We start from the raw sequence: 50750 nt of genomic DNA on the forward strand, positions 1-50750 counted from the left end.
TGGAATTGTTCCAGCCTTTTTTTATTTTTTTCTACATTTCCTCAATATAAAATTCAATGAAAAATTAATAGGTATATCCGTTTTCCTGATAACAAAAGGAAAATTTGGTTTCTTATTAGCCCAAAGGATCAAAATCCGGATGCTTCGGTCTTCGGTCATCGGTCTTCCAATCAGTCAAAGAAAAATTGGCTACCTGCATGATTACGGATAGTCAGAAATTTTAATTTCCCCTATTGCTTTTCCCAATTTGAGAATGCTATTTCAAGAAATTTTTACAAGCAACCAATGACTGCTCAAAAGGCTGATTCGATCAAAACCAAAGGAATGCTTCTGGCTTTGGCGGCTGCTATTTTTTGGGGGATTTCAGGAAACTGTGCCCAGTTTTTATTCGAACAAAAAAATATAGATCCTTCTTGGTTGGTTTGCTGGAGACTGATTCTTGCTGGAGCACTGCTTTTGGTTTTTAGTTTCTTCCAATCCAAAAAAAAAACCCTTTCCATATGGAAATCTAAAAGCTCAATTACTCAACTGATAATTTTTAGCATTCTGGGCATGTGGGCAGTACAATTCAGCTATTTCTACAGCATTCGACTTTCCAACGCTGCCACCGCAACAGTCATCCAATATATCGGACCTGTATTCGTGGTTTCTTTCTATGCAATTAAGTTCAGAAGATGGCCTGTTTTAGCTGAAATGGCATCCATGGTTTTTGCCGTATTGGGCACATTTCTATTGGTTACACACGGAACTTGGTCTACTTTGGTTATTTCTCCGCAAGCTTTGATTTGGGGACTTCTATCAGCACTTGCATTGGCTTTTTATACCATCTATCCTGTCCAGTTACTTACTAAACATTCAGCAGCAGCCGTCTCAGGATGGGGAATGCTTTTGGGTGGCTTGTTCTTTGCCATTTACCTTCAGCCATGGCAAGTAAATGGGGTTTGGGATGTAGAGTCATTTGCCGCATTTGGCTATATCATTGTTTTTGGAAGCCTGTTGTCATTTTTCTTTTTCCTCACTGCCATTCCATTGATTGGAGCTCAAACAGCATCTTTGCTATGTAGCGTGGAACCTTTATCTGCAGCCATGATGGCTGTAGTTTGGCTGGGAGTTTCTTTTACTGCTATGGATTGGTTAGGTACATTTCTAATCCTTTCCACCATTGCACTTTTGTCCTTGGCTACCAAGCCCAAGAAACTTTCCCTTTAAATCAAAAGGGACAAAAATTAATTTGCTTATGAAAAAGCAGATTTTATTAAGAACTTGATTAGGATTAGTTCTCTTGAAATTTTCCTAAAATATTTTTGACATGCATGAACATCACCACCATCCACAGGATAGCAATAATTTAAAGATTGCTTTTTTTCTGAATTTGGGTTTTACCATTTTAGAGTTGGTTGGAGGATTTTGGGTAAATTCAGTAGCCATATTATCAGATGCCATTCATGATTTGGGAGACTCCCTTTCATTAGGATTGGCCTGGGGATTACAAGAAAAATCCAAACAAAAAGCTAACGATAGTTTCTCTTTTGGCTACGGTAGATTTTCGCTTTTAGGAGCCCTAATCAATGCAATGGTACTAATCATCGGTTCGGTATTCATCGTAAATGAAGCAATCCAACGCCTCATAACTCCAGAAATGAGCGATGCGAAAGGGATGATCTTTTTTGCAATTTTCGGGGTAATTGTCAACGGCTATGCGGCCTGGAAGGTGGGTCACGGACATTCCCAAAATGAAAAAGTAATTAGCTGGCACCTGATTGAAGATGTTTTGGGTTGGGTAGCTGTTTTAATTGGGGGAATACTTCTCTTATTCTTCGATTGGCCTTGGATTGACCCTGTCTTATCCTTGGGTATCACGCTTTTCATTCTCTGGAATGTTTTAAAAAATCTGAAAGAAACACTGTATATATTTCTTCAGGCAGTGCCTTCTGATATTTCTCTAGACCAAATCAAAAAAGAGTTGTGTGCTCTTCCAATAGTTGAATCCATTCATCATACCCATCTTTGGTCAATGGAAGGCGCTCACCACGTTTTTACTGCTCATGTGCGCTTGAAGCAAGTTCAAAACCTAAAAGAATTGCTTGAATTCAAAAAGCAAGTACAAGAGACCCTCAAAAAATATCCTCTGAGTCATTACACCATAGAGTGGGAATTGTCAGAGGAAAATTGTGCATTGGAGCAAAAAGAAAATCCATTCAGATAAGAGTGAGCACTCTATCTCTCAACTCAGGCAATACCTCGGTTTCAAACCAAGGGTTTTTCCTCATCCATAATCTATTTCTTGGGGATGGATGAACCAAAGGGAAATAATTTGGCAAATACTCTTTGAAATTTTTCACCGTCTCCGTCAGATTGTTTTTTCGTCTTTCTCCCAAATAATAGGATTGGGCAAAAGCACCAATCAATAAGATCAACTTCAAGTTGGGCATTTGTGAAGATAACATAGAATGCCAGGTAGGCGCGCATTCCTTTCTCGGAGGCAAGTCTCCTCCCCTACCTCTGCCGGGGTAACAAAAGCCCATAGGCATGATTCCAAAAATTTCGGGATCATAGAAAGCATTTTTATCAACATCAAGCCACCTTCGTAATTCATCTCCGCTGGGATCATTCCAAGGAATACCTGTTGCATGAACTTTGGTTCCTGGTGCTTGTCCGATAATTAGAATTTTACTTTGAGAATTTATCGAAAGCACTGGATTGGCTCCTAATGGAAGATGCGCTTCACAAAGCTTGCAATTTCTAACCTCCCGAAGAATTGAATTTAAATTTTCCATGAAAAATTGACCTTTTCTAATTCTAGGTTTAATTTGAATTGTGAAAAAGACTCTACCCCTTTCCCTTTTCTTTATATTTCTAATTTCTGGCTTTTCTTCATTTGGCCAAAATAATCCGGAATTAGGCTCTTGGTATATGTATTTTGGAAACTTTAGATTTCAGGAAAGTCCTTGGGCTATTCATGGTGAAATACAATATAGAAACCATAACATAGTCGGGGATTTAGAGCAACTTCTAATCAGAACAGGATTACAATATAATTTAAAAGACGGAAGCGCAAGCTTCACTCTTGGCTATGGAAATATCACTACTCAACCACCGGGAGAGAGTACGGTTTCTGTTCCTGAAAGCAGAATATATCAGGAAGCAATTTTAAGGCAAAAAGTATCCAAGGTAGGAATTATGCATCGTTTCCGATACGAACAAAGATGGGTTGACTCCTCTCCATTTCGCAGCAGATTTAGGTATGCATTATTTCTAAATGTCCCGCTCAATTCTAAAAGCTTGAGTGAAAAAGGGAGTTGGTATTTACAGCTTTATGACGAATTATTCATCAACGGAGAAAAGTTAAACGGTTTGGTGGAATACTTCGACAGAAATCGGCTTTATGGGGGATTAGGATACCGAATTCAAAATCAGTTGGCTGTTCAGGTCGGTTTTATGGAACAAAAAACCAATCGATTTTCAAAAAATCAGCTTCAATTCTCTGTTTTCCATCAATTATACAGCGACAAGTAATATTTTTTCTTAACTCACTAAAAACCAGAATCTTTTAACACATCGTATATGTGTAAAAGATATTTTTCGGGAATTTTCTGTAAAATTTTAAATGATTGATCCAGTATATGGATTAAACGCAAATATCTTTTTAAATTATAAGACAGGAAGTTGAATATCAATAACTTGAAACAAAGTATTGGTAAAGCAGTTTGGTTTTTGAGTTAGATAATTCAGCTTTTTCCGATCAAACATAGAAGAGGATAAATTGAGAAACAATTGCTTTTCTGCTAAAGGAATTTCCTAAAAAATATCAAAGGCAGCTAGTGAAACCCTCGACTTTCCAAAGACTTGTTTGAATCTAAAAATATCGGCCTTAGTCAACCATAAATTCATATCATATGAAAAACTCTACCTATTACCTAGTCTTGCTTGTTTTGGTAATTTCAAGCTGCTTCACCCAAAAAGATTACATTACAGAATACGATTACAATTACCAGGGTACCTTCAAACGATATAAAACTTTTGCATTTGTTGAGATCAACGAACCTGAAATTGAAACAATCACGCCGGTTTTAAATGCTACCATTGGAGCTAGATTGGGATCTCAGGGCTTTGTAGAGAAAACTGATAAACCAGACTTATTGGTCAGCTATAAGATTTTTACCGATTCGATCCGTTATAGAGGATATGTGCAGCCCGAGTTTGATTATTGGTTGCAGAGGACAGGAAGCCGGGTATTGGAAAGGGATTTGGAAAAGGACAAAGATAAAGAACTGGAGAAGGACGAAACCTACAACCAAATCAAGTACAAGGAGAATAATGGAATGCTAGTCATTTATGTTATTGACAACAAAAGAGGAAACACTATTTGGCAAGGCTATACCGCTGCTAAATTTGATTTTGAATCCCCTAGCTTTCAGTCTGACATTACCCGTGCTGCCTATCGGGTGATGAATGAATTTAAAGTTGTAAACCGTTACATGGAATAGATTCTGTGGAATAATTCCCCAGTTTGCTTAGTAATAATCCCATCTTTTCGATGGGATTTTTTTATGTAAAAAAAGTAAATCATTGTTTTTCAATTGATTAAGCCATTATATGATTTCTGAAAATCACTGGCAGTTCTTTTGGATCAAGAAGAATAAACCTAGAAATCAATTCTGCCAGGAAACAAAAGAATTTCTAAACATGGCAGATTTTAATCGACTTGAAAAACAAATTTTAAAACCATGAAAAACTCTTTGATCCTTTCAGGCATACTTAGCGCAAGTGTTTTAGTGTCCTGTGTGTCTAAAAAGAAGTACACCGAGTTGGAGAGTAATCTCTTCAAGACTCAAACAGAATTAGCCATGACCAATCAGGAAAAGGCTGAATTGGAAGAAAAAATGGCAGCCATTGAGGCTAGAGTAGCAGAATACAACGCGAGAATCAATTCTTTGAGAGACACCAATGATGCCTTGACTCAATCCAACAACTCATTGTATTCCATCGAGTCAGGAACGGTCATGTCCAAAAATTCAAAGCAAAAGATGGCTGAAACTTTGGCTAAGGTGGACCCTGATAAGCTTGCTCAGGCTAAGACATTGGAAGATTCCGTGAATCTAGCGGTGGAATACAATCTGAAGCAAAACATCACTGAAAATACCGGAGGAGAAGAAGATGATGTGGAAATCAGTATAGACAAAACTGTGGTGATGATCTCTGTTTCTGATAAGCTTCTTTTCAATACAGCATCTTACAGAATCAACAGCAAAGCAGATCCCCTCTTGAAGAAATTGGCAGAAGTAATCAACGCTGAGCCTAGTCTTCAGGTGATGATAGAAGGTCATACAGACCCAAGAACCATCTCCAATTCAGTGGTTCAGGATAACTGGGATCTATCTGTAAAAAGAGCTACTTCTATTGTTAGAAAGCTTCAAAATGATTTTGGTGTAGCTCCTGAAAAAATGATCGCTGCGGGTCGTGCGAGCTATATGCCGATCGTTGCCAATGATTCCAAAGAAAATATGGCTATCAACAGAAGAACTAGAATCGTCCTAATCCCTGATTTGGATATGTTCTTTGCAATGTTATAAACAAAACCAACTACCACAATTAAATCAAAAAAAGCAGACTTTATGGGTCTGCTTTTTTTATTTCCTCCTAATTGACTTTAATCAGTGCTTAAAGTTCCTAAAGCGAACTGCATTAATACTTCCTGAAAATATAGGGTGTAAATTGCCTGAGCTTGATCTGCCTGGGCAGCCACAAATTGCTGGTTAGCCGCGGATAGATCTACAAAATTGGAAATCCCCAATCTAAAGCGCTCCTGAACTGCATTTCTTGCCTCCTCCGCCGCCAAAACCTGTAAGCCAGTGTTTTGCTCTTTCAATTTAGCTGCTTTATAATTTTGCCAGGCTAATCTCACATCTTGGTACACCCTTCTATCCAAAGACTGTAGGGTCAATTGCTGATTTTCGTAGGCTACTTTAGCTCTACTCACATCCAATCTTGTTTGCCAATTGGAAAATATGGGAATCACCAGATTCAAGCCGAGCGTATTTTGAGGATATATCCTTAATAACTGCTCCCTAAGACTTCTACTATCTAAGGATGTAAAAAAGGTATTGTAATTATAAAAAGCAGAAACCCTAGGAAAGTACATAGCCTTTCTTGCCTGAACATCTTTTTTGGTAGAGCTTACCAAAAGCTCCTGTTGCTTCATATCAGCACGGTTTGCCATAGCCAACTCGTATAATTCTCCTAGATTTTGCTCGGCAAAGCTTACCGATGAATTAGTAGGATCAACGGGTTCCAAATCAGGAATTTTACCCGCCTCCAATTGCAGATATTCTGATAAAGACCAAAGATCATTTTCCAACTGAATTTCCGCATCCACTTTTACGCATTGCAGTCTGGCAACTTCAGATTGCTGATTATATAAATCAGAAACAGTTCTTAATCCAGCCTCAACGAAACCCTCAATTTGCCGAAGTTGCTCCTGCTGATTTTCCAGGTTTTCTATCGCAATTTTTAATAACTCCTGATCCAATAGCACCTGTAAATACCTTTGGGCTACATCGAATACTACCTGTTGCTTGGCCCTTTCCAAGCCCTTTTCCCCAGCCTCAAATGCCAGCTTGGCCGATTGAGTATCCAAAATTCTCCTGCCAGCATTGAATACTGGCATATTCATATTTAATCCTCCCGAAACAATTTCATTGGTGACATTGGTAACTACAATTTCACCTTCTACTTGTTGAAATTGCTGACCACTTTGCCTCAATAAATTAGAGTTGATTCCCACAGAGGGCAAATGAGATAGTGCCGCTACCTGCTTCTGCTTCTTCAGGATTTCCATATTATTCTCCTGAATTTTATACTCCAGATTTGCATCAAGTCCGTATGCTACTGCTTGACGAAAATCCAACCTAAGAGTATCCTGAGCATATGTTCCAAAGGAGCAACAAGCTAAAGTCAAAAGGGTAACTAGAAATTTATAGCTGTTCATCACTTTCAATTTTTCCATCCAATAGATTGATTAATCTGGTTCCGTAATCTGCATTCTCTCTAGCGTGAGTAGCCTGGATGATGGTGGTTCCCTCTTTATGCAATTCTTGAAAAACCTCCATTATTTCCTTGGCCTGAGTGGAATGAAGATTCCCTGTAGGTTCATCCGCGAGAAGCAAACTTGGTCGGCCGGCAACAGCCCTAGCGATTCCCACTAATTGCTGTTGTCCACCGCTCAACTGAGCAGGGAAGAGGTCCTTTTTGGCTACCATGTTAAAGCGATCTAAAAGATCTGCAATAATGCTTTTCCGCTCGGATGAAGCTACATTTCTATAAAGAAGTGGCGTTTCTATATTTTCATAAACAGTCAATTCATCTATCAGATGATAAGCCTGAAAAATATATCCAAACTCACTTTTGTGCAGATTGGATCTCTCCTTGTCCTTCATTTTACGGATATTTTTTTCTCCAAAAAAGTATTCCCCATCGTAGTCTTCGTCCAACATTCCTATGATATTCAGCAAGGTGGACTTCCCTGCTCCTGAAGGGCCCATCAAAGTAAGGAACTCCCCTTGTTGGATAGTCAGATTTATTCCTTTAAGAATAAAAATCCTCTGGAAACGGGATTCAATGTATTTATCGATTTCTTTGAGTTGTATCATACTTGAAAATTAGCTTCCATAATCATTTCCACTTCCATGCCATAAAAAAAGGCCTCAGAACAAGTCTAAAGGCCCTTTTTGATCAAACAACCCTATATTTTCTCGAACATTTTTGTTCGCTGGCGAACGATTTTTCCACCAAAATCAAAATCACTTATTGATTTAAAATATTTCCAAATCCCTTATTCGTCTTTCAGAATTTCGGCAGGATTCGATTTAGCCGCCACCCAGGAATGAGCACCTACTATCCCTATGCAAAGAACCAATAATGCCATGCCTCCCATCAAAAATTGCAGGTAAGGCATATCAATTCGGTATGAATAGCTTTCCAAAAATTCTTTAGCGAGCCAATAAGTTGGATAAGCTGCTAATAGAAAGGAAATGCTGACCAGCATCACATATTCCTTACTGATAAGTCCTAGAATCTGAGCAATGCTGGCACCTAATATTTTTCTCACAGAGATCTCTTTCAATCTTTGAGATATGGTGAAAGAAGAAAGTCCAAACAATCCCATTCCAGAGATAAGGATGGCTATCATACTGGAAAAACCGAGAATGTTTCTAATGCGCTGATCCTCTTCGTAGAATTTCGCTATTTCCTCATCCAGAAACTTGAAATCAATTTCCTCAAAAGGATAAACACTCGTGTATGATTCTCTTAATCCAAGCAATGCTGTCTCGAGGTTGATTCTTTTCCCCAGTTTGACTGAGATGACATTATAATAATCAGGGTTTTGAAGAAAAACCATAGGAAGAATCTCTTCCTTCAGCGATCGGGAATTGAAATCTTTCATCACTCCAACAACAGACTTTGGCCCTCCTCCTATTGTAATAAAACTACCGAGAATTTCCTGTGCAGAATTGATCCCTGCTTCCTTCAAAAAGCGTTCATTTACCAAAACCTCTGTTTGGTTTTGAGTTAAATTCCTTCCAGCCAGCAACTCAACTCCATTTACTTGAACGAAGGATGAATCCACATTTTTCACTTGTGTAAAAAATTCCATCTCTGCGCTGTCTACAGGAACTTTCACATCAGAGGTCCAAATTCCATTAGAAGAAATGGCATCTCCTCCTAAACTGGCTCCTTCCACAAAACTCATTTGAGTCACCTGGCTCTGAAGGAGTGAAGCCTTTTCAAAACCTGCCATAAAAGGTAAGTAAGCATAGACCACTGCATCTTTTTCAAATCCAACTGGCTGACTACTGATATATTTCAATTGAGAGCCAATAACCATTACTAAAATCAAAAAGACCATGGACACAGTAAACTGAAGAACCGTCAGATTTTTTCTCAAAAAGGCCCCAAAGGAGAATTTCGCCGAACCCATTTTCTCGCCTTTCAGGGCACGCTGAGGCTGATAATTAGCCAAAACCAAGGATGGGTAAATTCCCGAAACCAAAGTCAATAAGACTCCGAAAAGAACTATAAATATTAAATTATATCCTGCTAAATACGGCATCGTGAAGCCGTCTGGAAGATAGCTTTGGAAGGTTTTTAATATCAAGTCTGAAAACACCAAACCCAGCAAAGTTGCGCCTAATACCAATAAGTAGGTTTCGGCTAGAAACTGAAACATCAGCTGGAATTTGTTGCCTCCAAGTGTTTTTCGAATCCCTACCTCTTTTGCTCGGCTGATTGCTTGGGCAGTTTCTAAATTGATAAAATTGAGACATGCCAAAATCAAAATGATGGCTCCAACAATCAACAAACCCTTAATCAGCTCTTTTGAGGCACCTGTTTCATCCAGTAGTCCGTAAGAAAAATGAAGTTCCGATAAGGGTTCCAATCCAAACGAGGTGCTTCCCTCCTCTTCATCGGCATAGTATTTACCTGCTATTGCATTAAGCCCTTCCTGTAAGTTGCTGGCAGAGATTCCATTACCTGATTTAAAGAAAACCTGACTGCTGGAATTGATATTGGTCCATGAATGAAGCCCATACCAGTCTTCTTTCTCATTCTTTTTAATAGTGGAAAAAGAGATGAAATCCTGAAAAATAAAATCGGTGTTTTCATCATAATCCTGGATAACACCAACAATGGTTGCCATGATGGTATCAGCATCCACATAGCGAAGCTCTTTTCCAAGTACTTGATCCAGAGGTTGATTGGGAAAATAAGTATTCAAACTCTTTTCACTAATCACAACCTGATTAGGTTCCTGTAATGCTGTCTCAGGATTTCCTGCCAGCCAAGTTCTTGGGAGAACTTTAAAAAAACCAGGATCAGCGAAACTAATGTAATTCTTCCTGCCAAAGTTTTTATTTTCTTCCGGAATACTGGCATGTGTTTGTCCTAAGGTATAGAGTCTACCTACTTCTTCAATACCAGCCAATTCTTCTCCTAAAACCTCACCCAATGGCCCTGGAGCAGCCGGATAACTGTATTTCATTTCTCCATAATCATTCTCCGTGATGATTCTATAGATCCTCTCTTTATCAGGGTGAAAATTATCAAAACTGTATGCGTGCCATACGATATTGAATATCAAAAAGCATATCGCAATCCCTAGAGAAAGTCCGAGGATATGGATTGCTGTTCGGAGCTTATTGCGGAGAAGATTCCTCCAGGCGATTTTAAAATAGTTTTTGAGCATAGCCTTAGCGTTTTTGAAAAATAATTGATCCTACTCTGATTTAATTGATTTCACTGGATTGGAAGTGGCAGCTTTCCATGACTGCCAAGTCACCGTCAACCAGGCAAATACCAGCGAAGTCATCCCCGTTGCCAAGAAAAAGCCAATAGAAATATTTACTTTAGTTGCGAATTGCTCTAGCCATTGACTCATCAAATAAAATCCAAGCGGAAAGGCTATTAGTAAGGCCAAAATCACCGGATAAATAAACTCTTTGGACAATTGAGAAATAATCCCCTGAACGGAGGCTCCTAGGACTTTTCTGATACCAATTTCTTTACGCTTAGTTTCTGCCGTGAATATGGAAAGTCCTAGCAATCCCAAGCAGGAGATCAACAAGGTTAGTATAGCAAATGCGCCTAGCAAATTACCCGTTCGGGCCTCTTGAGCATAATTCTGGGCAATCCGCTCGTCTAAGAATGAATAATCGAAAGGAATTCCTGGAATTATTTGATTCCATGCATTTTTTAATTGAGTAATTTGAGCTTCATCAAAGCCATTTCCTGTTCGAATTAATAAGATATTGCTTCCATCAAAAGCTGCATTTTTTACAGGAAGGAAAACAGTGGGTTTGATGGTGGTTTTTAAATCCTGAGTATGGTAATCCTCCACCACTCCAACGATATTACCATTGTAATCAGAGAATAAATTACCATTTTCATCGGTATATATTCTAACTGCATTTCCAAGAGTTTCCTGCCCTGCCTGAGCAATTATGGCTGCTGCGGATTCATTTACAACTACGCCAAGATTTTCCATTTTTGGAAATTGTCCCCTCATCATTTCCGTTACCTCCCCCTGATCCTGAAAATCCGGCGAAAATTCTCTTCCAGCAATCACCTCTACTCCCAAATTTTCGAAGTAGGATTCATCTACATATTGAACATAAATAGAAAAGGCTTCTTCTATTTCAACTCCCCTGAAAGCTACGGAAGGATTCCAACCTCCTTCCAGTCCGGGAGCATTGGAAATTGCATTGACAGAAATCACTCCTGATTGTTGCTCAAGGGACGATTTAAGGAGCTCAATTTGGGCTTTTGCAGCATTTCCGAGTTTCACGGTCAATAATCCCTGGTGATCAAAGCCCATATCAGATGTTCTGAGGAAAGTATGTTGCATATAAGCTACCCCGGCACAGAAAACCAACAGGGAAGAAAGAGCGAACTGGAAAACTACCAGCGATTTTCTCAGCAAGGCTTTTCCACCTGAAATTTGGGAGTTTTTAAGAATGACATCCGGTCGGAGACCACTTAGGTAAAATGCGGGAAAAACACCTGCTAGTAAGGAGGAAATTATCCATACAGCCAGAACAATGCCAATCAAAGAATTATCTGAAAATAGCGGAACTTCAAAAGATATTCCCAGCATAGATGTGAAAATTGGTTGAGCCAGCCCCACCAAAATCAACCCTAGAACAAGCGCAAATGCATTTGTTAAAAATGCTTCAGCCAGAAACTGAGCCATCAATTGTCCTCTCTTAGCCCCATTGACCTTTCTCACACCAATTTCTTTCATCCTTCTGATAGCACGAGCAGTAGCCAAATTGATGAAATTGATGCATGCTAGCAAAAGCACAAAACCACCAATTGAAAGAAAAATCCACAAAGTCTTTTGATCTACTCCTGGCGTCCACTCGCCTCCAAATCCTGATTGAAGATGTATGGATTGTATGGGTTGTAGGTAGTATTGGTAGTTTTTAGCTTCCTCAGGATCACGGTAATTCCCATTTATTTCCGGTATTCTATCACTGATCGCCTGGGCATTTTGACCCTCTTTTACTTTGACATAGGTAAATGTTTGAGGCCACCAAAAGCTCCCAAAATCAGCATTTTGAGGAAAATTATTAAGATTTTTGAAAGTGGAAACCGAAGATAAAAAGTCAAACTTCATGTGGGTATTTGCTGGAAGATCTTCTACCACTGCCTTTACTTCAAAAGCTATATCTCCTGTAGCTAGAAGCACTTTACCAACAGGGTTTTCATCTCCAAAATAATGCTTTGCCTTAGATCTGGTCAGGACTAAAGTAAAAGGATCATCAAAAACTCCTTTCAGACTTCCCTGAAGGACTTTTAACCCAGCAATATTTTCAAATCCTGGTTCTGCGTAAAAAAAGTAATCTTCTCTGAAGCTTTCTTCGGGATTGATTCCATTGAAAGATTTGAGATAAGTATTGATTTGAATTAAGCTGACAATCTCTTCCAACTGCTCCCCAAACTCTTTACGAAGCATAGGGGCCACAGCTCCCCCAGCCCAGGCAGAATTCCCAAAATCACGAATTTGCTGAGAAACTCTAAATATTCGGTCAGAATCCTCTTGAAATGAATCATAGGATTGCTCAAATTTCACATAAGAAGCCAGTAAAAGAAAGCATGCTAAGCCTATTGCTAGGCCCAAAACATTGATAAGGGAGAATATTCTTTGGCGAAGAAGGGTTCTCCAGGCTATTTTTAAGTAGTTTTTGAGCATGATAAGATCGTGGTTATTAGTTATTAAGTTTCTTGGTTATTTGTTTCTAGCCTCTAGCTTCTTTGATCTTGTTTCTAAGGTCTTGATACTTTTTTATTCATCCTTCAAGGTATTCACCGGATTACTCAAACTGGCCTTGAGAGATTGAGCATAGACTAAGGCAAGGGTGAATGCAATTCCTCCCATAACCAGTACCGCAAAGCTGATCCAGGAAGGCCAACCCTTGACCGCAAATTGATCCAGCCAGCCTTGCATCAAATAGATGCTCAGCGGAAGCGCTACTATTACCCCAACCAGCGTAGTGACAATAAACTCCTTTCCAAAAAGCCACGAAATACTCCAGCTAGATGCTCCTAGGACTTTTCGGATTCCGATCTCTTTGGTCCGTCCGGCGATCGACAAGGCAACCATGGCAAACAACCCCATAGCCGCAATCAAAATGGCAAGTGATGCTGCGATAAATACCATTTTTCCCAATCTCCGATCAGATTGGTACTGAGCTTCTACCGTTTCATCCAAAAAAGAAATTTCCAAAGGTAGGCCCTTAAATTGCTTTTCCCACTCCGCTTCGATCACACTTCGAACCTGATTGATATCACCACCTGCAGCACGAACAAGCAGCTTAGGATTGGTGCTGGAGTTGATCATAAGATTGGTAATCCCACTGAATACAGCCATAGGAGACTTAGCAATCATCACGGGTTCTATGGGTTGGTATAGAGAGGCATGATGAAAATCCTTCACCACTCCAATAATCTGATGGGGTTCAAAATCGGTTCTTGGAAGCATTTCTCCCATAGGATCCTCCCAATTAAATGCCCTAGCAAAAGCCTCATTGATGATCAGGGCACTACTGTCAGCTCCCACAGCAGGGTTAATGGTTCTTCCTTCCAAAAGCTCCATGCCTAGTGTTTCCATGTAGTCCCCCGAAACGAAGTTGACTTTGAACGAAAACATAGTTCCATCTTCCAAAGGAAATCCGACCTGCCAAAAGGCATCATCTCCATAAGTAGCGACTGTCAAAGCTGTGGAGGCAATTTCTGTTCTTGATACCAATGTCTGACGAAAACTCTCGGCAGTTCTGAAACTTTCTTTCAAAGAAGTCACAAAGTTTTGTGAAGGATAATCTGGCATGTCCACTATCAGTATCTGCTCCTGATCAAAACCCAAGTCATATTCCTGAATTGCGTTCATCTGATTAACCATAATCAAGGTGGTGGCAATGAGTAGGAAAGAGATGAAAAACTGAAAAGCAACCAAACCTTTCCGAAGGCCTTGCTTCCCAAAATGAAGGGAAAGGTTTCCTTTCAATACCTTTATAGGACGCAGTCCGGATAGAAAAAAGGCAGGATAGGCTCCAGCCAATCCTGAAATAAATACAATCAGCCCAGCCAAAATACCAAACTGAGTAGGTCCATAAACGATATCCAGTTCTTTTTGAAAGAGATCATTGAAAGTGGGCAGGAACAACTCAGCAAGCACTACCCCTATCACCGAGGCTGTTAAGGTTGTCAAAAAGGCCTCCATCATAAACTGAATGATCAATTGGCCAAAGCTGGCTCCCATGGTCTTTCTTACCCCGACCTCTTTGGCTCTTGAGGTTGCCCTTCCGATAGCCATCGTAGTGAAATTAATACAGGCAATCAGTAAAACCAGAAAGGCAATCCCTGACAAAATCCAGAGCAAAGATTTTTGGGTAGTCTGCACAGCCCCATTTCCTGCTCCTTCAGCAAAGTGCATGTCAGCCAATGGTGTAAGCGTGAAGTAAAGTCCGCCTTCCTCGTAATCCTCACCCAGAGACTTTTTCATAAAAGCTTCCATACTTTGATGAATGGAGGCTACTTGTTCCGGATTATTCAACTTGACCAGGTTAAATCCCCATACATTGTACCAAGAGGCTAAACTCTCCTTATCCGCAAAGAAATCCATGTTTTCGATCGGCATCAGAATTTCGAAGGGAATGGAATTATTGGCAGGCGGGTTTTTCAAAAGTCCTGAAACTCGATAGTCTACAAAGTCCTCTCCCATTTTCAGTTGGAGAGATTGGCCAATAGGATCTGCTGACCCAAAGTATAGCTTAGCAGCTTTTTCAGTGATCACCACGGAGTATTTATCCACCAGCTGAGAAGAAATATCTCCTTTGATCAAGGGAAAGTTAAGCATCTTTAAAAAGTCTGGGTGAACCAAGCGGATTCTTTGGTTTTGAGTACTCTGATCAGGCAAGATCGCCTGAACATCTGCATTGGTTACGCCAGTAATTGCCTCAATTTGGGGGAACTCCTCTCTGAAAGCTGATTCAAGGACTACCGGGGATGAGTAGGTTTCTTTCATTTCCCCGTCAATCCGCTCATGTGTTTTGACTCGGTAGATCCGATCTAAATCTTGATGGAAAGTCTCAAAACTCAGTTCAAACTGAACGAAGAAAAAAATCAAAATACTTACTCCCAGACCTAAGGATAAGCCAATCAGGTTGATCCCAGTATGGAGCTTGTGCTTGAGAAGATTTCTAACTGCAATTTTGAAATAGTTCTTTAACATATACGAAAAGCTTTACATCATTTGCCAGAGATAATTCCAGTTTTATGCCATTTCAAAAGTACTTTTACAGCCTAAATACAGCGATTTTTCAAAAATTCAGGATTTACCTCGGACAATTTTGTCCGCTGACGGGCAAATAAATCTTAAAAATATTGGCTCTCACCAATTTAACATGGGTTGAAGATTATAATGAATCTGATTATGCGCAATCTGGCCACTTACCCTATTTTCTTTGGTTGACCGATTGGATACTTCGAGTTCCTGCCCTTCGGGAGGCGGGCGCTCAGCACAAGCAACCGAAGACAGAAGCTCGGTATTCTAATCCATTCATCTGATACTAAGCCATAATTATTTCTTTATTGAGAAGAAAACCGAAATTCATAATAATCAAATATGTACAAAAACCATTCTTCTCCATTTCGTAGAATTCTATCCGCGTAAGTGACCTCTGCCTTCCTCGGGAAAAGATGGCTGAACCTTGCAATAACCTGAACTTTGTCTCTATTTTTTACTGAAACAAATGAAGACTTCTGATAAAATTGTTAATCATCAAAATAAAATTCAATTTGACTCAATAATGAAAAATATCCTATAAATCAGTAGATTATAGAAAATATCAGCCTATGTATGTCAAAAGAAACTATAGCCTCTGGATGACTGTCCGCTGGTCTAAAAAGCCACTGATCAATGGACTGATATATTCTGCAATTATCGTTTTCTTATACGAAGTCACTGGTTTGCCATTTTCATTGCCTTGGCAACCTATTTCAGTAATTGGTGTCGCAGTATCTTTTTTCCTTGGCTTTAAAAACAACTCCTCCTATGATCGGGCTTGGGAGGCCAGAAAAATTTGGGGTTCTATTGTCAATGACTGTAGAACTTTCGCCTCGGCCATTTTATCATTACCTGATAAGAGCGTTCCATATTCTTGGAAAAAACAAATGATTTTCAGACATCTGGCTTGGCTAGTTTCTCTTAAGCATAACCTTCGTAAGGGAAAATCTTGGGAACATAATTTACCCGTAGACAAAATGGTCTTCACACCGGGATTTCGAGAGGAAATGGCTAATGGCTTAGAACCTGAAATCAGAAAATATCTGGATCCTGAGGAATGGGAATCATTGCAGGCATACACAAACTTTCCTACCCAACTTCTCAAAAAACAAAGCTTAGAGTTGGACAGAATACATCAAGAAAACGGACTTAGTGAATACAAGCATGTTTGGCTTCATCAGCTGATTAGTAGATTTTATGATACCCAGGGAATGAGCGAACGAATAAAAACCTTTCCCTTTCCAAGACAATATGCCTCCACCGGACTTTGGATTACTTACATTTTCTGCGCATTAATTCCTTTGGGTCTTTTGGATATTTTTGAGCAGTCTACAGAGCTCCACTATTGGCTGACGGTACCCTTTTCCGGAATCATTATCTGGATATTCTTTTTGGTTGACAGAATTGGAGATTATTCTGAAAACCCTTTTGAAGCAGGCTACAATGATGTCCCTATATCCTCTATCACCAGAGTAATTGAAATAGACTTGCTGGAAATGCTGGATGAGAAAGAAATTCCACAACCTTACCCTGTGGATAATGGATTTTTGATGTAGAGAAAGCCCTTTTCATTTACCACATGGATCCAAAAGGCATCATTCACTTTTAATACTCTTCACAGGATTTGACCATGCAGCTCTGATTGTTTGGCTGATGACGGTGAATGCTGCAATTGCCCCCGCAATTAAGCCAGCCCAAAGGAAAGTGGTCCAATTGATTCCTATGCTGTAGGCGAAATCCTGAAGCCAACTTTTCATTCCAAAATAGGAGACCGGGATAGCAATCAGAAAGCCTATTGCTACTAGTTTGAGAAAATCCTTACCCAAAAGAGCCAGAATATTTCCAGTTTCAGCTCCCATTACTTTTCTGATTCCAATCTCACGGGTTCTTTGTTCAGTGGCAAATGTCACCAAACCTAAAAGCCCCAACACAGAAATAATGATTGCTAAGGCAGAAAAGAAAGTGAATATAGTTTTGACTCTTGCCTCAGCTTCATATTGCCTATTGAATCCCTGGTCTATCATTAGGGGTTCGAATGGATAATCAGGTCTCATCACTGTCCATTCTTCTTTTAGATAGGCCAAAACTTCCTCTCTTTTTCCACTTTCAAACTTGATGCTGACACTATTATTCCTATCCTGGGAAATCATAAACACCATAGGAACAATGGGCTGATGCAAACTTTCAAAGTGAAAATCTTGCATAACTCCTGTCACAAAACCTCTTCTTCCTCCATACAAAAACTGCTTGCCAACAGCTTCCTCAGGGCTTTGCCAACCAATTTCCCGAACAGCGGCTTCATTCAAAATAAATGCTTCAGTAGAATCACTTGCTCTTAGAAAATCAAAGTTTCTTCCAGCCTTTACAGATATTCCATAAGTATCCAGAAAATTATGAGCTACATGAATGTCCGCAATCCTGCTATTGAGCTGCGTTAGCTCTCCTCCTACTTCGGCTGTTGCCCCTTGAGAATCCAGGAGCCTTCCTGATGGAACTCTGCTCGAAATACTCACTGACTGAATATCAGGATGGTTTTCTAAGCGATCCTTGAAAATGAGATAGTTTTCATTGATCTGATTAGAGCTAGGGAGCACCACTATATCTTCTTTTTCAAAGCCCAAATCTTTATTCTGCATAAAGCTCAGCTGATTGATCACCACTATGACAGCAACTATCAGCATTACGGAAATGGCAAACTGCCCAACCACTAAAACAGACCTGAAGTTCTCATGGCCTTTTCCTGCTTTAAATGCTCCTTTTAACACTTTGGCAGGAGTAAAACCTGAAAGAAAAAGAGCTGGATAACTTCCTGAAATCAAACCCACAAAAAGGATTAATCCCAGTATCCAAACCAGTAGTTCTGGGCTTTCTAGAAAATTCAAACTCAAAGGATTTTCCAGAAAATCGGAGAAATAAGGAAGAAATAAAAAGACCAGGCAAAGGGCAATAAGCATAGCCAGAAAAGTCATCACAAAGCTTTCACCCATAAATTGCCGGATGAGGATAGTCTTGTCAGCACCCATCACTTTTCTCAAGCCCACCTCCATAGATCTTAAGGAGGACCTTGCGGTGCTAAGATTCATAAAATTGATACAGGCTATCAATAAGATAAATAATGCCACAGCCCCGTAGACATAGACATAATCAATATTTCCATTGGGCTCTATTTCAGAGTCCAGGTTCGACTGTAAGTGAATGTCCTGAATAGGCCATAGAAGAAGCTGGGTCCCTTTTGACATGGGGATTCCAGAATTACTTTCACCCATATGTCTATCAATCAAACTGGGAAGCTTGGCTTCAAAATTTTTATAAGAAACACCTTCTGCAAGTTTGATATAAGTGGAAAAATTATTAGAACCATAATTAGACATAAATGCATCTTGCCCACCGTAAAATTGAACGACAGGTAGCATGGAGGCTAGAAAATCAATATGAAAATGGGAATTGTCCGGAGTGTCTTTGACCACTCCTCTCACCTGCATGGTAAACTCCATCCCTCCTATCTCTACTAGAAGTTCTTTCCCCACTGCATTTTCAGACCCAAAATATCTTTTGGCAGTACTTTCAGATAATATAAGACCATCTGCTTGAGTCAATGCATTCTTTGATTCACCTTCCAGTGTTTCCCAAGAAAAAACATCAAAAACCTCTGGGTCTGCAAAGAAAAATCGTTCCTCCACAAATGCATTATTTCCTGATTTGATTAAAGGATCTGCATTCATCAATCTAGCTGAGAACTCCACATCCTCCGGAAAATCTGATTGTATCAGAGGCCCAAAGGGAGGAGCAGTATGCCCCAGATGCAAGCTGGTACTCCCATCCGGATTAAACCAAGCTCTCGAAACTCTATAAATTCTATCCACATCAGGGTGATAATTGTCATAGCTGAGTTCATACCGAACATACAGCAGAATCACAATACTCACGGCCATTCCTATGGCCAAACCAAAAAGGTTGATGAAGACATACAAAGGATGCTTTTTAGCATTCCTGAATACGATTTTAAAGTAGTTTCTAAACATGGCTGATTGGTGAAAAAAATGCCGCTTAGTAAAATATACTACTCGGCATTTTTGGATTCATAGTGCTAGGTCTTGGTTTTATCTTTTGATTACTTTGGCAGAACCTGATGTTCCTATTTGCTTGGTAGGTTCTCCTTTGTAGTATACATTCCCTGAGCCGGATGCACCTACTTTAAGACTTTCTATCGCAGTAATATATGTTTCTCCCGAACCTGACTTCCCAATAGTTACTTGCTGGGCTTTTAAGTCCATTCCTTCAAAATCTCCTGAGCCCGACTGACCTATATCCAACTTCTCAACCTCTCCCCCATCTACCACAATATCTCCAGATCCACTGATCCCTACACTCATGGAATAAGCGTAAACTTTCTGAAGTTTGATCAGTCCTGAACCGGAAACACCCAGCCCAAGTTTTTCAGATTCCAAATCATCCATTACGGTGATTGAACCTGAGCCGGAAGAACCCAATCCCTCAATTTCAGGCATGGTTACATAAAACTTCAACCTAACGTTTCGATAATTCCCTCTTTCGAGTTTCAGCTTGAGTTGTCCGTCTTTTACCTCAGTGAGAACTTTGTCCAAGTCTACATTTTGAGCTTCAATTTTTACCTCATAGGCATTGCCTAGGGTAATAAAAACATCCCAGCTTCCACCGGATTCCACTTTGGTGAAGCGATCTAATTTTCTGGTTTCAGTTTGCTGGGCATTGGCGGAAAATCCCATTAGGAATGCCAATAAAATTAAGATGGGTGCCAGATTCTTTTTCATAGCTGTGTTAGTTTAGATAAATAGATTCATAGAATGTGCCAAGGGATAAAATAGGCTATTTTTAGCTTTAGAGCGGCATATCAATTATTTACATGTCCGATCCTTAGGATTTTTGACCGCAAGCGAACAATATTCTAAAGCCCATCAAATCCCTCCTGTTTTATAGATGCAGGTTTGCTTAAATGGGTTGCATAAAAAAATACTCTCCAATTAACTTAGAGAGTATTTCCATTTTAGATTTCGACTAAACTTACTCCGTCTTAATCGCCTGCACAGGATTGGAATTGGCGGCTTTATAAGACTGAATCCAAACCGTGGATAAAGCAATCAGAAAAATAATACCCGCTACAGCTGGAATAAACCACCATTCAAAGTTGATCCTGTAGGCATAGCCCGACAACCAATCCTGCATAATCCAATAACCTAATCCAGAGCCCAGCAAGATTGAAATCGAAACAATCGTGATAAATTCCTTATTGATGACATTCAAAATAGAAAATGTAGATGCTCCCAATACTTTTCTAATTCCGATTTCCTTGGTTTTCTGTTCAGCAACATGAGCTGATAACCCCAATAAACCCAGACAAGAAATCAAAATAGTCAACAAGCTGAAATACTTAGCCAAATCCCTGAGCCTTACATCTTCTCTATACATTCTGGCATAATTTTCATCCATAAACTGATAGGTAAATGGAAATACAGGATTCAACTCTGCAAAGACTCCCTCTATTTCTGCCAAGGCTTCTTGCATGGAAGATGAATTGATGCGAATGAAGCAATTAAAATTGAAAGCAGGGTCTATCACCATGAAAGCAGGTTCCACGGTCTGATGCATGCTTTGGAAATGAAAATTTTTGGCAACTCCTATTATTTCTAATCTTTCTTCATTGATAATCACAGTATTGTTTTCAGGATTATTTTGAGTGATAAGTTCATAAGCCTTCTCATTTAGAATAACGGCGCTCACTGAATCTGAAATACGATCTTTAGAAAAATCCTTCCCGCTGAGCAATTCTATCCCCACGGTTTCCAAAAAATCATAATCAACTCTAAATCTTTCAAACAAAGCATTAAAGCCTGGTTCTTTGCCATCCCATGATACATCCCCGGTATTACTACTTCTTCCCATCAAGTTGTGGGAGGCTCTGCTTACCGATGAAATTCCAGGCCTTGCCTCCAACCTAGACTTGAATATCTCATACTTCTCTGGCAATTCACCTTCTAAAGGCACTAAAATCAACTGATCTTTTTCATAGCCCAAATCTTGGTTCAATGCATAATTGATTTGTTGGAAAATGACAACCGTAGATATGAGCAAGCAGGTCGCCAAAACAAATTGAAATAAGACCAAGCCCTTTCTGGCGAATGCTACTTTTCGATTACCACTAAATTGATTTTTAAAGACAGATACAACTTTGGTGGAAGACAGATAAAAAGCGGGGTAACTCCCTGCCAGAAGTCCTGTAAACACCAATACAAGTAAAAAGCCTGCCCAGAAATAAAGATCTAAGACTGGAAGGACCAATTCTTTTCCAGCTAATTGATTGAATACCGGAAGTGTCAGCTGAACCAAAACCAAGGCAAACAAGCCTGAGAAAAAGGTAATTAGCAGGGATTCGCTCAAGAACTGATAAATAAGACTGGATTTATCTGCACCTGATACTTTTCTCACACCTACCTCTTTCGAGCGTTTTTGTGATTTGGCAGTGGATAGGTTCATGAAATTAATACAGGCAATGACCAGAATGAAAAATCCAATCATAGCAAAAAGCTTAACCGTCTTTATTCTCCCTTCCTGAATTATTCCATCCTTCCATGAACCATGGAGGTACATATCACTTTGAGGAAAAACAAATAGATCTGCATTTGAACCTTCAAAACGATCCCGAATGAAATCTTTTATCGAAGCCGAAAATGCTTCTGGATCCGCATTTTCCTGCAAGGTTATCACGGTACTGGGACCATTATTCCCCCAGTGTTGTAACCAACTATTGTATGGTTTATCAAAAAACAATTTATAAGGCAGGATAAAATCAAATTTCTCCCAATTGACCATTCCCTCATCTGCAATAACACCTTTCACCAAGAAGAGCTCCGTTCCGTCAGTAGAAATCATTTCAATTTCTTCATCCAAAACATCAGTTTTTCCGAATAATTTGATTGCTGATGATTCGGTCAGAACTATATGGGATTTGTCTGATAGCAGTTGTTCTCTATTTCCAGAAAGCAGAGGATATTGGAAAATTTTCAAATAATCCGCCCCGGCATAAATCCCGGAAAGTTTTACACGTTTATCACCTTGAACAAATAAATTCTCCTCATTCCAGGTATAGGTTGCAGCATATTGAACCTCTGCTAAATTTTCTTTCATGGCCTCAGCCAATACTCCAGGAGTAGAAGGAATGGTAAAAACCTGATCTCCGTAATTCTGATGCTCCATGACCCTGAATACCTGATCCGAACCCGGAAGTCCTCTATCAGTTTCCAGTTCACTTTTGATCCACAATCCTATCAGAATTGCTGCCCAAAGTCCCAAGGTCAAGCCAAACAAATTAATGAAGAAGGTAAGCTTATGTTTACCAAAGCCTCGAAATGCGATTTTTAAATAGTTCTTAAACATAGGTCATGTTATAAAAGAGGCATCCAAAGCCTCACACTTAGATATTCACTTTTTGTGCCAGCAAAAAATGCCCAAATTTGTCAAAATGGGCATTTTTCTGATTTTTCTGGATTAGTAATCCGAACAATTTTGTCCGATTTCGCACGAGACTAATTTGATTTAATTGAAAGGCCGAAATAGTGTTAATTCGACTCATTCAAAAGGGAATAACTGAAATCAAATATGGAATTGCTCCCTAATATTCTCAGTCACTACTTTTCCATCAAACAAATTGATTACCCTGTGGGCATAATTTGCATCATGAGGTGAGTGAGTAACCATTACGATAGTGGTGCCTTCATTATTCAATTCTTCCAATAGCCTCATGACTTCTTCCCCGTTTTTGGAATCCAAATTACCGGTAGGCTCATCGGCAAGGATCACTGATGGCTTGGCTACAATAGCTCGAGCAATGGCAACACGCTGTTGCTGACCACCTGAAAGCTGCTGAGGAAAATGATTGCGTCTATGCATGATATTCATCCTGGTCAAAACCTCCTCTACTCTTTGTTTTCGCTCATCGGATGGTATTTTCAGATACAGTAGAGGCAACTCTACATTTTCGAATACAGTTAGCTCATCGATTAGATTGAAGCTTTGGAAAACAAATCCAATATTCCCCTTTCTTAGAGAAGAGCGCTGTCTTTCTGAATAGTTGGCCACTTCTTGACCTAGGAAATGATACTCACCCTCATCCGGGTTATCCAAAAGGCCAATGATATTTAATAAGGTTGATTTACCACAACCGGAAGGCCCCATTATGGCTACGAATTCACCCTTTTTAATTTCAATTTGGATTCCATCCAATGCGGTGGTTTCCACTTCCTCGGTGGTATATAATTTCCGAAGGTTTACTGTTTTGATTACGTTTTCCATGATTTATAAGATTTAAGACGGAAGACCGAAGACCGAAGCAATCGGACCTCCATCCATTAATTTTTTAATGATCGATGTAATGATTTATTAAATATGAAAATCACTAGCATTATTTAGCCCAAGATTAAATTCCATCTATTTCATTTTATTTTTAAAGCCTATTGTCATATTCATTAAGTCAAAACATTCCTGATATATCCACTTGAAATCTGATTCATTGATATACTCTCTTCTTTTTGCTTTATAAAGGCAGGTAATCAATTCAGCAATAGACCTCACAGAGTACCCCAAGAACCTATGTTGCTCTGGGTTGCTTTGAGAGATAGAACCTTCTGCTATATTTAATGCAATTGAATCAGCAGATCTAATGGTTTGGCTTGTTAGGTTGTACATTTCCTCTTTTGGAAATTGTCTTGAAATTTTGTGAACATGCTCTCCTAAATCCATTGCTTTTTGCCAAATCAAAAGTTTTTCAAACTTAAAGCTCATAACAATTTATTTAACTAATAAAATAAATATAAGCTTTTGACTTGACTTTCAAACTATCAACTTAAATAAAATCTATTTCCACAATTTTATCTCTCAATCTTCCGTCTTCGGTCTTCGGTCTTCCAACTTTACCTCAACTCCAACACCTCATTATTCCCGAAATTCTCATACCCGGAAACAATCACTTTTTCACCTTCTACCAAGCCCTCCAAAACCTCATAGTACTCTGGGTTTTTGCGGCCTAGACGAATATTTCTTTTTTCGGCATTTCCAGAAGAATTCAAGACAAAGACCCAATTTCCACCAGTATCTTTAAAGAATCCACCGGTAGGAATCAATAGACTTTGCTCACTATCCCCTAGTTCTAATCGGATTCTCACACTTTGACCTCTACGAATTCCTTTAGGACTTTCACCGGTAAACACCATGTCTACTTCAAATCTTCCATTAGTGATAGTAGGGTAAATTTTAGATATCTCAAGTTCATGCTCTTGTCCACTCAAAGTAAATTTACCCTTCAGGCCTCTGCCAATTCTAGGCAGATAGAGCTCGTCGATGGGAACCCGAACTTTAAATTCATCCATGACATCTATCTGCCCATATCGCTGTCCAGGATTTATCGCTTGCCCTATTTCAATTTGCTCCATAGCCAGCTGTCCTGCAATTGGAGCGGTTATGATTAAGTTGTTCAGAATTTTACCAACTCCAGTTAATGAAGCCTGCATTCTTCTCTCAGAATTACGAAGCTGAGCCAATTGTATGGAGCGCGCTACTGAGTCATTCTTGTAAGACTCATAAGTCAGCTTCCTCCTTTTTAGATTGTATTCATATTGCTCTTTAACCTCTTCAAACTCTCGATCTGAAACCAGCTTTTTACTATGCAATTCTTTGAATCTTTTGAATTGTGGTTCCAAAAGACTGATTTGATAATCTATCTCTGCCAATTGCCCCTGCTGATTCAAATCATTTTGATCCAAAAGCAAGCGGGTTTGACGGAGATTATTGATTTGTTCATATAACATAGTCTCCCGCTGCATCACATCCAGCTGAAGATTGGAGTTGGTTAAGGCTAAAATAGTATCCCCTTTTTCTACTAAGGCTCCTGACTCTCTTATCACATCGGCGACCATACCGCCTTCAACCGCATCCAGGAAAAAAGTTTGTGCGGGCTCAATCTGACCAGAGACCAATATATAGTCAGTAAACTCTCCCTTAGATACAGTGGCGATACTAAGTCTGTCCCTCTCCACATTCATGGTGGATCTATGGTCCGCAAAACCCAACTGGTAAATAATTACAGCAACGACCACCAGCCCACCTAGCAGATAAGCGATTTTCTTTGCTGTCCATGTTTTCTTTTCTAATTTTCTATCCATTGTGTGTGATTGCCTTTTCTGGCTGTACCCTTTTATGCCAAATGATGTGCCATGCAAAAAATGCCTCTCAGAGGATATATTTCCTGTTTTTGGAAATAGAGGGCTTTCGAGACTCGAACAATTTCGTCCGCCAGCGAACAAAACTTTTCAAAAACGAAAGTCTGACTCCTATCAAGAACCTGATGGACCATGCTTTAAAATCGCTCGAATTTGATCGGAAACGGGCATTTATTAAAAATAATTGATGGTTTGAAAAATCGGCAGACTTTTGGAATATTAGATGGTAGCTTGATACGATTCCAGCAAAAACCTTAAAAGCATGAATGAGCAAAGAATAGGTAAAATTCTCATAGTTGACGACAACGAAGATCTTTTAAAAGCAGCTAAAATCTTTTTGAAAAGACATTTTGCACAAGTAGATACCGAAACTAATCCTGACCTTCTTCCTATCCTGACGCATAATGAAAATTATGATGTCATCATGTTGGATATGAATTTCACCAAAGATGTCAGCTCAGGACAAGAAGGCTTTTATTGGTTGGACCGTATTCTGGAATTGGATCCTTCCGCGGTGGTTGTTTTGATTACAGCATATGGCGATGTCAATCTTGCCGTCAGGGCAATCAAAGAAGGAGCTACAGATTTTGTATTGAAACCTTGGGAAAATGAAAGGTTACTGGCTACCCTAAACTCTGCTCTTCAACTTCGTCAAAAGAAAATGGAGGTCAACTTGCTTAAAGATCAAAAAGCGACTCTACAGCAGGATATTGACAATAAATTCAAAGACATCATCGGACAAAGCCCTGCGATGCAGAAGATTTTTGAGACCATTGAACGCGTAGCAAGTACGGATGCCAATGTTTTGATTTTAGGAGAAAATGGTACCGGAAAGGAATTGATAGCCCGAGCTATTCACAGAAATTCCAGAAGAAGCAGAGAAGCTTTTGTGGGAGTGGATCTAGGTTCGATCACCCAAACCCTATTTGAATCAGAATTATTCGGGCATAAAAAAGGCTCATTTACTGATGCCAAAGAGGACCGTGCGGGCCGATTTGAGCAAGCGCATAAAGGAACCTTGTTTTTAGATGAAATTGGCAACCTACCCTTACCATTGCAGGCTAAATTATTGGCCGCATTGCAGAATAGGCAAGTGACGAGAGTTGGAGCCAATAGACCCGTAGATGTCAATATCCGATTGATTTCAGCAACTAATATGCCTATTCACTCCATGGTTTATGACAATACTTTCAGGCAGGATTTATTATACCGAATCAATACAATTGAAATCAATTTACCTCCTTTGAGAGAAAGAGTGGAAGACATCCCTCTTTTGGCCGATCATTTTATCAGCTATTATTCCAAAAAATACAATAAAGACATTCGAAAAGCTTCTGAGCCTTTGATTAAGCGAATGACCAAGTATCATTGGCCGGGAAACATTCGGGAACTGCAGCATAGTATAGAAAGAGCTGTGATTATGAGTAATCACAATGTACTACAGCCTGAGGATTTATTTTTGCAAAAAACGGGACAGCCTGAGAAATCAGAAGAGAATGTCAGCTTGGAGCATTTGAATATAGAAGATGTTGAAAGAATTTTGATCAGAAAAGCTCTTCAAAAGCACAATGGACATATTACTCGAGCTGCTGAAGAGTTAGGACTCACAAGATCCTCCCTTTACAGAAGATTGGAAAAGTATGGTTTATAAGCGCTTTTCGATAGGGATAAGTGTTCGGGTCATTCTGATTACACTTTGCTTATTTACAGGAGTTTGGTTGTATTTTAGACAAAATCTACTGCTTGCCCCTGCGGTCATTACATTGATTGTTTTGGGGCTGATTGTGGAGCTAATCCATTACGTCAATTCTGTAAATCAAAAGCTAGCTCGATTTCTGGATTCCATTCGATTTGGGGATTTCTCAAGCTCTTTTACTTCAGATAGCAAGATGGGAAGCTCTTTTAAGGAGGTGAATTTTGCCTTCAACGAGGTGATGGAGGTTTTTAAGCAAACCCGTGCTGAGAAAGAAGAACAAATGCTCTTTCTTCAGGTAATCATCCAGCATATCAATACCGGAATCATCTCTTTCAATGCAGAAGGAAAAATCGGGGTAATCAATAATGCCGCAAAGCAATTACTTCAAATTCCTCAGTTTAGAAATATCAGTGATTTGGGCAGGCTTTCCCCCACTTTATTGCAAGAGGTTTTAGAAATGAAGCCGGGGCAAAGAACTTCCTATAAGGTAAGCCCTTCTTTGTTTTTGATTGTTCAGTCAACTTCCCTGAAAATGGGTGGACAAAGTTGGACATTACTTTCCTTGCAAAATATCAATGCGGAACTACAGTCTAATGAACTGGAAGCTTGGCAAAACCTGACCAAGGTTTTACGGCACGAAATCATGAACAGCATCACTCCAATTTCGAGTTTGGTTGAGTCCCTTAGGACTATTTTGGATGAAGACAGCTTTGTGCAACAAGAAGGAATGCTGATCAAAAAAGATGGTTTTCAAGATATTCAAGAGGGTTTGGATACTATTGCTAACCGAAGCAAAGGTTTGGTAAATTTTGTAAATGCATACCGGGATTACACCAATATTCCTGAGCCTAAAAAGGAATGGATCAAAGCAAAAACTCTCATTGAAGATGTTTTAGGCCTGATCAAGGAGGAGTTGAAGTCCAAAGAAGTTTTTGTCAAAACTGAATTTCGGCCCGAAGAATTGGAAATTCTCTGTGACCCAGATCAAATCAATATGATCCTAATCAATTTGATCAAAAATGCATCGGAATCCATGTTGAAGCAAGCAGATAGGCGGGTAATAATTCGTGCTATATCTCAAGGGGATTTGGGAACAATAATTCAGGTAGAAGATAATGGTCCGGGAATAGTGCCAGAAGCTTTGGAGAGGATTTTTGTACCCTTTTATACTACCAAAAAAACCGGATCAGGCATAGGATTAGCTATTTCCCGACAAATTATGAATTTGCACAGAGGAAGCTTGACAGTTGAGTCGGAACCGGATGTAAGAACAGTTTTTACTTTGAATTTTAGATAAATCTAAGCCAAAATCCTCTCCAATCTTTCCTTCCATTTTTCCCAATCTTTCATGTATCGGGTTTGAAGTCTGAAAAATGCAGAAGAATGATCTCTGTATATCAAATGGCAGAGTTCATGGATGATTACATACTCAATGCATCCTTTCGGTGCTTTGATTAGTTCTGGATTAAGAATGATTTTTCCTTTGGGGGTACAGCTTCCCCATCTTAAAGGCATTTCTCGTAAAACAATCGTTTCAGGCTGAACTCCTTCGATTTTAAACCTATCTATCCAAGGATTTGCTAATCCTTGAAATTTTTCCTTTGCCTTTCCTAAATACCATGCCTTTACTAGAGCTTTTACTTGGTCTAAGCTCGGAGTTTCCACCAATAATTCCCCGTGAAGAAGTTTCACCGACTGATTATTTGATTGAATAACTTTCAATCTATACTGTCTTCCCAAATACAAATGAGTTTCTCCATTTATATATTTCCGCTCAGTAGCCCTCGGCTGGAAGGACAAAAAATAACTTTGTTGTTTCAGAATCCAAGGGGCCCTTTTATATAAAATCTCTTGAATTCGCTCTTTTTCAGCATTTAATGGTGCCTGAATTATTACTTCTGATTCGGGTGTTACGGTGATACCCAAGGTTTTTCTTTCTGAATACCTGATCTGATAAGCAATCCTCTTCGAACCAAACTGAAATGACTCCTTCATGATTTGTATCGCCTTTTCGCCACCTCCAAAATCTTAACTGCTAACTCATCCAATTCGGAAAAAGACAATTCCAGTTGATATTTATCTCTGACCTCGTCAATTAAATAATCACCTATTTCAATAATTAACTTTCCCGTTATAGCATCCTTATTTTCCCAATCCACAATCGCCTTTGGCCCACTTCCGAAAACGGCTGTTTTCACCATTTGATCTATCGAATGGGAGGCCTGCTCGGAGATTAATTTCCCTACTTTTTGATCACTTATTTTTTCATTCAAAAATTCTGAAGTCAGACCAAAGAAAGCAGCAGCCACTGGTTTCTCCCTCAAAGAGTCTGGCAAATCTGTATCTGTGTGATTTAAGACTCCATTCATTACATCTTTTACTTTTTGCAAGTATTGAGTTTCAGAAATTCTTCTGGATTCATAATCAGCGATTGCTTGGGAAAGCATTTGTGAAAACTTCTTGTAGAATGCCGGATCATCTTCCATATTTTCTGCAATATGTTTGGCAGTCCTACTTGCAATCTTGTCAGCCTTTGCCGCTTCTCCCACTGTTTTTTCAACTTCTGCAGCAAAGCTTTCTTGGTCAAAAATATTTACTAAATCAGTGATCGGTTCTACTTCCTCAGCCGCCACATGAGTGTCAATTAATTTTTGAATTTGACTTTCATATCGGCTATAATCAATCCTATCTGAATACCTAGAAGAGACAGCATTTCGAAGCTTGACGAAAAAAAGCAAATCGGATTTATATCGCTCAATTTGACTCTGTTCTGTCTCTTCATGAAAGGATATGGTAGATAATGCTAATTTCAAAGATTTCGCAAAAGAATTGAGTTTATCATAAAACGATGCTCTAATCGCTTCATCCCGAAGAACTTGCTGATAAGCTTCCGCATCTCTGGTATTTCCAACTCCCTTAAATAAATCCCAAAGTTCGGAGTACTTTTGTGGCAGTTTTTTGATTTCTTCACTGATATTAACCAGAGTACCTTCCACATCCTCCTCCTCAAAAGCCTGAAAAGCGGAATACATTTTTAAGGCATCATCCAAGTTTTCTATAACTCCATAATAGTCTATCACATAACCAAAATCCTTCTCTGGATAGACTCGATTTACCCGGGCAATTGCCTGCAATAGCTTATGGTCCTGAAGATTCCGAGTTAGATATAAGACTGTTGTTTTAGGTTCATCGAACCCTGTTAAGAGTTTATCAACCACAAGGATGATTTCAGGGTCGGGTTGATTCTTGAAGCGGCTTATGATTTGGCTTTCATATTTTTTTGCAGTTCCATGCTCTTGCATCATTCGTTTCCAGAACCTATGAACCTTATCACTGCTTTGTTCATAGGCGGAATCCTCCCCTTCCCTGTCATCTACAGAAGATATCAGAACCTCAGAACTGACCATCCCAATTTCATCTAAAATCTCCTTATACTTTATAGCGTTGACTTTTTTATCGCAGACCAGCATGGCTTTGAAGCCTGTCCCTTTCCAATTATCCCGATAATGCCTACTGATATCCCAACAAATGGCTAGAATCCGCTGCTCCGCAGAATTTATTTGATCAGCCCGACTAAATTTCTTTTTGAAATCAGCTTTTTCTTTATCATTCAGCGGTTCGGATACCATTTCAAAAAATCGATCCAAGGGGGCTGAATTGACTCTCAAATGTGGTAACCTTCCTTCATACAAAAGCGGAACAACGGCCTTATCTTTCACTGCCTGATCTACAGTGTATGAATCGATAGTACCTCCAAATTTTGCTGCAGTGCTTCTCTCCTTTTTGAATAGTGGGGTTCCTGTCATTGCAATGAAACAAGCATTGGGCAATGTTTTTTGCATTTCAATATTGAAAACCCCATGCTGGGTTCGATGGCCTTCATCGATCAATACAAAAATATTGGGGTTGTTTAAAGGCTCCTGAATCTTCTTGACTGCTGCGGAAAACTTATTGATGATAGTGGTTACTACAGCGTCTGAAGGACTTTCCAGTAAATGCACCAATTGAGTACCAGTGGATGCATTACTCACACTTTTACCACATTTTCTGAAGGTATTGGTGATTTGCTGATCCAAGTCAGTTCTATCGGTAACCAATATGATCTTTGGATTCAAAATACTAGGCTCCATTGCTATTGCTTGGGCCAGCATTACCATGGTCAAAGATTTACCACTACCCTGGGTATGCCAAATCACCCCCCCTTGCCTTTTCATCCTACCTTTCTCATCAATCGATGGGCGCTTAATCCGTTCCAAGGTTTTCTTGACTGCAAAAAACTGCTGATAGCGCGCAACCTTCTTAGCCCCATCATCATATAGGATAAAACTGTAAATCAAATCCATCAAGCGCTCCGGTCGACAGAGGTTATATAGGTATTCATCCTGTTCTGTTAGCCGAACCTCCTTTTCCTCCAAGGCTTCAAAATATTGCTTTACATACCGAAAACGCTCTCCGAAAAGTTTTTGATGAGTTTCAGTGGACAGCCTGGAATCCTTGATTTTGACCAGTTTTTTCTGATAATTTTTCTCATCTGGCTCAGAATAAAATTTTTCTTTCCATTTGGCCCAAAACTTCCCAGGTGTCCCGTTGGTCGCATAGCTTGCTTCCTGATTGGCCAATGAGAGCAACAACTGAGAATAGATATAAAGACTTCGAATCCCATCTTCCTGCTGATTTCTGAGATGTTGCGAAATTGCTTGGGCAAGCGGCTCCTTCATATCGGGTCGCTTACATTCAATGATGACGATGGGAATTCCGTTGATGAAAAGAACCAAATCAGGCACGTAATGGTCACGAGAGGTGCTACGCATGACACGGAATTCCTCTGATACGTGAAATTTATTATTCTTCGGATTCTCCCAGTCAATAAAATGCAGGGTAAAACTTTTCTTATCCCCGTCGACATATTGCTCGACAGCCATGCCCAAGGTCAATAAATTATATACATGCTCCGTCGCGTGGATATATCCCTCATTGAGGGAGATTTCTTGGAGAGTTCGGATTCCGTTTTCAATATTGGCATCGCTGATGTAAGTAGTACGCGAAGAACTGATCTTTTTTTCGGAATTGATCAAACGAAGCTGCTTCCGCAAAATTCCTTCTAAAATCACCTGCTGGGTTTTATTCCCTCGCATTTGCAATGCTTCAGATTCAGTTAGGTATTCAAAGCCCAGCTTGCAAAGCCATTGGATGGCAGGAATTTGGGAAATATGGTCTTCTACAAAACTGGGGGTGTTCATTCTTTACTTATTTTATCACTTTACAAATACGATATAGAGAATTTATAATCCGTTATAGAGAATTGTCGCCTTTTAAAAACCAACTTTCACGCACTTCAAAGGAGCTTTTCAGAAATTATAGAGAATTTTTCTATCGTTATAGAGAATTCTTGTGATGAGCATTCACGTTTCAACTTCTGATTAATCATTCCTTTCCATCTTCTTCACTAAGAGCAAAAACTTCAATACGGAGAATTTCCTATTCAATATAGAGAATCAACTCCTCTATTTGGATTTGATTATTATAAAGAAAACCAAGGTCGATATGGAGAATTGATTTTGTTCAACATCATTGATTTTTGAGCCTATGAGCATGTTCTCAAGCTCACTTGCCATCATATTGAATCAAATACAGCAATTCTTCTCTATGGGAGTGTATAAGATCTTGCTAGAGTTATAGCGAATTTTTCTACGGATATAGCGAATCATATTTACTCCTTAAGAATGCCAATACCTCTGCGATAAGTTTATCCCCACGAAGATCCTTAAACCGATCAGACAGGGAGTACCTTGTTCCCCTTAATACTCCATCGACAATTACTACCTCATCGTCAACTAGCTTCAACAACAAGTACCTGATCTGACTTCTTTTCATGAAATCCTCCATACTCGCCTCCAAAGCCCCAACTTTAAGTGCATTGCCTTGGAGCTCGAGGAGTATTCTCTCAAGTTCCTGTACAATATACCTCTTGCCTATTTTCAGACCGTCACTTACTAATTGTTCATAGTCTTCAGAAAGGGTATATCGAAGCGTATGCCCTGGTAATTTTTCGACCAGTCCAATTTTCTCAAGTTGTGCTACAATGGGCATTTTCAGATTCTGAGAAATCCCATTTCTGATCTTAATCAGTGTAATTATCTGCTCTACCCCCAATTTGGGTTCTTTATCACTAGCTTGATATTGGCTGATAAAAATATGAAAGGCCTTATCGATAATCTCGGCTCTAAGGGTTAATGACACTTGGTACATATTGGAATCAGAATAATCCGGTTCAGCCTTACCTTCGGATAAGGTAATAGAGAATATTTTATCCACTCCCTGTCCACTGCGTTCGACCAATCCCGTCTTTTCCAGAATCTCAGTCATCAACCTGCTTCGGGGAGTACTACTCACCGTCAGCAGATTCTCTATAGTCACCCCTTTTGGAAATCCTCCCGGATTTGTAATCACAATTTTGGAAGGGTACTGCTTGATCACCACTTCACTGGTAATACTGTAATCCCGATGTGCTTCAGCGTTGAGCACAGCCTCTCGAATGACAGCTTCATTGAAATCAAACAAATCAAAAATATAGGCCCCTACCTGTATTGGGTATTTTTTGTTCAATGCAGGCTGATTGATCAGTTTCCAAATCTGAGAAATAGCCAAAAAAAGCGGTTCATCAATCACTTCTCTGGCATCATGGTGAATCTGTGATTCCGTTGCACGAAACTCCCAAATTGTCTTGCATTGCGGTAATTTTTTGCGAATAACCTCCTTCTTTCCCAGAAGTATAAGCGCTGCATAGTTTAGCTTTCCATTATCTAACAGCCTTAAATCGCTTAAGACTTGCTCAGTACTCAATTGGGCAAATCCCGGATTTTTTTGCTTGATCGAATAACTCTCCTTCATGGCCTTGATGGCAAACTCATCGAGGTCGGATATCTCTATGCCCTCACAAATCTTTGCCGAAAAATCAGGCTCCTGCTCGGAAAGAATGGCAAACATTTCCTCATCACTCATATTCCGAAGGCTTTCTCCTACCCTCATCAAAGGCACTCCTTCAAATTTCAACATTTTGCCAATTGGCCTGGAAGGTATGTGAGTCACTAAAACCCGAAGTGCACCTTCAAAAATCTCTTCCGTCTGGATGCGGATTCCGTGCCTGGTAAAAACTTCATCTTCCAACTTCCCCAATCCTCCCAAAGCAAAATCAGTCCCCACCACCGCATGAGGCAATTTATCCCCCATTCCCAACACCAAAGTCCCTCCGCCTTCATTGGCAAAGGCAACGATATATCCCAAGTAACACCTTCTTCGATCTTCCTGATCTCGGCGTTCGCCTCCTGCAAAAGAAAAGTTCTTTACGGCAGCTTTAAACTCAACCTTATCTTCACTTTCCTTCAGATTTTTTAGTTCTTCTATTGTCATTTGCTCTCTTTATTTTTTCTCATTAATCCCCTCGGATATCCAAATAATCTCATGGTCATTTCATGAGTTTTCCTCCGAATGAAGCTCAATTGATTACCGAAAAACGTAAATCCTAAGGCTCCCAGAACTGTAAATAGATAACCGTAATCATCAATCAACTCAATGGTTTCTGGAGAATAAACAGGTAGTTGTAGCAGTAGATAAAAAATTACAATAAGGAAAACCAATTGCAGTATCCACGATAAAATTTTCATGCTTTTCACAAATCTTGAGTCAAAAGATTTGAGCATTTGTATTTCGCTTCCATCCGGTGCTTCTTTGAGCAGTATGATTGAATTGTAGGCGTAGATTGCACACAAGATTTGAAAATCACTTTTACTATCGAGCAATGCTGTATTTGCGTTTATCCTTATGAAAGTGGAATTAAGAAAATCATTCGTAATCAGGCTTGAATTGATATTCTGCAAAAACATCAATACTATTTCCTGCAGGTTGCTAGTGCTGTAATAGTTCTCTTCTAAAAGATTATCTAATGTGGTTGTGATTGGATTTTTGCTCCTAATCGAAACGATGTTTTTAATCCAAGCTTTGTCAAGATTAAACTTTGTAACACCCAAAATAATGGAGAAAACAAAAAAATCATCATTTACAAATGGGGTTGGAGATTCTTTGCTTGGATTACTTTTACTCTTTTTACTATAATGTTTTTCAAAAGCTGACTTGTCGTTGGACTGAATAGCTGAGATAATTCCAAAGTAGATTTCATCGGTTTCACTAAAATCGTTACTAATTGGTTGAGCAATAGTTTTACCTGACAGCAACTGGTTAAATGCTGATAACTTAGGGCTATCGCCAATCCTGTTTAGATAAGTAATTTTATTTTCTATAGAAACCATTTCTTTCTTTTTAATCCATAGTTTAATTTATCAGCATCCCAACCTGGTACACTTCTCATTTTTCCAAGTAAGCGAGAAATAAGATTTGAATATTTCATTGTGGCAGGTTCTTCACCTGGTAAGAAGCTTCTCCATGACAAATAAGTGAATGAGAATATTTGTTGAGTGATGTAGCTTAAATCATGAAAGATCAAATCATTCAATCCATTGTTGTCATAATTACCTTGTGGAGTTCTTATTTTAATTTGAATAGGTTTACTCATTCCTTGTTTAGCTGTTTTCAATTCATTTGGGCCTAACATTTGAACAATACAGGTTTCAGAATCTAAGAAAATATTACTGGCCCTGTTTGGAATGAAAGCGCCAATAGTGTTCCCAAACTTCTGCACTCCCTTCTGATTGATGTCAAACAGCATATTGGGATGCTGTTGGCTAATGGTTACAAACGCAAATTTTATTTTGTATTGACTGATTTCTCTTACTAGCTGACTTACAACATCAAACTCTGTGTTTTTAATAGGTTTGAAAATGTGGAAAATCAGCCGAACTGTTTCACCTTCAGACCAGCCCTGTTCGTTTGAAAGTCTTTGAATAGAATTTTTTAAGCTTCTCTGTAATTCAGTAAAATAATTCTCAAATGCTACATCCTTTACCTTATCAGCCAAAAGATATTGTCCATCACTTGAAAGAAAAGTTGTTATACCAACAACTCTGTTTTGTTCAGCACGAGCATACTGATTTTTTCTAAGCCAGCTATGACCTATGCCAATTACTATTTCACGATCAACGGAACGCTGTGAAGGCAAAACCCATGGAATCCCACCCATTTTGGCATAAATCTGTAATGCCAATGAATTTAAGATAAACTCATTATGACTCTTGATGATTTCTGACGTAACATACTGTACCGGAATTTCAAGGGAAAGCAATTTTGCTTTGATAGCATAGTATGGATTATTTCTATCATCATATCGTTTAAATGCTGCCGGAATTTCTATGATTGCTAAATGTGGTTTATTTTCATCTTCGCTTCTTATAGCATTAAGATATTCTTCAACCGTAAATTCCTGAATTTCCCTAATGTTGTATAACACATCCTGCAGGTCATATTTTCTTTGTAAACCTTTTTGAAAAAGTCTGGACTGCGGAAGTCCATCTTTTAAACTGGAAAGAAAGTTGGTAAAAACGCCACGGTTACTTTTGTTGCAAATACAAAGTATGTTTGGTGTCTTTATATCGAAAGTAATGCTATCATAAGGACCAAAATTGGTTAGCCCTGTATCTGGATTGAAATTGTTTGTTTTGGTTACCGCATGGTCAAATATAAAAGTGGGTGTCTTTAGATGTATAGTATTAGAAGCGGCTAAAGGTTTGTTATCTACTGTGAAGCAAAAACTATCCTTGTTTTGAAATAAAACGGGCTGTCCGTTATCAATAAATAGATGCTCTGCAATTTTGGTTATTTCAGCATACAAGCTTTTAGGATTGTAGATGTCTGACCGTTTGCTTTCAATGATACTCAGAATTTCATTACTTTTTTGTTGCGATGTGGCATAGGTGAGATAATTACCGATGTTGAACTTTGTTTTCCTGATAAACAGCTCGTTCAATTCAAAATCCTTCAGTCCTTCGTTGGTTTCTACACTGGCTTTATTGCCTTTTATCTCTTTTAATATGCCAACGAATTCTTCATTCGGGGCAAGTATGTTGGTCAATCCAGGAAGGGTTTCACTATGCAAAACATCTAGTCCCATCAGGTCAAACCCCTCAGCATGTAGTTCTGCACAACTGATATTGAAAATCCAGTTTCTGCGTATATTTATTAAGAAGCCGAAACGCTTAACTCCATTGATTTCAGTCAAACGCAACTGAACTTCAATTAACTTTTTATAGGCAACTTTATCCTTTAATTTTTCAGGTAATGCATTCTTAATAATATCGTCCTTCCCGGAAAAGAATCGGAAAGGATAAAAATCTACTGGAGTGTATTGTGGAAATCGGTCTTTGAAAGTCCTGAAAAATATATGCTTTATTAGAGAGGCAGTAACTTCATTATCACCAAATGTATTTCGTTCGGCTAGTTTTCCTAAAACTAGGCTTTCATCACCATCCTTGTTAGATATATGGATTGTGTCTCCGTTTTTAAAAAAGGAATGGGTTGAATTGTGCTTTTCCCGCAACTCAGCAAGTCTTTCCTGAGTATAGGGCAGGGTATTTATCTGATACCTTTCAAAATCAAAGCGTATAGGAAAATAATTTAGTTGCATAAAATTCTAGTTTAATTTTAGTCTCACCTTCCCCGTCAGCAGCACCTGCATCATTCCTTTTTTCTGTTTCCGAAGCTTATCCGCTTTGGACTTGAGCAAACTGATTTCCTGATCGGCAATCTGAAGCACTCGGGCGATGGTAGTTTGTTCTTCTCTTGTTTGAGGCAAAACCACCTTTACGATACTAAAGTCCTTGAACTTACAATTCAACGTATCATCAACTAAGCCTTGGGAATTTCTCCAAAAGAGATGGGTCAGTTTGGGAGTCTTGAATAAATAGGCAAAAAACTGCGAATCGGCATTTTCTTTGGGTGAAATCACCGTATAAGCAGGACTTACAATTCCCTCTAAATCGGATAGAGCACTTCTTCCTTGCCACATCCTCATGGTATTGTAACCGATATCTCCTGGACAAATCCTTTTGTATTTTGACTTATCCGCGTTGGACGTATCCTTTTTAATACTTTCATCTTGAGGATAAATGCCACTTTGCCCGATTGAAAGCAAAGTCAATTCAATATGCCTTGTCTCATTTCTTTCAGAAAAAAACTCTCCCAAATGGACTTCCCTCCACTCCCCACTAAACCCCTTCAACCTCATCTTCCCCGTCAGCAGATTTTGCATCAGCCATTTTTTGCGGAGTTCTTTTTGGGTGATCAGGCACTCGGTGGTCTGAATGGCCTCGTCCATCTTCCCCAGCACTTGGGCGATGGCCCGCTGTTCGGGAAGGGGTGGCAATGGAACCTTAATTTTCCTGAGTTCATTAAGTGAAATTTCCTGAAAAGTACTTCCCTTTGCAAGCCTAATGATACTCCTGTGAACCTCACTGTTTGATAATGAATACTTCAAAAAATGAGAATTTATTAGATAAGGATTACAGGAGATCCGTGCAGTCCCCTGAGTTAAATTAGCCTCCTTTAAATCATTTGGTACTATACTAGTTTCTCCAATATTTCCCCTCAATGAGAAAACAATGTCACCTGGCTTTACAACAGATCTACTATATTTTTTGGCAATGATGAAAGATGTTTTCATAAGTCCGTCGATGTTAATTTCTCCTCCAACATCTGTACTTCTTAGGTAAGGAACACCTTCAGATACATTAGGTCCAGCTTGAACTATACCATACACAATAGGCTTTAAACATAACTCTTGCAAGCCTTTTTTGTCCCACCCCTCCGGAACTTCGAACTCCAATCCTGATTTTTTTACTTTGGTATCTGTCATTCGTTTTCGTAGTCTAATTGGTAGGATAGTTGGATTTCCGCAAGGATGGCTTGGACGATGGACTCGATCTTCTCATCGGAAAAGGTAGTCTCAAGCGGCATCTCCTCTTGCCCTATGGACAGCACCCAAACTTTATACTCGTCAGTCTCATCTTCATCCAGCCAATGGCGAAGGTCCAAATGAACCGAGATCTGTGTTCCCCATTCCTGAAGCACTTTATGCTGATAGCGTCGGTTGGATAGATTGATATGTCCGACGAAGTCGTCCGCCCCATGCGCCTCGATCTGATTTATAAAGAAGTCGATCCCTTCACGTGGGAGGATATTTTCCAAGGATTCCCGTTGCGTGAAAAAGGTGTAATGGATCTGATTATCCAGCAGTTGATAGTTTTCTTTGAGCTGATCATGCACTTGGCGGATGACTCGTCTCAGCTCTGTGGGAATCGCTACCATCGCCGCCTTATCCCGATCGGGTTCATCCAGAAAATCTCCTTTAACCCGAATTCGGCCATTAGGCAGCAGCCAGCACTCCATCCATTCCAATCCCCGTTCAGTGTGGATACGCTTGCCGACTGTTTCAGGCTCTTCTGCAGCGACTTTTTCCCAATGCTCCCACTCATCAATTGGTTTTTGAATGAGGGAAATCTCACCATAAGGGATATCCAGATAATCTGAAAATGCTTCATTGATGCGGATAATAGCTTCGGTATCCAGCCCGATTTCCAAGTCTGAGTTGGAGAGGATGTTTTCGATTTCTCGAAGCTCATGGAGTAGGTGTGATTCCAGATACACATCCGAAAAATCCTTGAATTGAGCTTTCAATTGTTTGCCTACATCCTTATCTATCTTATCAAGCGAAATAGGATCATCCGTGATTGGTTCAATTATTTGCTGGGAAAGCAATTCAATGGATAGATCCTCGCTCAAGAAATAGAACTTCAATACTGATTTTTCTGAATATGAAAGAGATTGAATAAATCCAGATACTTTTTCTTTCGCAAGAGGAAAAATTCTATCTGACATTTGACCCACTTTTTGAAAACCGAGATAAAGCTCCTCTGAAAGTTCCGTGAGGTAAGGTCTTTTTCCATTTTTCTCCTCCTTCCAACAAACAACTACTTCCCTAAATAAGGGTAACAAGATCAACCTGGCTTGCTTCCGAATAGCATAAGCCCAATCGGATTGAACCGGAACCTGATGCGTTTCCCGGATGCCAGAAAGTAAACGTTGGCGATGGAATAGGCTCATTGGATTAATTCTTTTTGGGTTTAGGCAACTTTTGGGTTTCCTTTTCCAGGTAATCCACAAAATGCTTTTCAGCTTCACTCAACTCAGAAGAAGTCTGAGTCTTGTATTTTTCGTATTCCTGTCGGGCTTTGTCAAGCATCTGCTGATGACTGATCTTTCCAGCATGATCAAGGATTTCATTGCCTGTCATTCGGAGAAAATCATCCAATCGGCTGATCCAGTCTTTCATGTACATCGGCTTGCGATTGAGTGCCTGAAGCTCCGCCAATTCCAAATAAGCCGTCACCATTCTATTGAGCATATTCAGTTCCTCAGCATTCAGGTAATTCTTGGCGATTTCCAGCTCCTGTTTGGTAGGCTTAGCACCTTTGAAGTTGGTCAAGCCTAGATTAGGCTTGGAGGCATCGATCCGCTTATAGATCAGTTCAGCAGCTGTATGGCCGTGAGCGGCCCAATGCATTTTGTTTTGAACAGTCTGAAAAAACAGCACCGAAAGCTCACATTTTGGGTCATAATCAATGCTGGTGGCATAGATATCCAGAACCTTTCTCCAGAAGACTTTTTCGCTACTCCGTATGTCACGGATACGAGCCAGAAGCTCATCGAAATAATTTCCTCCTCCGGCCTCCTTGAGTAACTCATCATTGAGCGTAAAACCTTTGATCAGGTATTCTCTTAAGCGTGCAGTAGCCCACTGCCGGAACTTGGTACCCTGAAGGCTCTTCACCCGATAGCCGACAGAGATGATGACATCCAAATTATAAAAATTGGTAGGCTTGGTAGAAAAATCGGAAATTCCGATTTTTCTCCTCGAGGCATCCTCATCCAGCTCTCCCTCTGAATAAATATTCAGGATGTGCTCATTGATGGTGGATCGAGACTTTTGAAAAAGTTCCGCCATCTGATCAATGGTTAACCATACCGTCTCATTTTCAAGGCGGGTTTCGATTTTGGTTTTACCATCTTCCGTCTGATAGATTAGGATGCTGCTTTCCATGTTTAGCCCATTAGTTCTTTGAGATATCGATCCATTTCTGCCTGTACTTCCTTCAGTTCACCTTCCAATTTATCAATCTCCTTTTGCACCGCCGCGATATCCACTTCAGGTTCCTCTTCAAAGGTGTCCACATAGCGGGGAATATTCAGGTTGAAGTCATTTTCCTTGATCTCCTCAAACGTGGCCACATAGCTATACTTCTCCTCCACCACGCCGGGTTGAAATTTGCCTGATTGAAAATCCCGGTAGGTATCCACGATGTGGTTGATATCCGATACACGGAGTTTGTTTTGATTTTTGGCAGCTTCGTAGTGCTGAGAAGCGTCAATAAAGAGCACTTCGGAATGGAAACCTTTCCCCTTGTTAAAAACCAGAATCGCAGCCGGAATACCTGTGCCAAAAAAGAGGTTTGCCGGTAGGCCGATTACCGCTTCGAGCAGGTTTTCTTCAATGGTTTTTTGACGGATTTTACCTTCGGAGCTCCCCCTGAAAAGTACACCATGGGGCACCACTACTCCGACTTTACCTTTACCTTCATATGTAGTCTCAATCATGTGCGAAATAAAAGCCCAGTCCCCTTTACTTTTGGGGGGAATTCCACGCCAGAAGCGATTGTATCGGTCCGTTTCAGGATCCCATGTGATGGTGGTTTTCTCTCCGTCTTTATCTTCTACCTTTCCCCATTTATCCAAGGAAAAGGGAGGATTGGCTACCACTGTATCAAACTTCATCAAGGCATCGCCCTCTTTTAACTTCGGGTTTCGGATTGTGTCTCCCCAGCGGATTTTGGCATTGTCAAAGCCATGCAAAAACATATTCATCACCGCCAAGGCCCATGTACTGCCGTTGGCTTCCTGTCCATAGAGGGAAAAGTTGGGCGAACCCACCTCCTGTCCTGCTTTGATCAGCAAAGAACCCGAACCACAAGTAGGATCACAGATACGCGAACCCTGTGCAGATTTGGTGAGCTTTGCCAAAAGTGTAGATACTTCACTTGGGGTGAAGAACTCTCCCGCCTTTTTACCCGCATCTGAGGCAAAGTTGGAAATCAGGTATTCGTATGCCCCTCCAATAATATCCACTCCAGCCAGATGTGATGGGCGGAGATCTAGTTCAGGCCGATTAAAGTCCAAAAGAAGATTTTTTAGTCTAGTATTTTTGTCTTTGGGCTCCCCGAGCACACTACTGTTGAAGCTGATATTTTTAAAAATCCCTGCACCATCTTCACTATAGAGCTTTTCCCGATTCGCCTCTTCCAAATCTACTAGGGCGATATCGATCAATTCACCGATATTGACTGCATTCCTATTTTCGTATAGGTATTTGAAATGGCTGTGCTCGGGTACAATAAAGCGCTCGTATTGCATGGCACGCTTAGCTCGTTCTTGATCTCCATTGTACTTTTTGAGATACTCTTCCTGCTTATCATCATGAACATCACTGAGATATTTGACAAAAAGCATTGTCAACACATAATCCTTATATACACTGGGATCTATACTACCCCGAAAGGTATCACAGGCTCTCCAGACTGCATCGTTTATATCTTTTTGGGTAATTTTCTTACTCATAGTTTTGAATGATTTTATTGAGATTCAACTCAAGTTTAAATTCATTAAGCTTTTCAATATCGAGGATCAAATTCTTTTTTCGGATTCTTAACTCAGAAAGCCGAATTAACTTTTCCTGTATATCCATCGGAAAAGCAATCACCTCAATATTTTCTAGTTGAGATTTAGTAATAGATGGAATAGCAGTTCCTTTGGCAACACTTTTCAAAAACTCTTGAATCCTTTCTGAATTCAACCACCAAACCAAAAATCTAGGGCTAATATAATCCACTGAAAGAGAAATAACTAGAAACGAAGTGGAAGCTACGGCTGGAAGCATATTGTTGTCACAAATTGCCGCAAAATTTTTCCACCCTTTAGCTGCAAACAATATTTCTCCTGATTTTAAAAAATGATTTTCTGAAACCTGAGATTTGCTCACGCTGGGATACAGCTTATTTTTCAATTTCCCATCAATGTCAAAATCCTTGGTTTGTAGATAATTCACAACTGCAGGCTCGTGTGACTTAAGAAATACACCTGAGCGAACGAAAGCAATTTCTTTTAGTAATTTTTTCAAATTTTTATTCTAGTATATTTATTACAAAAATAAATCTAGAAAAACTTGAGAAAACTATCAAAATATTTTTAATTTTTTTTCTTAGTATATTTTATACTAACTATAAAAATATACCCTCAAATAATCAATTCTTCTGCAGCACCAAGTCAAAAACAGCCTGATCGGAAGGTCGATTATAAATCATGTCAATCCTTGTATTGGAATAACTCACCACCGTCCAATCCCTATTAATTTTTGAAAATGTTGAACCTGAATTAAAAAAGAAGGCAATATTGACCGTGTTTTGATTGGGATCAGCAGGATCAATACTCAAAGTCCAGATTCCATTTTCCACACCACCGTTGATTCGGGTCTGAACTTCTGAACCAGAAATAAAATTCAAAGTTCCCCCGCTAAATTGACTGGTCTGATCAGTTCCATCCTCAGAATAATCGGCTATTCTCCAGGTGGCAGATCTAAGCAGTTGATCAATCTGAAATGCGGTAGAATCGTTTTTTTCAGAACAGGAAAAAAACAAGATAAAAACTAAGACAAAGGGTATATATCTTTTAAGCATGGTCTCTCTCATTTAAAACTTAACGCTTTGAATGTGCAAAATGCTACACAAGTAGCCACGTAATTACCTTAACTAAGTCAAAAATCAGCTTTTTTCCAAAACAGAAACCAGCCTTTTTATATCATTTTGGTCATTATAGAGATGAAGAGAAACCCTGAGGGATTGTCCTCTGACAGAGACAAAAACCTTTTCGTTTTCCAAGTCAGATTTAAGAGCCTGTGGATTTAAACCAGATTTTAAAGGCAAAGCAAATAGGTGATTGGAACTTGATTGAGAATGGAAAAGGTCCAGTTCTAAAATTTCAAATAAGTACTTTTTTAAATCTGAAGTGTAATGCTGAATTTCATCTGTGCTCCATTGGAGAATTTGTTCCAATGATTTTTTTAGAATCGGCATCAAGATGAAATGACTGCTTTCTCCTACATCAAACCTGTGAGCTTTGGGTAAGAATTCCTGCCTATAATTCGTCAAATCAGAGAAATTCCTGGAATTTGTCCTGTTCATCCAAGACTCTTCCAAGGGCTTACCACCTTCAAATTTTTCACCAAAATATGCTAGGCCCAAAGAATAAGGACCTAATAGCCATTTATAGGTAGCACAAATCAAGGCATCGATTTTACATGCCTTCACGTCTATAGGCTTTGCCCCTACCGATTGAGTGCCATCCACTATAAAGCATGCCCCTACTTTTTGGCATTTTGCTCCGATAGCCTCCAGGTCAAAAATGTAGCCATTCATCCAGTGAACGCTGGAAATCAAAACCAAGGCAGTATGCTCATCGATAGCAGCTAGAATTTTATCATTCCAAGACAGCTCAGAATCTTCCCCAATCACTTCAAGGCTAGCTTCTTGTTCTTCCGCCCAGCGTTTAACAGCAAAATATCCACTCGGAAATTCATCCTTCACCGTAATGGCTTTTTTGCCCTTCTGGTCAGTCCAGTTAGACAAGGCACTTGCAAACCCATAGGAGGTACTTGGAATAATGGCTATTTCATCCGATTGGGCAGAAATCAATTGAGCAAATAGCCCCCTCACCTCTTCGGTTTCTGTGAAAAAATCCGAAGGCTGCAATTCCTGAGGATTCCTCATTTTGCCCAAATCCGTCAATGCAGCATTTTCAGAAGCCTTGAGTAAAGGCCCCCGATATGCATTGTTGAGATAGGAAATCTCAGGATCAATAGAAAATAAGTGTTTCTGGCAGTCCAATTCGAGCTGAGGTTTAACAGAATAAATTTAATAGATGGCAATGAAATCAATCACTCAATCCACAAAATTTATCCTAGTGAAAGCTAATTCATCATCAATATTGGAATACATCCAAATGGCTCCATCTTTCACAAAATACCTTGAGGATAAAGATGTGAGTTCCGGAATTTCGGACTCTATCAAAAGATTCAAATCTTGATCAAAGACACTTAAATAAAGGGTAGAACCTGTTACAGTATACTCATCATATTCATTTATTTCCTCGCTGAATTTCTTTTTCTCAGAAAACCTATAAAACACATTTTTGCGATCGTCCCAAATCAAATGCTTATAGGAAATATCTTCCTGAGCTTTCCGTGTAATTTCTTTGAGTTCGCCGCTTGTCATTTCCACTTCCTTTGGAGGTTTGTAAGTACTTTTACTCCCCAAAAGAGGACTATCCCAAGTTTTTGAATAAAGACTATCTTTTTCCAAGTCAAATACATGAACCTCATTGAATGCATTCATGGTCATGTAAATCCTATTATTTTCAAGTGAGGAATAAACACTTGGTCCATAGCCTCCTGCAGGATTTCCATTGTAAAGGATTTCCAATCTATAATCCCTCCCTTTATCGAAAATAGGCAGCGGGATTTCTTTATATGTTCTTTCGCTTAAATTAAAGTCGATCAGAGAATAACTGTAATTTTCCCAGTGAAGCGTTAGTACAAAAACTCTGGTAGGATTGTCCTTGATTCTGAAAACTTGCAGGGGATAGTAATTAGTCTCTCCCAAAATATCAGAAGCGATTTTTTCTAGCTCCAAGTTCTCAACCAATTTTCCTTTCTGATCATGAACTTTGTAAACCATGTAGTTTTTGAACAGCAAATTTTCATTTGGCAAAATAGAAAAACTAGCAGTTCGAGATCCTATTCCGTCTGGTCCCTCCGCTTCATACTGAATCTTTCTCACAAGTTTCAATTCATTCAAATCAATTCTTTCTGCCACTTGACTTTCCGGATTAAAATTGATCAAATAACTTTTATCCGGAGAAAGTGAGGAAAAATTAAGATCGTAATTGAGAGAAAGAAATTCCTCTCCGGCATCTACCATCACAGTGTCTATGGATAATTTAATCTCGCCTGAAAATCCCCCCTTATCATCTGTTTTGCCGCAGGAAAACAAAAAAGGAATAATAGCAAATAGAAATAAGTACCTCATATTGGAAATTTTAAGTGAAAAATGAATTTGGCAAAAGATAGAAAAAACAGGATTTTATTTCTACTAATAGCTTTTTATTAAATGTTAAATTCATAACAACTAGTAAATTTTAAACAGTTTTCAGCCCTAAAGAAATTCGCTTTCCAGCCATTTAGACAGTTATCAAGGTTCTAGAAGAGGATATTTGATAATTCATAAAAAACACTTCAATTCTTTCATAATCAGAAAAATACCCTGTACAGGGTATAAAAATGCAGGAGATAAATTGTATATTTTTTTTCAAATAAAGACAGGAATGGAAAAAGCGAAAAGTACTGAATGGAAAAACGCTGCTACAGAGCTTGCGGGAATGATTTATGGGGTTTCATTGGACGGAGTTGTAACCAGAAATGAATATGAAACCTTGAAAAATTGGTGTGCAGACAATGAGTCTTTTTGCGAACATGAACCTTTCAATGGTTTATATTCTAAGATTAAATCCATTGTGGACTCAGGTTCTGTGAATAAGGAGGAGTTGGAGGAAATCGAAGATATTCTTAATAAATTTTTGGAGAAAATCGGATCCAAACAACGGGTTGAAGATTCCAACAAACTATTTATCAAAGGATTACTAAAAGGAATCCTTTCCTCGGGAGACATTAACGATCAGGAAGTCTACAAGCTAAAACAGTTTTTAGAAAACCAAGACGATGAAAATTTAAAGTCTAAATTTAATGGTCTTAAAGAGCTTATCGATAAGATTTGGGAAGACGGCAAAGTAGATGATGCCGAGTTTAGGATTTTGAAGGATTATATGGGCTTGTTAATTCAAATTGTTTAGATAATCCCCTTTTCAGGATGTTTTGGAGTCACTGTTCTTCCAAAAGCCATTAACTCTTCAATCTGATTATCCATTTCTCCATTGGGCTGTATCCATGGGCCTATACCTGCTTCCTTTTTCTTGTAATCCAAGTAGCCCACAACAATTGGAACATCAGCTCCCAGCGCGATGTGGTAAAAGCCGGTTTTCCACTTCTTTACTGCACTTCGAGTGCCTTCAGGAGTAACCATAATCACCAGTTCCTCTGATTCTTTGAGCATGGAAATCATAGCCTCAGTGTAAGTTTGTTTTCTTCCCCCTGGAATTCGCTTTCTATCAATGGCTATACCTCCTAAAGCTTTGATAAACCAACCTAATGGTCCTACCATAACTTCTTTTTTGATGGTAAATTTCACAGGAATATCCATCAGGAAAAAAGCTGCTCTGGCATATAATAAATCCCAATTCGAAGTGTGGGGAATAGCAATTAAAACGGCCTTTTTTACTCCTTCCGGCCAATTGGTATTCAATGACCAACCGGTAATCCAGAAAACAATCCGGGATAGAAACTTCATCATGCGCTGAGGGTGGATTTATTGGGTTTACTCAATTCTAAGATAGATGGATTCTCTTCAATATATTTCATGGTTTGGGTATAACCCGCCTGAAATAATTGGGAAGCTTTTTTGATATCAAAAACACCAAATTTGCCTAATCCAGGAGCCTCTATGAAATAATCGCATTTAGCCTTTCGGCTGTAAACATTGTAATTCATCGCCATGATAACTGATCGCTCGATCAGCTTTTTCATATTGGTTATGTTGCTTTCCTCAGGCAAGTGATTGCAATTTACGCCGATGACATAATCACAGATGCCATCCAAAGGCTCAACTGGCAAATTATTCAGCACTCCTCCATCGACTAGGTACTTATTTTCGATTTCAATGGGTTCAAACATCCCCGGGATACAGCTAGAAGCCATTACCGGACGAATCAATTCTCCTTCTGAAAAATAGACCGCTTTTCCTCTTTTGATATCCGTTGCAGCCACAGTTAAAGGAATTTTCAACTGTCCAAAATCATTATGAGCCATGTAGATTTTGAAAAGGCTTTCGATACTGCTCATTTTGAGGATCCCAGTCCACGAAATAGCAGGTCTTAAAAATTTGAAATAGTTAGTCTCTACAATGATTTTTAAAACTTCTTCCGGCTGATAACCTTGACAATACATTGCACCAGCGATTGCACCGGCGGAAGTTCCACTGATTTGCGTAGGATAAATACCGGCTTCATTCAGTCCCTTTAAAACTCCAAGGTGTGAAATACCCCGAACTCCTCCGCCTGAGAGGGCCACTCCTATTTTCAATTCAGATTTCATCAAGTTTGAATGTTTGGTCTACCCGAACACCTTTTTCGGTCATTTTAACGGTGCAACATTCATTGACAGGATCATGTTCAAAAAACAGAATATATTCTTCTCTAGCCGCTTCTTCCAGAAATTTGGCTTTTTCATCCATGGTCAGCAAAGGTCTGGTATCATATCCCATCACATAAGGAATAGGAATATGGCCCACTGAAGGAAGTAAATCTGCAACAAAAACCAATGTTTTTCCTTTATACTGGATTTTTGGAAGCATTTGCTTATCCGTATGCCCATCAACTGTGATAAAGTCAAAACCAGGGAATAGAGATTTGGAACTCAAGTCCACCATTTTCAGATGACCCAGCTCTTCCATTGGCTCAATATTTTCCTTTAAAAAAGACGCTTTTTCTCTTGGATTTGGCTCAGTTGCCCATTTCCAATGATCTGGGTTAGACCAATAGTTCGCTCTGGGAAAAGCCATTTCATACTGTCCATGACTTCCATACTTAACTCCACCTCCACAGTGGTCAAAATGCAAATGGGTCAGAAAATTATCGGTAATCTGGTGAAAACCTACTCCTAATTTTCGAAGAGATTTTTCCAAAGAATCATCTCCATGCAGGTAATAATGAGAGAAAAACTTTGCGTCTTGCTTAGCTCCTATTCCATTATCAATCAACACCACACGATCTCCATCTACAGCCAAAAGGCAGCGCATGGCCCAGGTGCATAGATTATTTTCATCTGCTTGGTTGGTTCGTGACCAAAGAACTTTGGGTACTACCCCAAACATGGCCCCTCCATCCAATTTAAAAAAACCGGCATTGACTACGTGTAATTCCATTTATTGATTCAAAAGAAATCCCGGACTTGGATGAGTCCGGGATTGAAATTTTATTCTACTACCACACCCATCGAGCAGAACTTGTCGATGCGTTGGTCGATTCGTTTTTCTGGCTTGATCTTATCCAATTCTTTCAAGGCAGAAGTGATGGTTTCTTTGATAGTTTTAGACATCCACTTTAGGTCTTTGTGTGCTCCTCCAAGTGGCTCAGGAATGATATCATCAATCAATCCATTTCCTTTCATGTCTTTTGCTGTCAGCTTCAATGCTTCAGCTGCCTGTTCTTTGTAATCCCAGGATCTCCATAAAATAGAAGAACAGGACTCAGGAGAAATCACAGAGTACCAAGTGTTTTCCAACATGTAAACTCTGTCCCCTATTGCAATTCCTAACGCACCTCCAGAAGCACCTTCGCCAATGATAATACAAATCACAGGGACTTTCAGCATAAACATCTCTTTGAGATTTCTAGCAATAGCTTCACCTTGGCCTCTTTCTTCAGCTTCCAAGCCTGGAAATGCACCCGGAGTATCAATCAGAGTTACTATTGGCTTACCGAATTTTTCAGCCATTTTCATCAGGCGAAGTGCCTTTCGGTAACCTTCAGGATTTGCCATCCCAAAGTTTCTCTCCTGACGCTGTTTGGTGTTGCGACCTTTTTGCTGACCAATAAACATGACAGTGCGGCCATCAATGTCTCCAAGACCACCGACCATTGCTTTATCGTCTTTTACAGAACGGTCTCCATGCAATTCGATGAAATCGTTGGTGATTTCATAAATGTAATCCAATGCATAAGGTCTGTCTGCGTGGCGGGAAAGCTGAACCCGCTGCCATCTAGTCAAATTCTGAAATGTTTCTTTTTTCAAAGCGAGGATTTTTTCTTCCAGGGACTCAATATCTGAACTTAAATCGATATTTCTACCTTTGGCCAAATCCTTCATTTCCTGAAGTTTTTGCTCTAAATCAGCTATTGGTTTTTCGAATTCTAATACCATTTTGGTGATTTTTGAATGGAACAAAGATAAGGAATATCCTTCAGAGGCAAACCCTTTCGTGGAAATAGACTAAATTCAAAAATATTGAAAATTATTCTCCTGAATTAGAAAGAGATAGAATCAAAGTTAAAAAAATTTTATGGTAAGGTATTGCGGAAAAAATCGAAATACCTACCTTTGCATCACTTCAAACGAGAAGCACACAAAACGGAGTGGTAGTTCAGCTGGTTAGAATGCCTGCCTGTCACGCAGGAGGTCGCGGGTTCGAGTCCCGCCTAGTTCGCTAAAATTAAATAATATGGAGTTAAAAAGAGCAGTAATATCTGA

39 protein-coding genes and 1 tRNA gene are annotated in these 50750 nt (G+C 39.4%); 11 read left to right on the forward strand and 29 right to left on the reverse strand.

Translation table 11 applies throughout. The features are described 5' to 3' along the window. From B2906_RS04300 to B2906_RS04310, 3 genes are all read left to right on the forward strand, one after another. The coding region (locus B2906_RS04300; RefSeq protein ID WP_286935702.1) for a hypothetical protein at window positions 1-211 on the forward strand (211 nt) is incomplete at its 5' end. Between the two features lie 74 nt (window positions 212-285). Then, window positions 286-1209 carry a DMT family transporter gene (locus B2906_RS04305; RefSeq protein ID WP_286935703.1) on the forward strand — a complete coding sequence of 308 codons (924 nt, stop codon included), beginning with the start codon at window positions 286-288 and terminating at the stop codon, window positions 1207-1209. 100 nt (window positions 1210-1309) lie between these two features. After that, window positions 1310-2206 carry a cation diffusion facilitator family transporter gene (locus tag B2906_RS04310; RefSeq protein WP_286935704.1) on the forward strand — a complete coding sequence of 299 codons (897 nt, stop codon included), beginning with the start codon at window positions 1310-1312 and terminating at the stop codon, window positions 2204-2206. Here the strand turns inward: B2906_RS04310 and B2906_RS04315 are convergent. Next, a complete protein-coding gene (locus B2906_RS04315; protein ID WP_286935705.1) occupies window positions 2199-2777 on the reverse strand; it encodes a uracil-DNA glycosylase family protein in 579 nt (192 codons plus the stop codon). The genes B2906_RS04310 and B2906_RS04315 overlap by 8 nt on opposite strands. A gap of 40 nt (window positions 2778-2817) precedes the next feature. On the opposite strand from B2906_RS04315, the gene B2906_RS04320 reads away from it, so the two are divergent. From B2906_RS04320 to B2906_RS04330, 3 genes are all read left to right on the forward strand, one after another. Beyond that, window positions 2818-3516 carry a DUF2490 domain-containing protein gene (locus tag B2906_RS04320; protein ID WP_286935706.1) on the forward strand — a complete coding sequence of 233 codons (699 nt, stop codon included), beginning with the start codon at window positions 2818-2820 and terminating at the stop codon, window positions 3514-3516. Window positions 3517-3896: 380 nt separating this feature from the next. Beyond that, on the forward strand, window positions 3897-4487 hold the full coding sequence (locus B2906_RS04325) for a DUF4136 domain-containing protein (protein ID WP_144602963.1): 591 nt from the start codon (window positions 3897-3899) through the stop codon (window positions 4485-4487). A gap of 240 nt (window positions 4488-4727) precedes the next feature. Next, a complete protein-coding gene (locus B2906_RS04330; protein WP_286935707.1) occupies window positions 4728-5573 on the forward strand; it encodes an OmpA/MotB family protein in 846 nt (281 codons plus the stop codon). Between the two features lie 77 nt (window positions 5574-5650). On the opposite strand, the gene B2906_RS04335 is transcribed toward B2906_RS04330, so the two are convergent. The 5 genes from B2906_RS04335 to B2906_RS04355 form a co-directional block, all read right to left on the reverse strand. Further along, a complete protein-coding gene (locus tag B2906_RS04335; RefSeq protein ID WP_286935708.1) occupies window positions 5651-6988 on the reverse strand; it encodes a TolC family protein in 1338 nt (445 codons plus the stop codon). Beyond that, window positions 6975-7649 carry an ABC transporter ATP-binding protein gene (locus B2906_RS04340; protein WP_091655573.1) on the reverse strand — a complete coding sequence of 225 codons (675 nt, stop codon included), beginning with the start codon at window positions 7647-7649 and terminating at the stop codon, window positions 6975-6977. The genes B2906_RS04335 and B2906_RS04340 overlap by 14 nt, the downstream gene beginning before the upstream one ends. Window positions 7650-7831: 182 nt before the next feature. After that, the gene (locus B2906_RS04345; protein ID WP_286935710.1) at window positions 7832-10243 is read right to left on the reverse strand and encodes an ABC transporter permease; all 2412 of its coding nucleotides are present in this window, start codon (window positions 10241-10243) and stop codon (window positions 7832-7834) included. A 30-nt stretch (window positions 10244-10273) separates the two neighbouring features. Beyond that, window positions 10274-12748: an ABC transporter permease gene (locus B2906_RS04350; protein ID WP_286935712.1), complete on the reverse strand. Its 2475-nt coding sequence runs from the start codon at window positions 12746-12748 to the stop codon at window positions 10274-10276. 93 nt (window positions 12749-12841) lie between these two features. Next, window positions 12842-15286 carry an ABC transporter permease gene (locus B2906_RS04355; protein WP_286935714.1) on the reverse strand — a complete coding sequence of 815 codons (2445 nt, stop codon included), beginning with the start codon at window positions 15284-15286 and terminating at the stop codon, window positions 12842-12844. Between the two features lie 623 nt (window positions 15287-15909). Between B2906_RS04355 and B2906_RS04360 the strand changes: the two genes are divergently transcribed. Beyond that, window positions 15910-16896, forward strand: coding sequence for a bestrophin family protein (locus B2906_RS04360; protein WP_091655579.1), 987 nt, complete (start codon window positions 15910-15912; stop codon window positions 16894-16896). Window positions 16897-16935: 39 nt separating this feature from the next. On the opposite strand, the gene B2906_RS04365 is transcribed toward B2906_RS04360, so the two are convergent. The 6 genes from B2906_RS04365 to B2906_RS04390 form a co-directional block, all read right to left on the reverse strand. After that, the gene (locus tag B2906_RS04365) at window positions 16936-19362 is read right to left on the reverse strand and encodes an ABC transporter permease (protein ID WP_286935717.1); all 2427 of its coding nucleotides are present in this window, start codon (window positions 19360-19362) and stop codon (window positions 16936-16938) included. 78 nt (window positions 19363-19440) lie between these two features. Continuing rightward, window positions 19441-20130: a head GIN domain-containing protein gene (locus tag B2906_RS04370; protein ID WP_286935718.1), complete on the reverse strand. Its 690-nt coding sequence runs from the start codon at window positions 20128-20130 to the stop codon at window positions 19441-19443. 250 nt (window positions 20131-20380) lie between these two features. Then, window positions 20381-22750, reverse strand: a complete 2370-nt coding sequence (locus B2906_RS04375) for an ABC transporter permease (RefSeq protein ID WP_286935719.1) — start codon at window positions 22748-22750, stop codon at window positions 20381-20383. Between the two features lie 216 nt (window positions 22751-22966). After that, window positions 22967-23665 (reverse strand): ABC transporter ATP-binding protein, encoded by a 699-nt coding sequence (locus B2906_RS04380; protein ID WP_091655584.1) that lies wholly within the window; start codon window positions 23663-23665, stop codon window positions 22967-22969. 135 nt (window positions 23666-23800) lie between these two features. Beyond that, the gene (locus tag B2906_RS04385; RefSeq protein WP_144602912.1) at window positions 23801-24154 is read right to left on the reverse strand and encodes a four helix bundle protein; all 354 of its coding nucleotides are present in this window, start codon (window positions 24152-24154) and stop codon (window positions 23801-23803) included. 128 nt (window positions 24155-24282) lie between these two features. Next, window positions 24283-25530, reverse strand: coding sequence for an efflux RND transporter periplasmic adaptor subunit (locus B2906_RS04390; protein WP_144602910.1), 1248 nt, complete (start codon window positions 25528-25530; stop codon window positions 24283-24285). A 319-nt stretch (window positions 25531-25849) separates the two neighbouring features. Here B2906_RS04390 and B2906_RS04395 point away from each other — a divergent pair, with 319 nt between their 5' ends. Then, window positions 25850-27238 carry a sigma-54-dependent transcriptional regulator gene (locus tag B2906_RS04395; RefSeq protein ID WP_091655588.1) on the forward strand — a complete coding sequence of 463 codons (1389 nt, stop codon included), beginning with the start codon at window positions 25850-25852 and terminating at the stop codon, window positions 27236-27238. Then, window positions 27228-28580, forward strand: coding sequence for a sensor histidine kinase (locus B2906_RS04400; RefSeq protein ID WP_286935720.1), 1353 nt, complete (start codon window positions 27228-27230; stop codon window positions 28578-28580). Before B2906_RS04395 ends, B2906_RS04400 begins: the two co-directional genes overlap by 11 nt. Before the next feature lie 2 nt (window positions 28581-28582). On the opposite strand, the gene B2906_RS04405 is transcribed toward B2906_RS04400, so the two are convergent. From B2906_RS04405 to B2906_RS04465, 13 genes are all read right to left on the reverse strand, one after another. After that, window positions 28583-29278, reverse strand: coding sequence for a M48 family metallopeptidase (locus B2906_RS04405; RefSeq protein WP_286935721.1), 696 nt, complete (start codon window positions 29276-29278; stop codon window positions 28583-28585). After that, complete coding sequence (locus B2906_RS04410) at window positions 29275-32523, reverse strand: type I restriction endonuclease subunit R (RefSeq protein ID WP_219959258.1); 3249 nt, start codon at window positions 32521-32523, stop codon at window positions 29275-29277. Before B2906_RS04410 ends, B2906_RS04405 begins: the two co-directional genes overlap by 4 nt. 448 nt (window positions 32524-32971) lie before the next feature. Next, a complete protein-coding gene (locus B2906_RS04415; protein ID WP_219959259.1) occupies window positions 32972-34693 on the reverse strand; it encodes an ATP-binding protein in 1722 nt (573 codons plus the stop codon). Next, the gene (locus B2906_RS04420) at window positions 34690-35589 is read right to left on the reverse strand and encodes a hypothetical protein (RefSeq protein WP_219959260.1); all 900 of its coding nucleotides are present in this window, start codon (window positions 35587-35589) and stop codon (window positions 34690-34692) included. Before B2906_RS04420 ends, B2906_RS04415 begins: the two co-directional genes overlap by 4 nt. Next, the gene (locus B2906_RS04425) at window positions 35577-37856 is read right to left on the reverse strand and encodes a Piwi domain-containing protein (RefSeq protein ID WP_219959261.1); all 2280 of its coding nucleotides are present in this window, start codon (window positions 37854-37856) and stop codon (window positions 35577-35579) included. Before B2906_RS04425 ends, B2906_RS04420 begins: the two co-directional genes overlap by 13 nt. 6 nt (window positions 37857-37862) lie before the next feature. After that, entirely contained in the window at window positions 37863-39083 is a 1221-nt protein-coding gene (locus B2906_RS04430; RefSeq protein WP_286935722.1) for a restriction endonuclease subunit S, read from the reverse strand. After that, window positions 39080-40330, reverse strand: coding sequence for a hypothetical protein (locus tag B2906_RS04435; RefSeq protein ID WP_286935723.1), 1251 nt, complete (start codon window positions 40328-40330; stop codon window positions 39080-39082). The genes B2906_RS04430 and B2906_RS04435 overlap by 4 nt, the downstream gene beginning before the upstream one ends. 4 nt (window positions 40331-40334) lie before the next feature. Next, on the reverse strand, window positions 40335-41327 hold the full coding sequence (locus B2906_RS04440; RefSeq protein ID WP_219959264.1) for a virulence RhuM family protein: 993 nt from the start codon (window positions 41325-41327) through the stop codon (window positions 40335-40337). A 2-nt stretch (window positions 41328-41329) separates the two neighbouring features. Then, window positions 41330-42898 carry a type I restriction-modification system subunit M gene (locus B2906_RS04445; protein ID WP_219959265.1) on the reverse strand — a complete coding sequence of 523 codons (1569 nt, stop codon included), beginning with the start codon at window positions 42896-42898 and terminating at the stop codon, window positions 41330-41332. After that, window positions 42891-43457, reverse strand: a complete 567-nt coding sequence (locus B2906_RS04450; protein WP_286935727.1) for a restriction endonuclease subunit S — start codon at window positions 43455-43457, stop codon at window positions 42891-42893. The genes B2906_RS04445 and B2906_RS04450 overlap by 8 nt, the downstream gene beginning before the upstream one ends. 124 nt (window positions 43458-43581) lie before the next feature. After that, on the reverse strand, window positions 43582-44025 hold the full coding sequence (locus B2906_RS04455; RefSeq protein ID WP_286935729.1) for a hypothetical protein: 444 nt from the start codon (window positions 44023-44025) through the stop codon (window positions 43582-43584). A 72-nt stretch (window positions 44026-44097) separates the two neighbouring features. After that, entirely contained in the window at window positions 44098-45219 is a 1122-nt protein-coding gene (locus B2906_RS04460) for an aminotransferase class V-fold PLP-dependent enzyme (RefSeq protein WP_286935730.1), read from the reverse strand. A gap of 54 nt (window positions 45220-45273) precedes the next feature. Next, complete coding sequence (locus B2906_RS04465) at window positions 45274-46419, reverse strand: DUF4221 family protein (protein WP_219959269.1); 1146 nt, start codon at window positions 46417-46419, stop codon at window positions 45274-45276. Between the two features lie 295 nt (window positions 46420-46714). On the opposite strand from B2906_RS04465, the gene B2906_RS04470 reads away from it, so the two are divergent. After that, the gene (locus B2906_RS04470; RefSeq protein WP_286935732.1) at window positions 46715-47239 is read left to right on the forward strand and encodes a hypothetical protein; all 525 of its coding nucleotides are present in this window, start codon (window positions 46715-46717) and stop codon (window positions 47237-47239) included. Here B2906_RS04470 and B2906_RS04475 read toward each other — a convergent pair. From B2906_RS04475 to B2906_RS04490, 4 genes are read right to left on the reverse strand one after another with little or no spacing between them, the layout of a single operon-like run. Next, window positions 47236-47796 carry a 1-acyl-sn-glycerol-3-phosphate acyltransferase gene (locus B2906_RS04475; RefSeq protein ID WP_286935734.1) on the reverse strand — a complete coding sequence of 187 codons (561 nt, stop codon included), beginning with the start codon at window positions 47794-47796 and terminating at the stop codon, window positions 47236-47238. The two genes, B2906_RS04470 and B2906_RS04475, sit on opposite strands and share 4 nt — an antisense overlap. Beyond that, complete coding sequence (locus tag B2906_RS04480) at window positions 47793-48596, reverse strand: patatin-like phospholipase family protein (RefSeq protein ID WP_286935735.1); 804 nt, start codon at window positions 48594-48596, stop codon at window positions 47793-47795. Before B2906_RS04480 ends, B2906_RS04475 begins: the two co-directional genes overlap by 4 nt. After that, window positions 48586-49425, reverse strand: a complete 840-nt coding sequence (locus B2906_RS04485) for an MBL fold metallo-hydrolase (RefSeq protein ID WP_286935740.1) — start codon at window positions 49423-49425, stop codon at window positions 48586-48588. The genes B2906_RS04480 and B2906_RS04485 overlap by 11 nt, the downstream gene beginning before the upstream one ends. A gap of 50 nt (window positions 49426-49475) precedes the next feature. Beyond that, entirely contained in the window at window positions 49476-50423 is a 948-nt protein-coding gene (locus tag B2906_RS04490) for an acetyl-CoA carboxylase carboxyltransferase subunit alpha (protein ID WP_091655597.1), read from the reverse strand. A gap of 209 nt (window positions 50424-50632) precedes the next feature. Between B2906_RS04490 and B2906_RS04495 the strand changes: the two genes are divergently transcribed. Continuing rightward, window positions 50633-50706 (forward strand) — tRNA-Asp (locus B2906_RS04495). Window positions 50707-50750: the final 44 nt, after the last annotated feature.

Source organism: Algoriphagus sp. UBA3586 (assembly GCF_002376385.1).
GTDB lineage: Bacteria > Bacteroidota > Bacteroidia > Cytophagales > Cyclobacteriaceae > Algoriphagus > Algoriphagus ornithinivorans.

Bases quoted from the DNA above. Each gene is read 5' to 3' on its own strand.
- B2906_RS04305 (WP_286935703.1), top strand. From the start codon at position 286: ATGACTGCTCAAAAGGCTGATTCGATCAAAACCAAAGGAATGCTTCTG.
- B2906_RS04310 (WP_286935704.1), top strand. From the start codon at position 1,310: ATGCATGAACATCACCACCATCCACAGGATAGCAATAATTTAAAGATT.
- B2906_RS04315 (WP_286935705.1), bottom strand. From the start codon at position 2,777: ATGGAAAATTTAAATTCAATTCTTCGGGAGGTTAGAAATTGCAAGCTT.
- B2906_RS04325 (WP_144602963.1), top strand. From the start codon at position 3,897: ATGAAAAACTCTACCTATTACCTAGTCTTGCTTGTTTTGGTAATTTCA.
- B2906_RS04330 (WP_286935707.1), top strand. From the start codon at position 4,728: ATGAAAAACTCTTTGATCCTTTCAGGCATACTTAGCGCAAGTGTTTTA.
- B2906_RS04335 (WP_286935708.1), bottom strand. From the start codon at position 6,988: ATGAACAGCTATAAATTTCTAGTTACCCTTTTGACTTTAGCTTGTTGC.
- B2906_RS04340 (WP_091655573.1), bottom strand. From the start codon at position 7,649: ATGATACAACTCAAAGAAATCGATAAATACATTGAATCCCGTTTCCAG.
- B2906_RS04345 (WP_286935710.1), bottom strand. From the start codon at position 10,243: ATGCTCAAAAACTATTTTAAAATCGCCTGGAGGAATCTTCTCCGCAAT.
- B2906_RS04350 (WP_286935712.1), bottom strand. From the start codon at position 12,748: ATGCTCAAAAACTACTTAAAAATAGCCTGGAGAACCCTTCTTCGCCAA.
- B2906_RS04355 (WP_286935714.1), bottom strand. From the start codon at position 15,286: ATGTTAAAGAACTATTTCAAAATTGCAGTTAGAAATCTTCTCAAGCAC.
- B2906_RS04360 (WP_091655579.1), top strand. From the start codon at position 15,910: ATGTATGTCAAAAGAAACTATAGCCTCTGGATGACTGTCCGCTGGTCT.
- B2906_RS04365 (WP_286935717.1), bottom strand. From the start codon at position 19,362: ATGTTTAGAAACTACTTTAAAATCGTATTCAGGAATGCTAAAAAGCAT.
- B2906_RS04370 (WP_286935718.1), bottom strand. From the start codon at position 20,130: ATGAAAAAGAATCTGGCACCCATCTTAATTTTATTGGCATTCCTAATG.
- B2906_RS04375 (WP_286935719.1), bottom strand. From the start codon at position 22,750: ATGTTTAAGAACTATTTAAAAATCGCATTTCGAGGCTTTGGTAAACAT.
- B2906_RS04380 (WP_091655584.1), bottom strand. From the start codon at position 23,665: ATGGAAAACGTAATCAAAACAGTAAACCTTCGGAAATTATATACCACC.
- B2906_RS04385 (WP_144602912.1), bottom strand. From the start codon at position 24,154: ATGAGCTTTAAGTTTGAAAAACTTTTGATTTGGCAAAAAGCAATGGAT.
- B2906_RS04390 (WP_144602910.1), bottom strand. From the start codon at position 25,530: ATGGATAGAAAATTAGAAAAGAAAACATGGACAGCAAAGAAAATCGCT.
- B2906_RS04395 (WP_091655588.1), top strand. From the start codon at position 25,850: ATGAATGAGCAAAGAATAGGTAAAATTCTCATAGTTGACGACAACGAA.
- B2906_RS04400 (WP_286935720.1), top strand. From the start codon at position 27,228: ATGGTTTATAAGCGCTTTTCGATAGGGATAAGTGTTCGGGTCATTCTG.
- B2906_RS04405 (WP_286935721.1), bottom strand. From the start codon at position 29,278: ATGAAGGAGTCATTTCAGTTTGGTTCGAAGAGGATTGCTTATCAGATC.
- B2906_RS04410 (WP_219959258.1), bottom strand. From the start codon at position 32,523: ATGAACACCCCCAGTTTTGTAGAAGACCATATTTCCCAAATTCCTGCC.
- B2906_RS04415 (WP_219959259.1), bottom strand. From the start codon at position 34,693: ATGACAATAGAAGAACTAAAAAATCTGAAGGAAAGTGAAGATAAGGTT.
- B2906_RS04420 (WP_219959260.1), bottom strand. From the start codon at position 35,589: ATGGTTTCTATAGAAAATAAAATTACTTATCTAAACAGGATTGGCGAT.
- B2906_RS04425 (WP_219959261.1), bottom strand. From the start codon at position 37,856: ATGCAACTAAATTATTTTCCTATACGCTTTGATTTTGAAAGGTATCAG.
- B2906_RS04430 (WP_286935722.1), bottom strand. From the start codon at position 39,083: ATGACAGATACCAAAGTAAAAAAATCAGGATTGGAGTTCGAAGTTCCG.
- B2906_RS04435 (WP_286935723.1), bottom strand. From the start codon at position 40,330: ATGAGCCTATTCCATCGCCAACGTTTACTTTCTGGCATCCGGGAAACG.
- B2906_RS04440 (WP_219959264.1), bottom strand. From the start codon at position 41,327: ATGGAAAGCAGCATCCTAATCTATCAGACGGAAGATGGTAAAACCAAA.
- B2906_RS04445 (WP_219959265.1), bottom strand. From the start codon at position 42,898: ATGAGTAAGAAAATTACCCAAAAAGATATAAACGATGCAGTCTGGAGA.
- B2906_RS04455 (WP_286935729.1), bottom strand. From the start codon at position 44,025: ATGAGAGAGACCATGCTTAAAAGATATATACCCTTTGTCTTAGTTTTT.
- B2906_RS04465 (WP_219959269.1), bottom strand. From the start codon at position 46,419: ATGAGGTACTTATTTCTATTTGCTATTATTCCTTTTTTGTTTTCCTGC.
- B2906_RS04470 (WP_286935732.1), top strand. From the start codon at position 46,715: ATGGAAAAAGCGAAAAGTACTGAATGGAAAAACGCTGCTACAGAGCTT.
- B2906_RS04475 (WP_286935734.1), bottom strand. From the start codon at position 47,796: ATGATGAAGTTTCTATCCCGGATTGTTTTCTGGATTACCGGTTGGTCA.
- B2906_RS04480 (WP_286935735.1), bottom strand. From the start codon at position 48,596: ATGAAATCTGAATTGAAAATAGGAGTGGCCCTCTCAGGCGGAGGAGTT.
- B2906_RS04485 (WP_286935740.1), bottom strand. From the start codon at position 49,425: ATGGAATTACACGTAGTCAATGCCGGTTTTTTTAAATTGGATGGAGGG.
- B2906_RS04490 (WP_091655597.1), bottom strand. From the start codon at position 50,423: ATGGTATTAGAATTCGAAAAACCAATAGCTGATTTAGAGCAAAAACTT.